Here is a 49,446-nt window from a genome sequence, read left to right as displayed (position 1 = left end):
AAAAAAGGGATAGTGAATTACACAAATTCGTTCGAAATTATTCTTAAAGATTTTAAAAATAAATTCGTGAATTCGTGGCTAAAAAAAAATACAACAATAGAACAAATCAATTGTAAACGATAATTTTTAGAAATGCAATTTGTATTTTTGAATCACAGAAAAATGCACACATGAAAATTGTTATATCTCCAGCGAAATCACTGAATTTCGAAAAAGAATTACCAACATCTCAATATACAGAACCTTCATTCTTAAAAGAAGCAAGAGTGGTTCATAAAGTAGTAAAAGAAAAAAAGCCTTCTGAATTATCAGAATTAATGTCTATCTCAGACAAATTAGCCGATTTAAACTGGAAGAGAAATCAGGAGTGGAAAACGCCTTTCACACCAGAAAATGCGCGTCCGGCGGTTTATACATTTGATGGTGACGTTTATACAGGTTTAGATGCTTATACAATTCCGTTAGAAAAATTAGATGATTTACAAGATAAACTTCGAATTCTATCAGGTCTTTACGGTCTTTTGAAACCGCTTGATTTAATGCAGGCGTATCGTTTGGAAATGGGAACAAAAATGCCGGTTGGTGAATCTAAAAATCTGCATGAATTCTGGAAACCAACTGTGACTAAAGCTTTGAATAAAGAATTGAAAAAAGACGAATTGTTTGTGAATTTAGCGAGCAATGAATATTTTTCGGCGGTTGATGTAAAAGCTTTAAAAGTTCCTGTAATCACTCCAGATTTCAAGGATTACAAAGATGGAAAGCTAAAAATGATCAGTTTCTTTGCGAAAAAGGCGAGAGGTATGATGGTTCGTTATATTATCGATACAAACGCTGAAACTATTGACGATTTAAAAGGTTTCAATTACGATGGTTATCAGTTTGATGCGAATCTTTCTAAAGGGAATCATTTAGTTTTTACAAGATGATTTTAAAAAGATGTTAAGGTTCTGAGGGGCTGAGGTTCTAAGTTTTTTTTAACCGTGCAAAGTTCGCAAAGTTTTTTATGATAAAGCTTTGCGAACTTTGCGTTTTGTGACCTCGTAAAAATATAATCTTTGCGTTCTTTGCGGTAAAATAGAAATAAAAAACAACGCCGAATTCAATTAAGAATTCGGCGTTTATGCGTATTATAAAATTATTATTATCATTAATGCATTGCGTCGGCTGCACTAATTTTGTTCTTCCCTTTTTTAATAAAGAGAATAATCGGTATGCAACATAAAAACATGATTCCGAGATACATGAAAATATCCATGTATGCCATTACAGTACTTTGCTTCATCACTGACATTTCAATAGCCTGATACGCTTTTTTCAAAGCAACATCTGCGCTATATCCTTTTGCCATGAACGCGTGCTGCATTCCTGCAATTCGCTGCTGTACTTCAAACTTGGCAGGATCTAGGTTATTAATTAAATCTACTCTATGCGATTGGCTGAAACGTGTGATGAAAGTAGTAATGATCGCGATACCAAAAGACCCGCCTAACTGACGCATCATTCCTGTAAATGCTGCTCCTTCACCGATTTGTTTTCCTTTCAAAGTAGAAAGAGAAAGTGTTGTAATAGGTACGAAAAGTAGTCCTAAACCAATTCCTCTTAAAATTAAGGGCCAATACATATGTTCAACTCCTGTATCTGGTGTCATTCGGCTATACATCATAAAAGTAAAGAAGAAGAAAACTAAAAATCCTACTCCAACCATGTATCCTTGAGGAACCCCTTTTTGAATCATATTTCCAACAAATGGCATCATGATCGCCGTTGTAATAGAACCTGGAATCAGTAATAATCCTGCATCAGTTGCTGTCCATCCTAAAATAGACTGTGTATAAATCGGAATAATCAATGTCGAACCGTACAAACCAAAACCAAGAATAAAACACATTATAGTTCCAATTCTAAGGTTACCATCTTTTAAAACGCTTAAGTTTACGATCGGATGTTTGTAGGTAAGCTCTCTCCATATAAAAAGAACCAATCCTAAAACCGTCACAACACTTAAGGTTACAATAAGTGAATCGTTAAACCAGTCGTCTTGCTGTCCGTGCTCTAATACGAATTGTAAAGAACCAATAAAAGCACTTAACAAAATAATTCCCCACCAGTCAACCTGATTAGCTTTTAGTTTTTCTCCATATTTCGGACTTCTAACAAATGTTAAAGCCAAAATAGTTGCAATAATTCCCAACGGAATATTGATATAGAAAATATAAGGCCAAGAATAATTATCTACTAAATATCCTCCCAAAGGCGGACCTAGAGTTGGACCAACAATTACACCCATGCCGTAAATAGCTTGTGCCATTCCACGTTTTGCTACTGGGTAACTCTCGGTAATAATCGTTTGGGCTGTTACTAGTAAAGCTCCTCCACCCATACCTTGTACGAAACGGAAAGCTACAAGCTCCCAAATATTTGTGGCATTACCACACAAAAAAGAACAGACTGTAAATATTATAATGGAAGCCACAAAATAGTTACGTCTTCCAAATTGCTGCGATAGCCAGCTCGTCATCGGAATTACAATAACATTCGCAATAGCGTATGCTGTAATTACCCATGCCACATCGGTCAAGGTAGCACCAAGACTTCCGCGCATGTCAGTTAGCGCTACGTTTACAATCGTAGTATCTACAATTTCCAGCAGTGCACAAAGTACTGCTGTAATCGTAATGACAACACGTCTGAAACCGTATTCTACTAAATCGTCATCTTGTACTGCTGTTGCCATTTATTTTATTTCAAATGTACATCTACATCAACATTCATTCCTGGTCTTAAAAGTTTTACTTTCTCAGGATCGTTTGATTCATCTATACTAATTTTTACTGGTAATCTCTGAATTGTTTTTACGAAGTTTCCTGTTGCATTGTCAGGAGGTAATAATGAAAAACGAGATCCTGTAGCAGGTGAGAAAGAAGTTACAGTACCTTTAAACTCATAGTTTGGATACGCATCTACTTTTAAACTTACTTTTTGTCCCACAACCATTTTGTTTAATTGTGTTTCTTTAAAGTTTGCTACAACCCAAGCTTCGTTGTTGTTAATGATGTAGAATAAAGATTGTCCTGGCTGAACCAATTGTCCTGGCTGAATATCAACTTTAGAAACCTGACCATCAATTGCAGCAGTTACTACGGTATAAGAAAGGTTTAAGTGAGCCACATCTAGCATTGTTTTTGCTTTTTTGATGTTTGCTGCAGCAACTTCTGTTTGTTTGTCTGAAACTTTAGATTTTGACTGAATAACAGATTTTTGGTAAGAAGTAGCTTTTTGTTGTTGCTCTAAAACACGTACTTGGTTTTCTGCTTCTTCTTTTGCTGTTAAAGCTTGCTCATATTGTTGTTTTGTAATAGTATGAGTTTTGTACAAGTTGTTGTAACGGTTGTAATCGTTTGTAAGCTGTCTCAATCTAATTCTTGCACTTTCGATAGAACCGGTTGCAGATCTCATTTGAGCATCAGATACTGAGATGCTTGCATAAGCACTTCCAATATCCGCTTTTGCAGCTTCGTACTGACCTTCAGCACCTAATAAAGCAGCATTAGCTTCATCAATCTTTAATTGATAATCTCTCTTGTCAATAGTAAATAAAGTATCTCCTTTTTTTACATAATCATTATCTTTCACATAAACTTTGCTGATATATCCTGAAACTCTCGGGATAATCGGGTTCATTTTTTTCTCGATTTGAGCATCATCCGTTTCTTCGTGAGCTTGACCGTGTAGGTATTTAGATATTCCGTAAGTTCCGCCTCCTAAAATCAGAACTGCAAGTATGATGATGAATTTTTTATTTGTTTTTTTCTTTTCCATGAGAGCTATCGATTATATTTTAGAAAGATTGAATGATTGTGATAATTGTCCTGATACTGAAAGTAATTCGTAATATTTTTGAATAATGGTTGCTTTAGATAAAGCAGTTTGAATTTTGGCATTTAAATGCTCTACATCTGCTTCTACTAAATCATTAGTGTCAGATAAACCATTGTCAAATTTATCTTTTACTAATCTGTAGTTTTCTGCTGCTTGCTGTAATGCTTCTTCATACACCACACTTTGATTAATTGCTAGGTCATAATCTTCAATAGATTTCTGAACTTCAACTTTAATGCGGTCTGTCATAATTGCTTCGGTGTTTTTTACCTCCAAAGCTCTGCTTTCTGCTTCTTTTACGTGAACACTATTTTTTAGAATTCCTGATAAATCATAAGATAATCCGATTCCAAAGTTCATCGCATATTTTACTGTTACAATGTCTTTAAGATCAAATGCAGTGTAACCGCCTAAAAGTGAAATTGAAGGATAATATCCAGCTTTTGCAATTTTGACATTAGCTTCTGAAGCTTTACCTTGTAATCTTATTGCTTCTAAATCTTTTCTGCTTTCAAGTGCAACAGCATCAGATGTTATAGAATTGCTTGTTTTAAGATTAAAGAAATCTTCTTCATTTACCTGAATTTTTACATTAGGATCTAGTTTCAGCAAAGTAGTCAAATAGAAGTTGATATTATTGATGTTGTTATTGGCTTCATCAATAGATAATTGCGTTTTAGAAACTAATAATTGCGCTTTCAATAAATCATTTCTCGGAATAATTCCGTTTTTCTCCAACTCTGTAAAATCAGTAACACGCTGTTTGGCACTTTTTTGATTTTCGTTTAAAACATCTAAAGTTTTTTGAGCCTTGTATAATGCCGTATAATAAGTAATTGCTTTTAAAGCAACATCTTCTTTAGTTTTTTCAGCATTTGCGCTTTCAGCTTCATATAAGTTATCGTATGCATCAATGCTGTTTTGAATTTTAAATCCAGCAAAAATAGGAAGACTTAAATTTGCCATTCCAAGCATTGCTCTATCTGGAGAAGCTAATGAAGCACTTTCACCCTGATTAGGCATATCAATCGATGCTTTTGTAAGACGCTGATATTGACCGGAAACTTTAAGATCTGGGTATTGATTATTTTTTACGGTTTTTAATTCGTATTTTTTTGTGTTTACCTTAGTATTGGCAAGTGTAACTTCGTTACTCTTTTCCCAAGCCATTTGTACGGCCTCGCCCAAGGTTAAACTTGTTTTCTCTTGTGCTTCCATTGAAGATATTCCGATAAAGAAAACTCCAAAGAGCATTAATTGACTAATTTTCATAAACAAGTAGCGCTTTTATAGTTTGTTGAATGTGCTTTGTAAGATCGTTTTTAATGTAATTGTTAAACATTTCTTCGGTTTTTAAATCAAATATTTCTTCGAAGAAAGAGCGATTCATGTGAAAGTGAAAAAAGGTTCCAATAATTGTAGGCGTAATGAGTTGGATATTAACATCTTTTCTAAAAACTCCTTGGGCTTGACCTTGCTTAATAATGCTTTCAACCGACTTTAAATTTCCTTTTTTAAGTTCAGTAAAAGCTTGAAGGCTTTTTTCTCTCTTTTTGTTGTAAAGTTCAAAATGTAAAACCCTGTAAATCCCTTTGTTAAGGCAAATTCTGTTGATGTAAATTTCGATTAATTTATTGACTTTTTCAAGAGGTTCTATGTCTTCTTGTAATAAATTTTCGAGTTGTAGTTTTAAATCAACAGTTTTGTAAAAAATCAGAGCTTCCAGTAGCCTTTCTTTTGAACCAAAATAATAAGAGACCATAGCAATGTTAATTTTGGCCTCTTTGGAGATATCCCGTATCGATGTACCCTCAAATCCTTTCTCAGAAAAAAGTCTTTCTGCAACATTAAGAATCTGAATTTTTTTATCGTTCAATTCGATGTGTGACATGGTATTGTTTCTAATCGAATGCAAAATTAAACACTTGTTTAATTTAAACGCTTGTTTAATTTTATTTTAACACAATATTAACATAAAGCGTTTTCGATAATTTATGTTAATTTGTTCTTTAATTAGTTAAAATAAAAAAGCCGAAATACCTAAGTATTTCAGCTTTTATCTAATTTTTATGCTCTCAAATTATCTTTTGTAATTTCGATATGAGAGACAAAGAATAAAAAATCCGGCAATTAATCCAATATATAAAAGACTGCCTTCTTTCTGTTCGTATTCACTTTTATTAATTATAATCTTTCCATCTTTCTCAAGTTGAATTAGATTAATATTTATATTTTCATCTTTATTAGAATTTGCTTGATAATAGACTTTAACCTTGTCTCCAATATTTACTTTTTGCAGTAAATCATTATAGTTTTGAGACATCCTGTAAACCCCTAAATCTTTATCTAGATTTTTTAGAGATATAAAAAAGACATCTGATTTTTGTCCTTTACTTCCATAATGAATATTAATCCCTTTGTCGATTATTATACTTTCAAACTTATCTTGCTTTGATAAGTCAATGTTTCTTTTTTCGTAACCTATATAAGCTAAAAAGAAAAATAATATAGAAAATAATCCCGCAGTAATTGAGTTTATCAGCTGTTTAGTTTTCTTAGTCATGAAAGATGTATTTATCGGATCTCTCCAACAAATTCTTCAATTTTTCCGCTTCCTTTTTCACTCAAATGTTTGATAAAGGCACTTCCAATAATAGCACCTTTTGCATATTTAGTCGCCTGATTAAAAGTCTCCTTGTTCGAAATTCCAAACCCAACAATTTGCGGATTTTTCAAATTCAAATTAGAGATTCTTTCAAAATAACTTTCCTGAACATCTCCAAAACCAGATTGAGATCCCGTAACACTTGCAGAACTTACCATGTAGATAAATCCGTTTGAAACACTGTCAATAAAACGAATACGTTCGTCTGAAGTTTGAGGCGTAATCAAAAACACGTTTATTAATCCGTATTTTTCAAAAATTGCTTTGTATTCATCAGCATAAACATCAACTGGAAGATCTGGAATTATTAAACCGTCAATTCCAATTTCGGCACATTTTGCACAAAAAGCTTCAACTCCGTATTGCAACATCGGATTAAAATATCCCATAATAATTAATGGAATTTTTACGCTTTCGCGGATGTTCTTCAGTTGATCAAAAAGAATTTGCGTTGTCATTCCGTTATGAAGCGCCTGCGTAGAACTCGCCTGAATAGTTGGTCCATCTGCCAAAGGATCACTAAAAGGAAGTCCAATTTCGATTAAATCAACTCCGTTTTTTTCTAAATCCTGAATAATCTGCACGGTATCGTTTAAGTTCGGATATCCCGCAGAAAAATAGATCGAAAGGATCTTTTTATTTTCTTGTAACTTTTGAGTTATTCTGTTCATTTTAATATATTTTTTTAACCTAAGAGGTTTTAAAAACTTTAGGTATTTCCTCGCTTTGGTTTTGTTTGTGCCGCCGCTAAGATCATTTTCTAATTATTTGTTTTCGGTATAAACCCAAGCAACTGTTCCAGACTTCAGTTTAACCTGAACTCTTCTGTACGAATTAGATTCAAATAAATCGACTTTTGCTAAATCTGCATTAGAAACATTAAAAACCACTCCATGTATATTTTCTTCTGTGTTTTCGCTTGGTATTGCAACCACATAATCTGCCATTCCAAATTCTTCTTCGATCTGTAAACTTTTTAGTTTATAACCCAAGAGCTGATCTGGAGTTCCAACTAATACTTTTTTAAAAATCTGCATTTGAACTTGTTTCGATCTTAATGTTCCGTATGAGAATAACTTTTCCATAATTATATTTTTCTCGTTAATAGTTGCGATTAGAGATGTGCAAATTAATACTTTTATTACAATTTAAAGTAATCAATGTAATTATCTAAATCTTTATCGCCACGTCCAGAAAGACTAATTACAACAATATCGCTTGGTTTGAATTTCTTTTGATCTAGAACTGCAAAAGCGTGTGCACTTTCAATTGCTGGAATAATTCCTTCTAATTTTGTTAATTGTAGACCGGCATTCATCGCATCATCATCAGTAACTGAGAAAAATTCTCCTCTTCCTGTTTGTGCTAAATGGGCGTGCAAAGGCCCAACGCCAGGATAATCGAGACCTGCAGAAATAGAATAAGGCTCTGTAATTTGCCCGTCTGGAGTTTGCATTAAAAGTGTTTTACAACCATGAATAACGCCAACTTTTCCTAATTTACTAGTTGCAGCGCTGTGTCCGCTGTCAACACCTTTTCCAGCAGCTTCTACAGCAATAATTCCAACTTGTGGTTCGTGTAAAAAGTGGTAATAAGTTCCTGCAGCGTTACTCCCTCCGCCAATACAAGCTACTACATAATCAGGATTTTCACGACCTTCTTTTTCTTTTAACTGCCATTTAATTTCTTCAGAAATAATGCTTTGGAAACGTGTTACCATGTCTGGATAAGGATGAGGCCCAATTGCAGATCCGATAATATAATGTGTATCTACAGGATTGTTAATCCAGTCACGAATGGCTTCGTTTGTAGCATCTTTTAAAGTTCTTGAACCTGAAAGCGCCGGACGAACTTCTGCGCCTAACATTTTCATACGCGCCACGTTTGGTGCCTGACGCGCGATGTCTATTTCGCCCATGTAAACGATACATTCAATTCCCATTAAAGCACAAACTGTTGCTGTTGCTACACCGTGTTGGCCAGCTCCAGTTTCGGCAATAATTCTTTTTTTACCCAAACGTTTTGCTAGCAGGATTTGCCCAATTGTATTGTTTACTTTGTGAGCTCCAGTGTGGTTTAAGTCTTCTCTTTTTAGATAAACTTTGGTATTGTATTTCTCAGATAGACGTTTTGCAAAATACAAGGGACTAGGACGTCCAACGTAATCTTTCAGCAATTGGTTGAACTCTGCTTTAAAATCAGGTTCATCCATTATACTTAAGTATTTCTGACGTAGTTCTTCTACATTTGGATACAGCATTTCTGGGATGTAAGCACCGCCAAATTCTCCGTAATATCCTTTTTCGTTAACGTTAAAACTCATTTTATTTAAATTTTAAAAGTTGGCAACATCAAATTTTCTCTTGAAATTGCTTAATAGATTTTTATTTTTTAGCCCTGGTTCGATTTCAAATTTACTATTTACATCGACAGCATAAATAGGTAATTTGGTTTTTGAAATTTCTTCAATGGCTTTTAATTCATTCATTCCAATTCCGCCACTTAAAAAGAAAGGCTTTTTCGAATTGTATTTTTTTAATATGCTCCAGTCGAAAGTTGTTCCATTTCCGCCTGGTAATTTTCCTTTGGTGTCAAATAGAAAATAATCGCAGACATTTTCAAAAGGTTTTATGATTTCAAAATCGAAATTCTCATCGGCCGAAAAGACTTTAATAATTTCAATTTTTTTTGGAAGTTTTTCCTTTAATGCTGAGCAAAATTCAACTGATTCTTCCCCATGTAATTGAACTGCTTGTAAGTTGTATTTTTCGACTTTTTCCAGAATTTCTTCCTGACTTTGATTAACAAAAACGCCCACTTTTTTGATTGTTTTTATCAATTCGGGAACATTCCCATTGCAATATCTAGCGGATTTTTCCCAGAAAATAAATCCCATATAATCGGGTAGGAGTGAACCTACTTCGAGAATGTTTTCGGGATATTTCATGCCGCATATTTTGAGTTTCATTTTTTTTAAATGCATTAAGCTTTAAGCTTTAGGCTTTAGGCTAAATTAGTAATGTTAAGAAGGCTTATTGCTTACAGCTTAAAGCCTATAGCTGTTTAATAAATTCTGTTGCCGCTTGACCAGCATTGTCGGTTTTCATGAAGTTTTCTCCAATTAAGAAACCTTTGTAACCGTAAGGTTTAAGTTCTTGAATGGCTTCAATTGATGAAATACCGCTTTCGGATACTTTTACAAAATCATTAGGAATTTGTGAAGCCAATTCTTTACTGAAATCTAAACTTACTTCGAATGTTTTTAAATTTCTGTTGTTTACGCCAATCATATCTAAAGTCGGCATAATTGATTTTTCTAATTCTTCTTGATTGTGAACTTCCAACAAAACTTCTAAACCTAAACTTTTTGCAAATTCAGATAATGATTTGATTTCTTCTCGAGTTAAAACTGCTGCGATTAACAAAATCAAATCGGCTCCGTGTGCTTTTGCTTCCAAAATCTGATATTCGTCTACAATAAATTCTTTTCGCAAAAGCGGAATATTTACTGAAGCTCTAGCTAAAAGTAAATCGTCAAGAGATCCGCCAAAATATTTACCGTCGGTTAAAACTGAAATTCCGCATGCGCCGGCATTCTCATAACCTTTAACTACTTCTTCAACCGTAAAATTATTGTTGATGATTGATTTTGAAGGAGAACGACGTTTGTGTTCTGCAATAATTCCAGAATTGCTTTCTTTTAATTTCTGACTAAGAGAAATCGTCTGTTTTTCAAAAAACACTGAAGCTTCTAACTGAGAAACCGGAATGATCGATTTCTTTAGAACAACTTCTCTTTGTTTGTCAAGTATTATTTTATCTAAGATATTCATTGTTTTGTTTGTTTCAGGTTTCAAGTTTCAGGTTCGTTCCAACAACTTGAAACTTGAAACCTGAAACTTGAAACAATTTTTTACCTGCTTAATTCTTGTAATTTCTGTAATGCTTTTAACCCTTTTCCAGACAATAAACTTTCTTTAGCCAGTTCAAATCCTTCTTTTGGAGAGCATTTCGTAACGGTCGAAATTGCCATTGCAGCATTGGCACAAACTACATTATTCTGTGCTTCATTTCCTTTTCCAGAAATGATATTCGTAAAAATTTCTGCAGATTCTTCAATTGTTTTTCCTCCTTCAATTTCGGTTTGAGAGAGAAGTCGAACACCAAAATCTTCTGGATTCAACATTCCCTCCATATGGTTGGAAATTGTTTTGGTTGGACCAGTTAATGAAATTTCGTCATATCCGTCAAGCGAATGTAAGATCGTAAAATTGGTATCTGTATTTTGATATAAATAAGCATACATTCTTGCCAATTCTAAGTTGAAAACTCCAACCAATTGATTTTGTGGAAATGCAGGATTTACCATTGGTCCTAACATATTAAAGAACGTTTTTACTGCCAATTCTTTTCTAATTGGCCCAACATTTTTCATTGCTGGGTGAAATAGGGGAGCATGCAAAACGCAGATTCCAGCCTGATCGATACATTTTTCTAAAAAGGAAGAGTCGTTGCTAAATTTAATTCCCATTTTTTCCATCACGTTGCTTGAACCAGAAATAGAAGAAACTCCGTAATTTCCATGTTTTGCAACTTTTATTCCAGCTCCTGCTGATACAAAAGAAGCCAAAGTCGAAATGTTGAAAGTGTCTTTTCCGTCGCCACCCGTTCCGCATAAATCGATGGTATTGTAAGCTGATAAATCAACACGAATGCAAAGATCTAATAAAGCTTCGCGAAAGCCAGAAAGTTCATCAATTGTAATGCTTCGCATCATAAAAACAGTCAAAAATGCCGAAATCTGACTTGGATTGTATTGACCGCTTGAAATATTAATCAATACGTTTTTTGCTTCTTCTTTAGTAAGAACTTCGTGGTTGATTAATTTGTTTAATATAGTTTTCATTTTTTTTAAAGTTGCTAAGGTTCTAAGATGCTGAGATTCTAAGTTTTTTACTGAGACTGTAAACTGAGACTGAAATACTGATCACTAACTCTTAATCCAATTCTCTAAAATCCTTTTACCGTTTGGAGTCAAAACACTTTCTGGATGAAACTGAACGCCTCTCACGTCATAAGTTTTGTGTCTTAAAGACATAATTTGTCCGTTTTCGTCTACCGAAGTTGCTTCTAAATCTTCAGGCAAATTGCTGTCTACTACCCATGAGTGGTATCTTCCGACTTCAAATTCGTTTCCTAAACCTTCAAACAAAATTTCATCTGAAACTACTGTTTTTACATTTGTAGCAACTCCGTGATACACTTTATCAAGGTTAGAAAGCGTTCCTCCAAAAACTTCTCCAATGGCTTGTTGCCCTAAACAAACCCCAAGAATACTTTTTGTCGGACTATATTTTTCGATTACTGCTTTTAACAAACCTGCTTCATCTGGAATTCCAGGCCCTGGAGAAAGTAAAATTTTCTCAAAAGAAGCAATTTCATCAATATCAAATTCGTCGTTTCTGTAAACGGTAACTTCGCAGTTTAAATCTTCTAAATAGTGCACTAAATTGTAAGTGAAACTATCGTAATTGTCTATAACTAAAATCTTTTTCATTTTTTTAAGGTAATAAGTTGCTAAGATTCTAAGGTTCTAAGGTTTCTAACTTGAAACTTGAAACAAAGAAAACTTGAAACTAAATTTTATTTATTTTTCTCGAACGTATTTTTCTATTATAACACGATCTACTCCTAATTTTTCTATTTTTTCTACACCTTTTTGAATTAAAGTGTCGTTTTGAACTTTCACTACAAATTCAAATTTGTTGTTTTCCCAATCGCGGTTGTTAAAGAACTCTAAGTTTTCTGTATAAATACTGTCTTTTAAAGTATATTTTCCGCCGCCTCCAAAGAACAATGCTGTTGTTGAATCTTTTCCATTTTTCAAATCATGATTAAAAAAAGCAAAATGTGTATCGTTAATAATCTTAATCATTTTTGTTTTAGTATTGAAAGTTGAAAAAGTCGAATCTTTCTCAGTTGTTTCAGCTGATATAAGACGCCAGGTTCCTTCAATCGGATTGTGCTTTTTTTCTGAATTACAAGATGTCATCGTAATGATTAAAACTAAAATTGATACTGCTTTTTTCATGGTTTTATAGTTTGTGGTTTTATATTTTATGGTTAATTGTTTCAGGTTTCAAATTTCAGGTTTCAGGTTTTGCGACTGAAAACTGAACACTGATGACTAAATCTTTTCTGCCATTTCTAGCGCTGTATTTAATGCTCTTAATTTATTATAAACTTCCTGCATTTCACTTTCTTCATCAGAACTTGCTACAATTCCGGCTCCAGCTTGACAATGCAATTGATGATTTTTGGAAAGGAAAGTTCGAATCATAATGGCGTGATTAAAGTTTCCTTCAAAATCCATAACTCCAATTGCGCCTCCATAAAAATTACGATTTGTTTTTTCGCAATCTTCAATTAACTGCATCGCTCTGTGTTTAGGCGCGCCACTCAAAGTTCCTGCTGGGAAAGTGTCTGCTACAACTTGCATTGTAGTTGCTTTGTCGTGCAAATGTCCCGTAACTTTTGAAACTAAGTGTATTACGTGAGAGAAAAACTGCACTTCTCTATATTTTTCTACATTAACATCGTGACCATTTCTGCTCAAATCGTTTCTTGCCAAATCAACAAGCATAACATGCTCGCTATTTTCTTTTTTATCTTCTGAAAGTTCTTTTGCTAAAAGAGCATCGCGTTCGTCATTTCCAGTTCTTTTGAAAGTTCCTGCAATTGGGTGAATTTCGGCTTTTCTATCTTTTACGATAATTTGTGCTTCTGGCGAAGAACCGAATATTTTGAAATCTCCATAATCAAAGAAAAATAAATATGGAGAAGGGTTAATGCTTCTTAAAGCTCTATAAACATTAAATTCATCTCCTTTGAAGCCTTGAGTAAATCGGCGAGAAAGAACTAATTGGAAAACATCTCCACGATAGCAATGTTTTTTGGCTAAAGCCACATTTGTTTTAAATTCCTCATCGGTTAAGTTAGAGAAACCTTCGCCTTCTTTAGAAAATTTATAAGAAGCTATATTTCTAGATTGTAATAATTGCTCGATTTCTGAAATATTGTTTTTTCCATCAAGACTATGGCAGAAAATATAAGCTTCATTTTTAAAGTGATTGATTGCAATAATGTTCTGATAAACAGCATAAAAAATATCTGGAATAGAAGTCGCATTGTCTTTTTTTGCAATAGATACTTTTTCAAAATAACGAACAGCATCGTAAGAAATATATCCAAATAAACCGTTGTTGATGAATTTAAAATCGTTTTTTTCTGATTTAAACTGACTTGAAAATTCCTGAATTACCTGAGGAATATTTGTAGAAGCATCAATATTGATTTTTTCTGAAGTTCCGTCAGGGAAAGTTTTAGAAATAACTTCATTTTCTATTTTAATTGTAGCAATCGGATTGCAGCAGATATAAGAAAAACTGTTGTCATTTCCATGATAATCACTACTTTCTAGTAATAAACTATTTGGGAATTTATCTCTGATTTTGAAATAAATACTTACTGGCGTTACCGTATCTGCCAGAATTTGTTTGTAATGTGTATTAAGAATAAAAGGTTTCAAAATATATAGTTTTATGTTGTTCTGTTAATTTATTTTCAATTTGATCCAAAAAAAAGGGCTTGTCGTGATGACAAGCCCTTTATATTTTATAGTTTTAACAATACCATAGGAAGCTTCGTTCACGACGTCTGACGTAAATTGCTCCACCACCAAGTATTGTTTAAAATTGTTCTCATTTCTTTATTTTGATGTCACAAAGATATAAATGTAATTTTAATTAGAGTACATAAAATTTGAAAAAAAACTTTTCGAATTTGTAAAATTTGTTAAATTTTAATTCAAAGTATCTCTATAACTCCTTAGTTACCACTTGCTACCGTGTTATTTACATTTAGTCTAAAATCTGGATTTCCTTTAATATTTGGAATAGCAAATAGCTCGCTAAGTTTCATTTTTGTATACTCTATTCCGTACGCTGGGTTACCATAATAATTTTTTATGCCAGGAATATTGCTTCCAGATTCACTTTCAATTTCTCCTTGACAATTGTTTGCAATTACATTTTTAAATGTGATTTTTGATAGATTAGCTTCACCATTTCCGATATTTCCTTCCAATAAAATAAAAGGAGCAAATCCAGAAACTACACTATTGGTTAAATTGAAAAAAGTGTTTTCTTTAATATAGGCAGATTCTCTAACCAAGCCTTGATTGTTTTCTTCTAAATTAACCAATGTAATATTGTTGGCATATATTTTAGTCATTTTCTTAGTCATGTCTGTAGCCGCAACTTTTTCGTATGAATCTACCTCAAAACATCTTGAACCTGAAATATCTGAAGAAAATGGATGGCGAACAGCAATACTATTGCTAATGTTAATTTGAGCACCTTGGGTAAAATCAAAATCATCATCTGTTGTTCTAAATGAAACCAAATTGCTCAGATTTAAATCTCCACCATAACATTCGAAAGAATCATCATTCGAAAAGCTAACTTGAACATGACTAACAATTGTTTTTCTTCCAACGCCAGCAAGAGAAAGACCATTTAATTCTTTAGAAGCGCTTAATTTTCTTCCAGCATATTCGATTCTCACGTATTTAATAATTCCCGAGTTATCTTCTGGATCTTGGCCTCCATAGTGATTTAAGGTTGGATCTAAATCGAAAGGCAATGTATGTATACCTCCAAGAGAGTTTATTGGAGCTTTTCCTAAAACGATAATTCCGCCCCAGTCACCTGGTTTTCTATTGTTTATTTCATTTTCAGAAGTAAAAATAATCGGATCGGTTTCTAATCCTTCAGCTATAATTTTAGCTCCATTTGTAATTACAAGAGTTCCGCAGGTTTTATCATCGCCACGTATTACAGTACCAGGCTCGATTGTTAAAGTGGCATTATTTGTAACGTATACAACACCAACTAAATGATAAATATTACGCTTTGCCAATCGGGTGTCTTTGTCGATTGTTCCGGCAATTATATTGGTTGCTTCGCCATAGTCATTACCAGCTGGTTTAAAGCTCGTCCAGTTAGTCATCCAGTTTGAAGTTCCAACGATTCCTTTTGGTTGTTGTTGAGCTTGTGCGAAAAAGCTGATAATGAAGATTATAGATGCAAAATGTAATTTTGTTTTCATAACTATGATTTTAATTTCTAGTTTTTGATTTTTTTAATTGTCCCAAAAATAGAAGCCGTATGTTAATCAAAGTCCTGATACTTATTACGAAAGAGTTACTATATTATTAAGAATGTTAAGTTTTTGAAAAGCTTAGAAAAGAATAAACCCCAACAGTAAAAAAACTGTTGGGGTTTTGTATTTCTGAATTAGTAAGCTTGAAATATTAGAATTTTAAAGCTACAGCCAATTCGAATTCGTCATTGATAGTTTTATCTCCTAAACCGTCGAAGAAGCTACCTGAACCGTATTTAATATCGTATTTAGTTCTGTCAACTTTGAAAGCAGTTGTAGCAGTGTTTCCTTTTACAGTGATATCAAAAGTTACTGGTTTAGTAATTCCTTTGATAGTTAAGTCTGCAGTTACAGTATAAACGTCAGCAGATTTTGCACCGATAGTTTTGAAAACTAATTTTGAAGTTGGGAATTTGTCAGTTCCGAAGAAATCGTCAGCTTTTAAGTGACCGTTTAATTTTCCTTGGTATTCTCCAGTTAAATCTGTAGAAGTTAATGAAGTCATGTCAACTGTAAAGCTTCCTCCAGTTAATTTTTTTCCTTTGAAAACTACAGAACCTTCTTTGAAGTTTACTGTTCCAGAGTGCTCTCCAGTTACTTTTTTACCTACCCATTTAATAGTAGATGCTTTTACGTCGATTTTTTTAGTTTGAGCATTTACTGAGATACTAGCAGCTGCTACGAATAATGCTATTGCAATAGTTTTTAAATTTTTCATGTTTTTTAAAATTAAAATTTGATTAATAAATAATTATAGAGTGATAAATAATTCTTCGTGTGATTTTCTAACTTTTTTCTGGTGTTGAGATTTGTCCTCATCATGTCTGTAACCTACAGTTGCAATTACAGAAGCATTTAGACCTAATTTGTCAAAACCTAAAATTTCGTTGAAAGAAGCTGCGCTGAAACCTTCCATTGGAGTAGCATCAATTTTTAATTCGGCAGCTGCATTTAATAAGTTTCCTAAAGCTAAATAAGTTTGTTTTGCCGTCCAGATGTGTTTTGCGTCTTCAGATAAATTTGAAATTACACCTTTCATCATATCGCTAAATCCGCCTAAAGCTTCAGCAGGAACGCCTCTTACTTCGCTAATATTGTTGATGTATTTATCAACAGAACCTCCGTCAAGGCTTAAATCATTTGCAAAAATGAATAGGTGAGAAGCATCTGTAATTTGAGTTTGTCCCCAAGCTGCTCCTTTTAATTTTTCTCTTAATTCTGGATTTTCAACAATAACTACTTTATAAGGTTGTAATCCGTATGAAGAAGCACTTAATCTTACTGCTTCTTTTAATGTATTTAAATCAGCATCTGATATCTTTTTTGAAGCATCATATTGTTTGACTGCGTATCTCCAATTTTGATTTTCTAAGAAATTGCTCATAGTTTTTATTATTTTATTTGTTGGTTCTATATTTCTCTAATAATTGATTTAAGAAAACTAATTCTTCTGGTTGTAAATTGTTAGCAAACGTTTGTTCGTGTTCATCTACTTTCGGATCTAATTCTTTTAAAACATCTAATCCTTTTTCTGTAATCGAAACTTCAATTTTTCTTCGATTATCTGGACAGACATTTCGAGTTACAAAATCCTTTAATAATAATTTGTCTACCAAACGTGTTGTGTTGCTTGTTTTAGCAAGCATTCGCTCTTGTATCACGCACATATTAGCAGGTTTTCCTTTTTGTCCTCTTAATATACGCAACACATTATACTGTTCTCCAGATAAATCATACGGTTTGATCAACTCGTTGAAATGATCCTGAATCACATTTTGCGTGTACATGATATTCAGAATAACTTTTTTCGCATTATCCATCTTAACCGTACTCTTAATAACCTCTTCAATTGTCATAGTCGTAAGTGTATAATTTGTATATACAAATGTATAACTTTTAATAGTTGTATATACAAATGTTGTGTTAATTATTTGTTAATGTGTTTAAGGGCGCTTCTAGTAAGAACTAAAAGAATAGTTTTTCGATACTAAAATTAATGTAATTTTTTAATATAACGATCTGATATATTGTGAATTAATGATTTTTTAAAATCAAGAAGTAATTTTGATTTATACTATTTTTTAAATGCCTTTTTGTAAGAAGATTTTAAAACAAAAGTTATTGAAGATAGGCTGAATTTACTATTTATTGGAATTCCGAGAGAAGAAAACCCTTTGCAATTTGTTTGAAATTGGCAATTTCTGTGTTAATCCAAGCTTCATCATGTTCTAATTCTTTAGCAATTACTCTTGCCGTTTTCTCAGAAACTTCAATTGCAGCTCTTGCATCTAAGAACAATAAACGAACTCTTCTTGCTAATATATCATCTACCGTTCTTGCCATTTCGTAACGGATAGCCCAAACAATTTCTGCCATCGTAAATTCGTGATCAGGATGCAGTTTTTCTTTTAACTCTTGTTCGCTTTCTTGTAATTCAATTATTTTAGGAATATCAGTACCATATATATAAAGGTGATTTTCTCTATCTAAAGAATTCGTAGATTTATTTCCATGAATGGGAAGATGTTCTGTGCGACATTCCTTCGGAGATAATTTTCCAGTTTTGATTGCTTTATCCATAATATCTTCAGCAATTTTTCTGTATGTTGTCCATTTTCCTCCTGTAATAGTAATTAGCCCCGTTTCTGAAACTATAATTTTATGACTTCTAGAAACTTCTTTGGTGCTTTTACCTTCTTCTTTGGGAGCAGCCAATGGGCGCAATCCTGCAAAAACAGAAAGAACATCTGCTCTTGTGGGTTTCTTGGTTAGAAAACGTTGAGCGGTTTCGAGAACAAATTGAATTTCGCTTTCTAAAGCAATGGGCTCTAAGCTTTGTTTTTTAATTAAAGTATCGGTCGTTCCAACTACAACACGATTATGCCACGGAACAGCAAATAAAACTCTCCCGTCTTTTGTTTTTGGAATCATTAAGGCATGATCTCCAGGCAAAAAAGATTTATCAAATACTAAATGAATTCCTTGACTTGGAACAATGTATTTTTTATAAACGTTATCATTCAATTTCATGATTGCATTTGTAAAAACACCTGTTGCGTTAATTACGGCAGTACCTTTTATATCCTGTTTAATTCCGCTTTCCTGATCTTGAACTTGAACACCTATAACTTGATTTCTGTCGTCTTTTAGCAAATTGACAACTTTTACATAATTTAAAACACAAGCTCCGTTTTCTACAGCCGTTTGAGCAAGGTTAATTGCTAAACGAGAATCATCAAATTGGCCATCATGATAAATAACGCCATTCACCAATCCATTTTCTTCTACGTTTGGAAGCATTTCAATAGTTATCTTTTTCGAAAGATATTTAGAACTTCCTAAACTCAGGCAACCAGACAATAAATCGTAAATCTTTAATCCGATGGTATAAAAATAACCGCTAAACCAATGATAATTTGGAATAACAAAGGATTGGTTTTTAACTAAATGATTTGCATTTTGCGCCAATAATCCTCTTTCTTTTAATGCTTCTCTAACTAAATGAACATCGCCCTGCGCCAAATATCTTACACCGCCATGTACCAATTTGGTGCTTCTGCTAGAAGTTCCTTTTGCAAAATCTACAGCTTCAAACAAGATTGTTTTGTAACCACGACTTGCTGCATCAATTGCGGTTCCGAGTCCGCTTGCTCCGCCGCCTATAATTATTACGTCCCAATTTTCTGTATTTTGTAGCTTTAATAACTGCTCTGAACGATTCATATTTTTTAAGGGACTTTTTTGTTTAAAGCAAACTTAACGAAATGAAATTAAAAATTGATGAAGAAAAAGTTTCAGGTTTTATTTGTTTTAGGTTTCAAGTTGGATTTACTAGATCTAAAAAAAATAAACCCGACAGGCTTTTAAACCAGTCGGGTTATTAATTTTATATATATTGTCTATCTAGATCAATCGTTTTTCAAAAGCTTTTCTTGCAGCGCCTCTTAAATAGACTTCGCCGCAATACGTATATTTTAGTTTATCTAAAATTTTAAGCATTGGAACATTGTCAAAATTAGTGTCAACTTTTATGCTGTAAATGTTATTTTCAACAGATAAACTTTCAATCTTTTCAAATAGCTTTGTTGCAATCCCTTTTCCTTTTGCTAGTTTTGAAACTGCGACGCGGTGTACAACAGTATAATCGCTATCAGTTAGCCATTTTCCTTCGATGTTTTCGTAAGCAGGATCTTTGTCGAACATAATAGCGGCATAACACAAAATAGATTCGTTTTCTGTTAGTACATAACCGTAGCCATTTTCGATATCATTTTTAACAGAAAGCTCGTTCGGATAACCATCTTGCCACTGCGTGCTTCCGTCTAATCGTCTTTGTTCAATTGCATCTTGCAGTATTTCCCAAATTGCAGGCACTTCAGAAAGAACTGCTTTTCGTAATACTAACTGTTCTGTAGAATTCATTTTTGGATTTACTTTATAAAAAATTAATGAGGCAATTTATCTTTAATCAAACCATAAACCCAAGTTCCAGCAATAGCACTTACCAAAGTAACCACGATTACAGTAGCACCAGTTCCTATTTGAGCGAAAAGCGGACCAGGACAGGCTCCCGTAATAGCCCATCCGAAACCGAATAATAATCCGCCATAGATTTGTCCTTTGTTGAAAGTCTTTGGCTGGATTTCGATTTTTTCGCCATCAAGAGTTTTGATATTAAATTTTTTAATCAATTGTACTGAAATTAATCCAACAGCAACAGCGCATCCAATTACGCCATACATATGAAACGATTCCAGATTGAACATTTCCTGAATACGAAACCAACTGATGATTTCTGCTTTTACGAATACAATTCCGAAAAAGATTCCAACGATTAAATATTTTAGGTTTGCAAATGCAGTTTCTTTTTTCTGGCTTGCGTTGATTCCTTCGCCGTCTATATTTTTATTTTCTAAACTCATTTTTGAAATTTTTAAAGTGAAAGAATATAAGGTAAAATCAAAAGTGCCATTACAAAACCGCCAATCATAAAACAGATTGTTGCTACCAATGATGGCCATTGTAAGTTTGATAATCCCATAATCGCGTGTCCGCTTGTACACCCGCCAGCGTAACGTGTTCCGAAACCTACTAAAAATCCGCCAACCACAATCATGATAAATCCGCGAAGCGTTAATAAACTTTCCCAAGAAAATAATTGCGACGGAACTAAACCACTGTGGTCTGTAATTCCGTAAGTTGATAATTTTTCCGATAATTCAGGAGCAATTTCTACAGGATTTGGATTTGATAAAAAGTGAGCCGCAATAAAACCACCGAAAAATATTCCAAGAACGAAGAATAAATTCCAGCTTTCTTTTTTCCAATCGTATTTAAAAAATGAAATATTTGCAGGAATACAAGCCGCACAAATATGACGTAATGAAGAACTAATCCCGAAAGATTTATTCCCAATAATTAATAAAATTGGAACTGTTAATCCAATCAGCGGGCCAGCAATATACCAAGGCCATGGTTCTCTCAAAATTTCTAGTAAACTCATAAATAATTTAAAGATTAAGTATTTTTTCTACCATATAAGTTATATAAGAAATTATAAGTTGAAGTTTCTTATATAACTTAGAAAAGTTGAGTAAATATAAGAAGTGGGCTTAAAATCACCCCAAACTAAAATGAACTTATATCACTTATATGGTAAAAATTTATGTTCAATGTTTATGCTTTCAAAACCTTGCTCTGGCAGACAAAATCTGATTTTGGAACATTGGTTTTAGAAATTGCTCCAAAACCGCCCTCAACTTCAGAGAAATTTCTGAAACCTCTTGCTTGAAGGATAGAAGCTGCAATCATACTCCTGTAGCCTCCAGCGCAATGCAAATAAAAATGCTCATTTGGGTTAATATCTTTTACCCAGTCATTGATGTAAGCCAAAGGTTTGCTGTAAGCGTCATCAATATGTTCTGCTGCGTATTCTGTTTCTTTACGGATATCTACGACTTTATCTTCGCCAAATTTAAACTCATTTGCAAATTGTTCAGCAGTAATTCTGTTAACAGTGTCAATTTCGAAACCTTCATTTTGCCAAGCTTCAAAACCGCCTTCCAAATGCCCAATAATTGTATCAAAACCTACACGACTTAAACGCGTTACAGTTTCTTCTTCCATGCCAGCTGCAGTAACCAGAATAATAGGCTGCTTTACATCGGCAATTAAAGTTCCAACCCACGGCGCAAAATCACCATTGATTCCGATATTGATAGATTGCGGAATAAATCCTTTACTAAAATCAGCTGCACTTCTTGTGTCTAGAATTAAAGCGCCAGTTTCTTCAGCAACTGCTTCAAATTCTTTTACATTTATCGCTTTCATTCCGTTGTGTAAAACTGTTTCAAAGCTTTCGTAACCTTGTTTATTCATGGCAACGTTCATGCTGAAGTAGGCTGGAGGAGGTAATAATCCATCCGTTACTTCTTTGATGAATTCTTCTTCAGTCATGTTAGCACGCAAAGCATAATTTGTTGCTTTTTGATTTCCGATTGTTGAAACCGTTTCTTTGCTCATGTTTTTTCCGCAAGCACTTCCCGCACCGTGCGCAGGATATACAATTACGTCATCAGCCAAAGTCATGATTTTATCTCTTAACGAATGATATAAAATTCCAGCCAATTGATCTTGTGTCATTCCAGCTGCTTTTTGAGCCAAATCAGGACGGCCAACATCTCCGATAAATAAAGTGTCCCCAGAGAAAATGGCGTGATCTTTTCCGTTTTCATCAATCAATAAAAAAGTAGTACTTTCCATGGTATGACCTGGAGTATGTAGTGCTTTAATTGTTATTTTTCCGATTTTGAATTCCTGACCGTCTTTCGCAGAAATGCAGTCAAATTCGCAAGCAGCATTTGGACCGTAAACGATTGGAGCTCCGGTTTCTTTGCTTAAATCAACGTGACCTGAAACGAAATCGGCGTGAAAATGCGTTTCAAAAATATATTTCAGTTTAACGCCATCACGCTCTAAACGATCCAGATAAGGCTGAATTTCTCTAAGCGGATCAATAATGGCGGCTTCACCATTTGAAGTGATATAATATGCACCTTGAGCAAGGCATCCGGTGTAAATTTGTTCTATTTTCATGATAGGTATTGTAAAATGATGGGTTACAAAGGTAACTTTGTTTTTTAAAAAAATAGGTGACTAATGTTACAGAAATTAGGTTTTTGTGTAAAAAAAAGTGGTGTTTGTCATATTCGGTTGAGATAAATTAAATTTAAAGTTGAGCAATTACGCTTTAAGCTTTAATTTTGCATATGACGAATGTCATTTCAAAACAAAAAATAAAATGAACACACAACACTTATTGGATCAAATTGCTTTTATAAAAGAAATTGATAAAGTAAAATACATTCAGCGCAAGACAAAATTATTCAACAGCGACAGATGTGAAAATGATGCAGAACACAGTTGGCATTTGGCTTTAATGGCAATTGTTTTGGCAGAACATTCCAATGAACCGATTGATGTTTTGAAAGTCGTGAAAATGGTTTTGATACACGATATCGTAGAGATTGACGCAGGAGATGTTTTTATTTATGATACCGTAAAAAATCATGATAATACAGATGAAGAACGTTTGGCCGCAAACAGAATTTTTGGTCTTCTGCCTAAAAATCAAGCGGAAGAATTTATTGCAATCTGGGAAGAATTTGAAGCTGGAGAAACCAACGAAGCCAAATTTGCAAAATCTATGGACAGACTTGAGCCATTATTGCAGAATACATCAAACAATGGCAGAACTTGGAAAGAGTTTGGAGTGAAATATGATAAAGTTTATGAGAAGAAAAGCGTCATTAAAAATGGTTCAGCATCTTTATGGAATTACGCAGAAGGTTTGATTAATGAAAGTGTTGAAAAAGGGATTTTAGAAAAATAACCCAAAATAACCACGCAATCAAAATCAAACATAGCCTGCGGTTTCAACCGCAGGAAACGTGTCGGATATGCATTGTGTTCCCGTGGTTGAAACCACGGGTTATGTTACGGATGCAAATCTAAACACAATCTTGTCATTTCGATCCCGAGGCTTCGGGAGAGAAATCTTCGCAAGTAACTCCGTAACGAAAGTCAAATCTTTGCCGAGTTTCTAGTGTGATTTCTCCCTTCGGTCGAAATGACAAACTATGCGCAAATAAAAAAAAGTAGAAGTGTCATTTCTACCCTTTAAATTGTTGAAAAGTTTAACAAATATCGGGCGATAAACTTTTTTTAAAGGACGTTAATTCGGGTTCTAATGGTTAAATTTGTGGAACTTCATAAACAAATTACCATTATGGAAGAAATGCTCTTTTATGATCGAATGCAATTTGCCTTCACGATTACTTTTCATTATCTTTTTCCGCAACTTACAATGGGTCTTTCGCTGATCATTGTGTACTTCAAGTGGAAATATCTCAAGACTAAAGACGAACAATACAATCATGCCACCCATTTCTGGATGAAAATCTTCGCTCTCAATTTTGCAATGGGCGTTGTAACGGGAATCCCGATGGAGTTTCAGTTTGGAACCAATTGGGCTAAATTCTCCGAATTAACAGGAGGAATTATCGGGCAGACATTGGCAATGGAAGGAATGTTTTCTTTCTTTCTGGAATCTTCTTTCCTCGGATTATTTTTATTTGGAGAAAAACTACTCGGACATAAATGGCATTTTGTAACGGGATTATTAATCATGATTGGTTCGTGGGCGAGTGGTTACTTAATTATTGCTACACATTCTTGGATGCAGAATCCTGTGGGGTATGAAATTCTGGAAAACGGAAAATTTGTACTCACAAATTTCAAAGCTTTATTTTTAAATCCGTGGCTTTGGCCTTCTTATCTGCACAATCAGGCAGCTTCTTTAGTTACAAGTTCGTTTGTTGTAGCTGGAATTGGAGCTTTTTATATTTTAAGCAATAAAAATGTTTCTTTCGGGAAATTGTTCTTAAAAACAGGGGTTGTTTTCGGATTGATTTCGAGTGTAATTGTGGCTGTTCCAACAGGAGATTTATTGGCTAAAAATGTAGTAAAATATCAACCGGTAACTTTTGCGGCTATGGAAGGGATTTTTCATACCGAGAAAAAAGGCTCTGAAATTGTTTTAATCGGTCAGCCCGATGTGAAAGACAAAAAATTGGACAACAAAATCGCCGTTCCTAATATTTTGAGTTTCTTGACTTATGGAAATTGGGATCAGGAAATAAAAGGATTAGATCAGTTCGAAGAAGATTTGCATCCAACTAATATTTCTGGACTGTATTATGCGTATCATATCATGGTTGGACTCGGAACGGTTTTTATCGGATTAATGGTGCTTTCGCTTTTTCAATTAATTAGAGGAAAATTGTTTGAAACCAAATGGATTTTATGGTCTTTAATGTTCATGATGCCATTTCCATACATTGCCAATACAACAGGCTGGTACACGGCAGAATTAGGAAGGCAGCCTTGGTTGGTTTATAATTTATTACGAACCGCAGAGGGAGCTTCACCAACGGTTTCATCGGGAAATACCTTGTTTACATTGCTTGGTTTTATTGGTTTATACCTTTTACTGGGAATGCTGTTTTTACTTTTAGTTGGAAAAATTATCAATAAAGGGCCACATAAAGTGGAACTTTCAACAGAAAAAATATAAGTATGGAATTTTTTTGGTACGTAGTTTTAATGGGAATTTTGGCTGTTTATCTGGTTTTAGATGGCTATGATTTTGGTGCAGGAATTATTCACTTATTTTTTGCCGATACAGAAAAAGATAAAAAGGCAATTACCAACGCCATTGGTCCGTTTTGGGATGCCAATGAAGTTTGGCTAATTGCGGCAGGAGGGGTTTTGTTTTTTGCCTTTCCAACTTTATACGCTTCTTCTTTTAGCGGATTTTATCTGCCTCTGATTATGATTTTATGGCTTTTGATTTTCCGTGCCATCGGATTAGAAATGCGTGGACAGATTCATAATCATATGTGGGAAAGTATTTGGGATAAAGCTTTCGGAATTGCGAGTTTGCTTTTGGCTTTGTTTTTCGGAATTGCTCTGGGAAATATTGTTCGAGGCGTGAATCTCGGAATGGTTCAAAACGGAGTTTCTACGCAGGAAGCGCATTATTTCTTTTTGCCTTTGTGGAATCCGACTTTTAGTCCGCAAGCAAATGAATTGGGAATTATTGACTGGTTTACGCTTTTCTTAGGAATTGTGAGTGTTGTGGCATTGACAATTCACGGTGCAAACTGGATTATTTACAAAACGAATTCTGCTTTAAATCCGAAATTGAAAAATGTAATCTTTAGATTGAACTTTGTTCTGCTTATTTTAGTCTTTATTTCTTTGGGAATTTGGCACTTTATCGAGCCGAAACCGTTTCATAATTTTATTGAAAATCCGATTCTTTGGTTTTTTCCTTTAATGACTTTTGTTGGAATTGCGGGATTATTCAAAGTTCGTTCTTTCAAAAAAGACGGTCAAGGATTTATTTTTTCAACTTTATTCTTAGTTGGCGGATTTGCGTCTACAGCTGTTTCGATTTTTCCGAATGTTTTGCCATCCACTAATAAAGTAAATCCGTCTTTAACGATTTACAACACTGCAGCTCACGAATACGGATTAAACGCTGGTTTGAGCTGGTTTTTTATCGCTTTGTTTCTCGTAATTATTTATTTTATTATTCAATATCGCGTTTTCAGTGGAAAAATGGATGATATTGGATATGGAGAACATTGATTTTTTTATAGCCACGAATTCACGAATTTTAGTTTCAATATAAAATGAATTGCCTCCAGCTTTAGCTGGAGGTTTTTTGTTTGAATTTGAATTAGGCTTTAGCCAAACTTTACGATTTTGGCTAAAGCTTTTTTTTATATAGATTTGTTTACCTCCAGCTGAAGCTGGAGGCAATTTTTTTTAAAAAGCATCAATGAAAAAACAAATAATAGCATTACTTATTTTCTTATTTGGATCTATAAAAGCAGTTGCTTGCAGTTGTGATACACCTAAACCAATTTTAGAGTTTTATTCTTCCAAGTATGTTTTTGAAGGATTAGTAACACTTAAAAAAATTGCCAAAGATTCTGCTACTTATTCTATAAAAGTTAAAGTGCTCAAAAATTATAAAAAAGCTAATATTCCAAAAGAACTAAATTTTACATTTTACTACGAAAAAGTATACTCTGGTGGGAGTTCTTGTTATTCGGAAGTTTATAAGAATCAGAAATTACTAGTTTTTGCCTCTGAATATCAAGGAAAATTAGGTTTTAGTATTATGTGTTCCAATTCGCAGGTTATTCGGGAACGAGGAATTGATCCTCGTCTGCAAAAGGTGTTGGATCATGGAAATGAATTTAAATTAGATAACTACATCTATGATCTTGACTATACTGTGAACAATGAATTTAATCCTACGAAACCAATTACCAATCTCGACTCCATTTTTAAAGATGCGAAAGCTATAAAATCTGATAAACCATTCGGGCTTTTTGCATTGTACATTAATAAAAAAGGAGAATTAGTTTCTGTTTTTAATTTTTTTGATTGGCATAAATCTTCTGAGGATTTTAAAATTGATCCGAATTTTGGTTTAATGACAGAATTTAATGTAAAAAGTAAAAGACCTATAACAGAATTTGAAATTTATGCTACAGAATTACTCAAAAAAGTAAAGAGTTGGGAATTAAAAAGAAGTAAAGTAACACAAATTGCTGTTGATTATATGGCTTATATTTCTGTAGATTTTGATGAAAAGACTTCAAAATGGACTTATGAATTGAGATAAAGTTTTTATTTTAAAGTCAATTTGGCTTTAGAAAAATCATAAAGTTAGACTATGGCTTTTTTGCATTAGTACGAAAAACTTGTATTTTTACGAATCAAATAATTTTTCAAGAAATTTAAATATCTTTGAATTATGAGCACAACAGCAAAACCAAAACATATAGGAAGGAACATAAGCCGAATTAGAGAGCTTAAAGGAATGAAGCAGGAAGCTTTGGCAATTGCGATTGGGCTAAGCCAGCAAACTGTTTCGAATATAGAATCGAGTGAAACGATTGATAATGAGAAATTGACAGAAATTGCAAAAGCACTTGGTGTTTCTATTGAAGCAATTGAAAATTTTTCGGAAGAATCTGTCTTCAATTTCTTCAATAATTTTTATGATAATAGTTCAAGTCAAGGAAATAGTTTTAATCAAGGAATGTATGCGACTTTTAACCCTTTAGATAAAGTGGTTGAACTTTATGAACGATTGGTCCAAGCTGAAAAAGAAAAAGTAGAATATTTAGAGAAATTGCTTAAAAAGTAATAGAAAAACATAAAGAAAGAAATGAATTGCCTCCAGTTTTAACTGGAGGTTTTTTGTTTGAATTTGCATTGGGCTTTAGCCAAACTTTCCAGGTTTGGCTAAAGCCTTTTTTGTATACATTTGTTTACCTCCAGCTAAAGCTTGAGGCAATTGATTGAAAATTTTAAAGACTAAAACGTCATTTTACCTGAGTCTGCGTTAGGGATAGGAGCGGTATCTCGCGATTTAGAAAAACAAGGCTTTTTAGCCGTAGTTTTTGTTAATCGGGAATATAGCGGATAGCCCGGCCGGAGGCAACGCCCAAAAGAATCTTCTTACTTGAGATTTTTTTTTGTAAATAAAGTATAAGATAACTTTTACGAAAGATTTAATTACAACCGATAGTTATATTCTATAATGTTAATTGTAAGAAAAAAAAAGTGTTAATGCTTAATATTGCGTATCTAAGAATTTTTTCCCCCTAAGAATTTTTAGAAATTGATTTTTCACTAGAAGCTTAAATCTATTTTTACCTACTAAATTATTATGCCTTTAACAGTTTTTTCCGACAAGGTTAGATTTCGTTACAAATCTAAGAATTGGCAGTATCACTTTGATGAAATTAAAGAAATTGGACTGCTTAAAAAAAAGAAGAAATATTTTCTTGAAAACGGTGCTTTTTTAGCCGTAACAGCTGCAACATATTATTGCATGCTATTTTCCAACTTAATGGACTTGTATTACATTATTCCTGCAATTTTGTGCTATTCGTTTATTTTAGCTATGAGATTCGGGAACAAGGCCGAATTTGCCTATTTTGTTTTTGTAAAAGATATTTACCAGAACAAAATAAGGACTAAAATTGCCACCAAAGACCGCATATTGGTTGGCAAGCAAATCGATTCTTACTTAGATCTTCAGTTTGAAAGAAGTGTAAAAAGAACTGCTTAAAAAAAATCAGAGATGTTTATATTCAGTATTTCCCGTTATGATTGCATTTTTCATAATGGCAGCTTTGATGTACGGTTATTTTATCATTACACAAAGAAAAAATTAACAAAACGCTGCGACATAAGTCTTTAGTTATGAAGTAGTTTTATAATTTCCCAATAAAAATAATAGTATAGTCTTGCCGTTACATTCTAACGGCTGGCTGTTTTGACTATACATGACCACAAATCAGAAATAATATGGCCACAACAATTAAAAGTAAAATCAAAAATATTAGAGAGTTAAAAAATTATACTCAGGAATACATGGCAGAAAGATTAGGCGTAACCCAAGCTGGTTATAGTAAAATTGAAAAAGGAAAGACTTCTTTGAGTTACGAAAAATTGGTTGAAATAGGAAGAATTTTGGATGTAAGCGTAGAGGATATAATTAGTTTTGATTACGATAAATACTTTAATAATTACAACAAAATAACAGGAAACAATAACGGCAGTATTTTGATTAATGCCGACAATTCTTCAGTTTTGAAGGAGCTTTATGAAGATAAAATTCAATTGCTTGAAAAACTGCTTTCCAGAACTGAAATTGAGCTGGAACGCTATAAAGATAAATTTGGAGAAATTTGAAGGTTTTAGTTTCATCTTTGTCAAAGTTTAAAACTTTGACAAAGATTACTCTACAAGTGAAACTAAATAAAGCGTTGAAATTCTTTTTAGAATAAAACTTCTTTGGCAATGATATAAAATCCCATCACGAGCACAAACCACCCAAAAAGAGGTTTTAATTTCGCGCCGTCCATTTTTTTAGAAAGCTGGCTTCCAATAAACATTCCGATTAAAGCCATTGCAGAAACGCTTAATAAGAAACTATAGTTTATTGGTGTCCCAATGTATAGATCGCCAGCAAAACCTATTGACGAATTAATAGTGATGATTAATAATGAAGTTCCAACGGCTTGTTTCATGGGCAGATTGGCGAAAAAAAGCAAGGCAGGAATAATTAAGAATCCGCCGCCTGCACCTAGAAATCCGGTTACGATTCCGACCAAAAAACCTATAAAGCTCAATTGCGAATAATTAGTATCTGTTGATTTAATTTCGGACTGATTTTTTTTAATCATAGAAATGGCTGCCGTAATCATTAGGATAGAAAAGATGATCATAATTAGAAAATCTTTTGAAACGGTATAGGAAGCAACAGAAAACAAAGTCGATGCAATTTGCGGAAATATGACTTCACGAATTATTAAAATCGAAATAACTGAGGGAACAGCAAAGTACAAAGCCGATTTCAGTTTTAGATTTCCCATTTTATAATGGCTGTAACTTCCAAATAAAGCGGTTAATCCGACAATGAATAAAGAATAAGAAGTGGCTTGGTCGGGATTTACTTTAAATAAATAAACTAAAATAGGAATAGTAAGAATAGAACCTCCGCCGCCAATTAAGCCAAGCGAAATTCCGATTATGATTGAGGCAAAAAATCCTAAATATTCCATTGCATTTGTTTTAATGCAAAGTTGCCTCGGAAATTAGAAATCTACAGTAACATTTATCACAGAAGATTTTTTTTAGCCACGAATTTCACAAATTATTCTGTCACATTGAGCGAAGTCGAAATGCTTTGTAAGGCTTCGACTTCGCTCAGCCTGACAACAGGAAAAATTTTCGCCACGAATTCACGAATTAGTGCTAATTTTATTTGTGTAATAAATTTCACAGATTAGTTAATTTTTTTCGGTTCAGATTGAAAAAAATAAAATTCGTGAATTCGTGGCAGAAAAAACTATTTCAATAACTCAATCTGGTTTCGGTTGAGTTTGACCAGACCGCGTTGTTCCATTTTTTTGAGTAATCTGGAAACGACTTCTCGCGAAGTATTTAATTCGGTTGCGATTTCCTGATGCGATAAATTTACCTCAGAACAGCCACAGGCATCAGAATGTCTTTTTAAGTAGAATTCTAATCTTTCATCCATAGAACGGAAAGCGATATTGTCTACCACTTCGAGAACTTCTTCAAAACGGCTTCGGTAGGTTTCAATTACAAATTCGTACCAGCTTCTATGTTCCATCATCCATTTGTCCATTAATTGCAACGGAATCATCATAACAGTAACATCCTCAACCACTTTTGCCATAATCTGGCTTTTTTCGCTTTTTGCTGTACAAATCATTGATATCGCACAAGCTTGTCCAGGCTGCAAGTAGTACATTAAAAACTCTCCGCCGTCTTCACCTTCGCGATAGATTTTGATTTTACCTTTAGTTATCAAAACTGTATTTTTAATATACTGACCGGTACGCATTAAAATGGTTCCGGCTTCAAAATCTTGAAGGCTTCCGTTTTCTTCTATGGTAGCAATGAGTTCGTTCGAGAAATTAGGAAAGATGGTTTTTAATGAATGTTGCATATTGTAGATTTTTTTTGCCATCAATTGCATTAATTCAAAACAATTAATTATTGAGAATTCGTGTAATTGGTGGCGAATATTTTTATCAAAATCGGATAAAAATATAGGATTGTTTGCAAAGATAAGGGTTTGGAATGGGAATAATTATCAGAAAACTAGATTTAAGATTAATTTTATGTAAATGAAAAAATCCTATTTTCTATCGATTTTGTAGGCTGAATTTTTAAAAATAGTAACTAAATTTGTAATTCACTGATTATAATACTTTCTCTAAAACGTTTTCTGAGAATAATAATCGAAATCGCATTTGGTACGTTTTTTATATAGAGAAACGTCGTAATTTTACAAAAACACATTTTATTATGAATTTATCACAAGAAGATTGGGTTGCTCAGTTAGAAGCTGACGAAAATGCAGTTATACTTGACGTAAGAACTGAGGACGAATTTAATGATGGCTATATTGAGAACGCTCTTAATATTGATATCAATAAAGGGCAGGCTTTTATTTATGAGATTGAAGAATTAGACAAAAATAAAAACTATTATGTATACTGTCGTTCTGGGGCTAGAAGTGCAAAAGCATGCCAGATTATGAACGAATTGGGTATCGAAAACGCCTACAATCTGCTTGGAGGAATCCTAGATTGGGAAGGTGAAACAGTACAACCATAAAAGAAGAAGAGGCAGTAAAAAAGCCTCTTTTTTCTTTTGAAAATAAAATTACCAGACCATTAAACAAACCAAATTATGAGTTTTATACCAGAAGAATATCAGATTAATAGTCTGATAAATCAAGATGCCTATCTTGTAAATGGAGAATTGAAACAATGGACAGGGCAAACCACACCTGTGTTTTCTACTATTTCTTTAACAGAAAAGTATTCGCCGACTTTATTAGGATCTATTCCTTTTATGGGAGAAAAAGAAGCAGCGGAAGTTGTCGAAGCTGCTACCAATGCATACGATATGGGACAAGGCTTATGGCCGACTATGAAAGTAGTTGATCGTATTAAATGCATGGAAAAATTTGTGAAACAAATGAAAGAAACCCGCGAAGAAGTAGTGAAATACTTAATGTGGGAAATTGGAAAGTCATTAGGAGATTCGCAAAAAGAATTTGATAGAACTGTAGAATATATTTACGATACTATTGCCAGCTACAAAGAATTAAACGGACGCAGTTCGCATTTTGAAAAAGTGCAAGGTGTAAACGCCATGATTCGCCGTGGACCTCTTGGAGTTGTACTATGTCTTGGACCTTACAATTATCCTTTGAATGAAACTTTCTCATTGTTGATTCCTGCTTTGATTATGGGAAATACCGTAATTTTCAAACCAGCTAAACATGGTGTTTTATGTATTTCGCCATTATTGGAAGCTTTTAGAAGCAGTTTTCCTAAAGGAGTAATCAATATTGTTTATGGAAGAGGACGCGAAGTGGCTTCTCCGATTATGAAATCTGGAAAAATAGACGTTTTAGCTTTAATTGGAAACAGTAAATCGGCAATTGCTTTACAGGATCAGCATCCAAACAAAAATAGACTGCGTTTAATTTTAGGTTTAGAAGCTAAAAATCCAGCAATTATTCTTCCAGATGCCGATTTAGATTTGGCTATTCAGGAATGTATTACAGGAAGTTTGTCTTTTAACGGACAACGTTGTACTGCTTTGAAAGTGTTATATGTTCACGAATCGATTGCTGAAGAATTCAATAAACGTTTTTCTGAAAAAGTAGACAGTTTGCTTTTTGGAAATCCGTGGGAAAAGGGAGTTGCTCTAACACCGCTACCAGAAACCGACAAACCAAAATATATTCAAGGCTTAATTGATGATGCTCTTCATAAAGGAGCTAAAGTCATTAATGAAAAAGGAGGGAAACATACTGATAACTATATTTTTCCAGCAGTTTTATATCCAGTAAATAAAGAAATGCGTGTGTATCACGAAGAACAGTTTGGGCCAGTTGTTCCTGTACTTTCTTTCAAAGATATTAAAGAACCATTGAAAGATATGGCAGAATCAAATTACGGACAGCAAGTAAGTTTGTTTGGTAAAGATATAAAAACTCTTGCGCCGCTAATTGATGCCTTAGTTAACTTAGTTTGTAGAGTAAACCTCAACAGTTCTTGCCAAAGAGGGCCAGATGCTTTCCCTTTCACAGGAAGAAAAGATTCTGCTGTAGGAACTTTAAGTATTCCAGATGCTTTACGTTCTTTCTCAATTCGTACGTTTGTAGCTTCAAAAGATATCGATTATAATAATGAGATTCTGCAGGAATTGCTTAACAGCAAAGAATCGAATTTTATTAATACAGATTATATTTTGTAGTATCAAGGTTATATATTAATTGTAGATGCCGTCTATTCCTTTTGGTGATAGACGGTTTTTCTTTTTAAAGATGCTAAGTTTCTAAGGAGCTAAGATTCTAAGTTTTTTTGTAAAAGTTTGATGTAAAATGTAAAATGAAGTTTTTCTTCATCTCACATCTCACATTTCACCATTTACAATTCACAACTTACAATTCATCATTAACAATTAATAATTAAATTTGTAACATTGTTTTAAAACAGCAGTCTTATACATCAAACAATTTAAAGACCTAAGAATTATTTATGAAAAAGAGATTTTTGCAATTTGCATTAATAGCATTCGTTCTTTTTGCCCAAGATACTATTGCTCAAGAGCTTTACATGCCTCGAAATATAAAAAAAGCCTATGAAAACGGCACCCGTTCTAAAGACGGAAAACCAGGCGCAAACTATTGGCAGAACCGTGGAAAATATAATATGGAAATTTCAGTTGATCCGAAAACGAGATTGGTTAGTGGAACTGAAACCATTATTTACGAAAACAATAGCAAGGATACTTTAAGAAACTTAGTTATTCGTTTTGTAAACAACCTTCACAAGCCTTCTTCTCCAAGAGGAGGTGAAGTAAGCAATGATTTTTTAAGCGATGGATTAACAATTACTTCATTGAAAGTAGAAAATGAAGTGTATAAAGAAGACGCTAAAAACTGGGGAACTGTTGGAAATGTAAAATTGCAAAAACCAATTTTACCAAATTCAAAGACCATTATAAATATTCAATGGAATTATCCTTTGTCTAAAGAAAGCGGTAGAGAAGGCCAGATTGACGAAACGACATTTTTTGTAGCGTATAGTTATCCTCGTGTTTCAGTTTTTGACGATTATAATGGATGGGATAGATTACCACATACAGATCGCCAAGAATTTTACAATGATTTCAACGATTATGTTTTTTCTGTAAAAGCACCAAAAAACTACGTGGTGTATGCAACTGGAGATTTATTAAATCCAGATGAGGTTTTGCAACCTGAATTTGCTTCACGCTTAAAAAAATCATACACAACAGATGAAATTCTGCATATTGCAAACGAGCAGGAAATGAAAAGCGGAATTGTAACGAAACAATACGATTGGAATGTCTGGAAATTTGAAGCTAAAAACATAACAGATGTGTGCTTTGGTTTAAGTGATCATTATTTATGGGACGCTAGTAGTGTTGTAGTGGATAAGAAGACAAATCGTCGCGCGAGCGTTCAGGCGGCTTATAATGTTAAAGGAACCGATTTTGTGAATTCGGTAAAAAATAATCAATATGCTTTAGATTGGTTTTCTAACAATTGGCCAGGAGTTCCATATCCATTTTCTAAAATGACAGCTTTCCAAGGTTTTGCCGATATGGAATATCCAATGATGTGTAACGATTCTGAAATGGGAGATCCTATTTTTGCACAGTTAGTACAAGATCACGAAGTAGCGCACACTTATTTTCCTTTTTACATGGGAATCAATGAAACACGTTATGCCTTTATGGACGAAGGTTGGGCAACAACTTTTGAATATTTAATCGGAATTGCTGAACATGGTAAAGAGGCTGCCGATAAGTTTTATAAAGAATTTAGAGTGAAACATTATATAAGCGATCGATCTTCAGAACAAGATCAGCCCATTATAACAATGTCTACACAGGTTTCTGGCGCAGGTTATGGAAATAATTCTTATGGTAAAGCTTCTCTTTCTTATTTGGCTCTAAAAGATATGTTAGGAGATGAAATGTTCAAAAAAGCGCTTCATTTTTATATGGATACTTGGAACGGAAAACATCCTATTCCGTGGGATTATTTTAATTCATTTAATACAGCAGCAGGAAAGAATTTAAATTGGTTTTTTAATAATTGGTTCTTTACTAACAATTACATAGATATTGCTGTAAAAGGTCTTTCTTCCGATAAGAAAACCATAACAATAGAAAACATTGGAGGTTTTGCAATTCCTTTTGATGTTGTAATTACGTACGCTGATAAGTCAAAAACAATTTTGCATCAAACGCCAGCGATTTGGGAGAAAAATCAAAAAACAGCTAGAATAATTTTGAAAAGCGCAAAAAAAATCGAAAAAATTGAGATTGATGGTGGAATATTTATGGATGCAACACCAGAGAACAATGTTTTAAATGTTAAATAATTGAATTAAATTTAACTAAATAAATTAAAGCGTCACTTTGTTTTAGCAAAGTGACGCTTTTTGTTTAAAATAATTAAAAATATTCAAGTTACGGAAAAACAGCACAAATATTTCTCGGAAAAATATTACGTTTGCCAAATACTAAAAATACCACCAAATCTAATGAAGAATACTTTTTTTCTGATTGCTTTGCTAAGCAGTCTTCAGTTTTTTGCGCAGAATGATCAAAAAGCAGCGTTTCAAAAAAGTAAATATGAACTAGCTGTTTCTTACTACAAAAAAGCCGATTTTGTAAAAGCTATCGACTTATTTTCTTTGGCTGCAAAGATTAAGCCGGACAACGAAATTGGAAAAGATGCTGTTAATAAAGTAGATACTTTACGTGAAATTTTAAGAAAAGAAATTCTAAGTCAAGCAATTGGAACTTGGAGAAGAACTGGAAGTCAGCCAGTTTGGTCTGCGGCAACAGCAGTTACCGCCAGTCAATCTACTTTTGATGAAGTGGTCGAAATTAAAGAAAATGAGATCTTGTTTTACGAGGTCGACAAAAAAACAAAAGTAAAGAAACTTCTTAAAACTGAAAATTTAGTTTATAATGATGCCAAAAGTACGGTCTCATTATTTTCAGAAATTATTCTTTCTGATGGAACAGTTTGGAACTGTAGTCTTAATGAAAAGTCAGATGTATTGCATGTTGTTAATGTAGCTGTTAAAACAGAAGAGGGAATAAAAAAGATACAAAGTGATAATGAGGAAAATTATTACGTTAAAATGTAAATGATAAATAAAAAAAGGGAATCGATTGATTCCCTTTTTTATTATGAGTTTTATAGAAATTTAAATCCAATGGAGAGATTGGTAACTCCAGTTTTAATTTCACTGCTAGAGGCATCTATATCACTAAGTCCAGCAAGATATCTAACATCAAAAGTTAGTCTCCAGACATCCACTCCAACACCTCCAAGAATGCTATGATTATTTTTTTCTATAGCTATAGAATTGAGATTATTGCTGGTACTTATGTCTGAATAATTTTTCCAGTTGTATCCCACAAAAAGCCTCACATTTCCGAGTTTTCCAAGCGGAATAATTTTAAGTCCTGCAATTAATGAAGCATCTGTTCCTGATAGTTTAAATTCGGTTTCTCCCACGCCGTTTTGGTATACGCTAAAATTAGTTTGACCATATCCAAACTCGCCCTGGGCATAAAAAAGTGCAAGGTTTAATCGGCCAAATGCGGCAAATCCAATTCCTGTATTCGTATGATCGGAACTGAAATTTTTGGCATTGACAGAAGTAATGCTTGTAGAAAACTGCGGCCCGATTTGTATTAATTGCGCAAATCCATTGGCACAAATACATAAAAATGTTGCTAAAAGGAATTTTCTCATAACGGAATTTATTTGATTTTGGTACTATAAAAATAATCATAATAGATTAGAATTGAATGATTTGTCTGATTTATTTTTCTGTAAAGTTTTGATAATTAATCAGATCAAGATTTCTGGTTTGTTTTTTTCGATTAAATCAAAATGAATTAATTTTGAGAAGATTTAATACATTAAAATGAAAGTTAAAACAATAAACCCTAGTGATACTTGGCCAATAAGACACGAAGTAATGTGGCCAGACCAGCCTTTTGAGTTTGTACAGCTTGAAGAAGATAATTTAGGAATTCATTTTGGAGTTTTTGAAGAAGATAAATTGGTTTCTATAGTCTCTTGTTTTATGGAAGAAAAAGAAATGCAGTTTAGAAAATTAGCTACTTTAGAAGAGTATCAAGGTAAGGGAATTGCGTCTCATCTTTTAAAGTATATTCTAGAATTTGCAAAGGAAAAAGGTGTAGAAAAAGTATGGTGCAACGCCAGAACCAATAAAAAATCATTTTATGAGAAGTTCGGAATGATAGATACTTTTAAAACTTTTGTAAAATCAGGACAAGAATTTACGATTATGGAAATTTTGCTTTCTTAATTGTGAAGTTTAAGTTGTTGATTTTTAATGTTGTAAATAAGGATTTTAATTTTGAAGTAAAGTGATTAATAAAAATTAAGAGAATGAAAACGTTTTCGTTTTATGGAACTGTTAAACCTTGTTAAAAATTCTTTTTTTGTTTTAATTCTTTTACTACTTTCGCACCGAAATGAGAAAGTTAATAGTATTTTTAGTATTCATGAATATGCTTCTGTTTGGCGGAGGCCAATATTTGAATGCAAATACTTTTGGTGCTCATACTCACCATCACCTACAGAAACATAGAGTTAAGTTTACTAATCAAGATCGTGGAACTTCAACAATTGAAGAAGCTACAGATATTGATTTAGAAGAAGATCTTGTTGGAGGTGAAGATGTTGATTTACTTACGAACAAATATTTTACTGCTTCGTATAGTTTGGTAGACGCTTTGTATCTGGCACTTTCAGATCAGTCTGCAGCGAATGATTCCAATCGTTTAAAAATTTCTACGCCTTTATTCGGGCATTCAAATCCTATCTATATTACTCAACGAGTATTAAGAATTTGATTCTAAAGTATACATCGGTTACCTGAGTTTTGATCTCTGCGTATCTTGCTGTTGTATATTTTTTCTACTTCTGCTTATATAAAGTTAAGGTCTGGGCTAAGGCTGACTGATGCATTTTAACATCCAAAAGGAATTTTCATTCCAAAGCATTCAATCGCTTAATTTCCAAACTAAATCATGAAAAAAATTATTGTGTTCACAGGCTTAATGGCCTTGGTGTGCTTAACGAGCTGTACATCTAAAAAAGAAGAAAAAGAAGAAGTAGAAAAATTCACCGTTACTAATCCAGTAAGAATCGATACTTCATTTACCAAAGAATACGTTTCACAAATAAAATCGGTTCGTAATATCGAACTTCGCGCCCAAGAAAAAGGGTTTTTACAAAATATATATGTTGACGAAGGACAGTTTGTAAAAAAAGGACAGCTGTTGTTTAAAATTATGCCAAACATGTATCAGGCAGAATTATTAAAAGCACAGTCAGAACAAAAATCTGTAGAAATTGAATTGCAAAATTCAAAATTACTGGCAGATAAAAATATCGTTTCTAAAAACGAATTAAGCGTGGCTCAGGCTAAATTGCAATCTGCAAAAGCTGAGGTTGCGCTGGCAAAACTTCATTTATCATTCACAGAAATTAGAGCTCCGTTTGACGGAACAATCGACCGTATTCCTTTAAAACTAGGAAGTTTAATTGACGAGGGAGAATTGTTGACAAGTCTTTCAGATAACAGTCAGATGTTTGCTTATTTCAATGTTTCTGAGCCAGAATATATTAGTTACGAAACGAATATTAAAGACCGTGCAGATAACAAAGTGAATTTGGTTTTGGCAAACGGAGATATTTTTAAAGAAAAAGGAAATGTTGAGGTAATCGAAAGTGAATTCAACAACGAAACTGGAAACATTGCTTTTAGAGCAAGATTCCCTAATTCTGGAAAATTACTTAGAAATGGAGAAACAGGCCAAGTTCAAATGAATGTCCCTCTTAAAAACGCTATTGTGATTCCGCAAAAAGCGACTTACGAAATTCAAGATAAAAAATATGTTTTTGTAGTTGGAAAAGACAATAAAGTAAGTTCTAGAGAAATCACTATCACTGGCGAAATCCCTGATTTATATGTAATCAAAAGTGGTCTTACAGAAAATGATAAGATCTTGCTTGAAGGTGTTCAGAAAGTAAAAGAAAACGACAAAATTAAATTCGATTACGAATCTCCTAAAGAAGTAATCAATCATTTACGCTTAAAAGCAGAATAGTTTTTTGTTTTAATAGTTTCAAGTTTCAGGTTTCAAGTTGCATACTGAACCTGAAACTTGAAACCTGAAACTTGAAACATTTTAAACTTCAATAAGTTTAATCATTTAAAAAATATAAAAATGTTTAATAAATTTATTCAAAGACCTGTTCTGTCGATAGTAATATCGTTGATTATTGTCTTTTTAGGGGTATTGTCGGTTTTAAATTTACCAATTACACAATTCCCTACAATTTCACCTCCAATGGTGAATGTTACCGCAGATTATCCTGGATCTAATGGTGAATTGATGGTTAAGGCTGTTGTTATTCCTTTGGAAAGAGCATTAAACGGAGTTCCAGGAATGAAATATATGGCTTCAGATGCTGGAAACGATGGTGAAGCTACAATCAAAGTGGTCTTTAACTTAGGAACAGATCCTAATCAGGCAGCAATTAACGTTCAAAACCGTGTAGCTTCGGTTACCAATAAACTTCCTCCTTTGGTAATTCGTGAGGGTATTAAAATCACTCGTGAGGTACCAAGTATGTTGATGTACGTGAATCTTTACAGTACAGACAAAAATACGGACATGAAGTTCTTATACAACTATGCCGATATCAACGTTCTTTCTGAATTGAAAAGGGTAAATGGTATTGGTTCTGGAGATATCTTAGGAACACGTGAATATGCAATGCGTATCTGGCTGAAACCAGACCGTATGTTGGCTTATAAAATTTCTGCAGATGAGGTAATGGAAGCATTATCTAGTCAGAGTTTGGAGGCTTCTCCAGGTAAAACGGGAGAAAGTTCTGGTAAACGTTCTCAAGCATTTGAGTATGTATTGAAATATTCTGGACGTTTTACAACAAAAGAACAATACGAGAACATTGTAGTAAAAGCAAATCCAAACGGAGAGCTTTTAAGATTGAAAGATGTTGCTAAAGTTGAATTTGGTAGCTCGATGTATGATATCTATTCTAATTTGAATGGAAGACCATCTGCAGCGATTGTATTAAAACAGTCTTTTGGAAGTAACGCTAATCAGGTTATTGAAGAAGTAAAAGCCAAACTTGAAAAAATCAAACAAAGATTCCCTAAAGGAATGGATTACGAGATTTCGTATGACGTTTCTAAATTCCTTGATGCTTCTATCGAAAAAGTAATTCATACACTTGTTGAAGCCTTTATTCTGGTAGGTTTAGTAGTATTCCTTTTCTTAGGAGACTGGCGTTCGACGGTTATTCCTGCAATTGCGGTACCAGTATCGTTGGTTGGAACTTTTGTGTTCATGACATTCTTTGATATATCATTGAACTTGATTACGTTATTCGCCTTAGTGTTAGCAATTGGGGTCGTCGTCGATGATGCGATTGTGGTTATTGAGGCCGTTCACGCCAAGATGGAAGAGGAACATCTCTCGCCATTTAAAGCGACTAAAAAAGCGATGCACGAAATTGCGGGGGCAATTATTGCGATTACTTTCTTGATGGCTGCGGTATTTATTCCTGTTGCCTTTATGTCTGGTCCTGTGGGAGTTTTCTACAGACAGTTTTCTGTAACTATGGCAACGGCGATTATCCTTTCTGGTATTGTGGCTTTAACATTGACGCCGGCACTTTGTGCGATGATGTTAAAAAACAATCATGGCGTGCCTAAAAAGAAAACACCTGCAAATAGATTTATTGATGCTTTCAACGAAAAATTCAATTTAGCGCAAGGTAAATATCAGAACTTACTGGGCAAAATTGTTGACAGAAGAGTAGTTACCATTGTAGCGCTTCTTGGTTTCTGTGCTGGAACATGGATCATCAGTAGTAATGTGCCTTCAGGATTTATTCCGAATGAGGATCAGGGAATGTTTTATGCGGTAATCCAGACGCCGCCAGGATCTTCTTTAGAAAGAACAAATAATATTGCAGAACGAGTTCAAAAAATTGCTGAGGATATTGACGGAGTAAAATCGGTTTCTTCATTAGCAGGTTATGAAATTCTGTCTGAAGGTACAGGTGCCAACTCAGGTACGTGTTTGGTTAACTTGAAAGATTGGAGCGATAGAAAAGAATCTGTTTTGGAGATCATGCACGAAATGGAGGAAAAATGTAAAGATATTACGGGGGCGAATATCGAATTTTTCCAACCGCCTGCTGTACCTGGTTATGGTGCTGCCGGAGGATTTGAGCTTCGTTTGTTAGATAAAACCGGTTCTGTTGATTATAAGAGAATGGAACAGGTAAATAACGATTTTGTGGCTGAATTGAACAAACAACCAGAACTATCAAACGTATTTAGTTTCTATAGCTCTAGTTTCCCTCAATACATGATGAAAGTCGACAATGATTTGGCACAGCAAAAAGGGGTTTCTATCGAAAACGCGATGAATACTTTGTCAACTCTTGTGGGAAGTAACTACGAAATCAGTTTTATCAAATTCGGTATCAACTATAAAGTAATCGTTCAGGCTTCGCCAGAATATCGTGCACAGCCAGATGATATCTTAAAATTATACGTAAAAAATGATCGTGATGAAATGGTGCCTTTTTCTGCTTTCATGAAATTAGAAAAAGTGTACGGACTTTCAGAAATCACACGTCATAATATGTATACCTCAACACAAATCAGTGGTTCGCCAGCTGCTGGTTATAGTTCAGGTACAGCGATTAAAGTAATTCAGCGAGTAGCTGCTGAAAAATTACCAAGAGGATATGATATTGACTGGGCAGGTATTTCTGCCGATGAGGTGGCTCAGGGGAATCAGGCAATTTGGGTATTCTTAATCTGTTTAGGATTCGTTTACTTGGTATTAGCGGCACAGTACGAAAGTTTTATTTTGCCATTGTCAGTAATTCTTTCTTTGCCAGCAGGTATTTTTGGAGCTTTCCTTTTATTGAAATTAACAGGATTAGAAAACAATATCTATGCACAGGTTGCCATGGTAATGCTTATCGGATTATTAGGTAAGAATGCCGTGTTGATTGTAGAGTTTGCGATCCAAAGGCATGCAGCCGGTAAGTCAGTTTTAGATGCTGCAATGGAAGGGGCAAAAGCAAGGTTCCGTCCGATTTTGATGACTTCGTTTGCATTTATCGCAGGTTTATTACCGCTTGCTTTTGCAACGGGTCCTGGTAAAATTGGAAACAGAACCATTGGTACTGCAGCAGCTGGAGGTATGCTTATCGGAACCATTTGCGGTGTATTTGTAATTCCAGGCTTGTATTTCATATTTGCTAAAATTGCTGAGAAACACAAATTGGTAAAACATGAAGAAGAAAACCCATTAACAGAAGAAATTGACAACAATCATGTATAAAGTTAAATCATATCAATATAGTATTGCGTTTGCTGTATGTCTAGCAGTTGCAGGGTGTAAAACCCCTGCACCTGAGGCAGCAGTTACTACCAGTACACCAGTTCCAGAATCGTTTGGCTCAACAGTTCAGACTCAGGATGCAAACAGCAATACGGCAGCATTAAACTGGAAAGATTATTTTAAAGATCAGAATCTAGTTGATTTAATAGATACGGCTCTTAAAAACAATCAGGAATTAAATATCACTTTGCAGGAAATTGAAATTGCAAAAAATGATATTCGCGTTAAAAAAGGACTTTTATTGCCAACTGCAGGCTTGCGTGCCGGAGCTGGAGTAGAAAAAGTGGGTAGATATACCAGTCAAGGTGCAGGTGATGCTACTACAGAGATTAAACCAGGTGTAGAAACTCCAGATCCGCTTGGAGATTTTACGATTTCGGCTTATGCAAACTGGGAAGTAGATATCTGGAAAAAACTGCGTAATTCTAAAAAAGCAGCTTTAAATAGATATTTGGCTACAGTAGAAGGTAAAAACTTTGTAATTACAAACCTCATCGCCGAAGTTGCTGATTCGTATTATGAATTACTAGCTTTAGACAATCAGTTGGATATTGTAAAACAAACGATCAAATTGCAGACTAACGCTTTAGAAATTGTAAAAGTTCAAAAACAAGCCGCAAGAGCAACAGAATTGGGAGTTAAGAAATTTGAAGCAGAGGTTTTAACTTCACAAAGTATGGAGTTTGATATTTTGCAACAGATAAAAGAAACCGAGAATAAAATCAACTTTTTGTTGGGTAGATATCCTCAGGAAGTAAAAAGAACAAGCAGCACTAATTTCTTAAGTTTATTGCCAGCTTCTGTAAGTTCTGGAATTCCATCTCAATTGTTACAAAATCGTCCAGATGTTAAACAAGCAGAATTGGAATTGGTAGCTTCAAAATTGGATGTAAAAGTGGCTCGCGCCGAGTTTTACCCATCTTTGGATATTACGGCTGCAATTGGAGTACAGGCTTTCAAACCTTCTTATTTGTTCACTATGCCAGAATCGCTATTGTATTCTTTGGCTGGAGATCTTGTTGCTCCTTTGATTAATAGAAATGCAATTAAAGCAGAGTTTGCAAGTGCCAATGCAAGACAGATTCAGGCATTGTACAATTACGATCGTACAGTTTTAAATGCTTATCTAGAAGTTTCAAACCAAATGTCTAAGATTGAGAATCTTCAAAAAGGATACGATCTTAAATCGAAACAAGTTGATGCTTTAAATACTTCGATTGATGTGTCAAACGATTTGTTTAAATCGGCTCGAGTAGATTATTTTGAGGTTTTGATGACGCAGAGAGACGCATTAGAAGCGAAATTAGAATTAATTGATACTAAAAAAGAACAGTTGAATGCTGCAGTTCATGTCTATAGAGACTTGGGAGGCGGATGGAAATAATATTGCCAATTAATTTGTAGAAAGAAAGCCTTTTGGGAGTAAAATCCTGAAAGGCTTTTTTTGTAAGAAAATTATCTTATATTTGCATTTCACTGTTCTGAAAAAAAAGTGACCATAAACCTCGAAAGCTATTATTTAGTTTTCGGGGTTTTTTTATGCTTTTTAAATTTTTACCTATTGTTAAAATTTAATATTTTTCTTACTTATATAAACGGTCTTATTATATTTACAATATAATTATGTAATATTTTATTTACTTAAATACCACTTCTCATTTATTGATTAAGGTTATAAAATCTACAAAAGCCTGTAAAATAATCAATAACCTTTTAGATATGAGTTTTTTAGCAAAATTAGAATTAGACAATGAAGTGTTTAATGTTTTAGAATTTGATGTTCATTTTACCCAGAATGTCGATAACAACGGAAAACCGGCCAACAAGACAAAAGGCGGACAGATAAAACTTGTAATAGAAACCACACAGACAGATCTGTTTTCAGACTGGATGGTATCTCAGACCAGTGTAAAAGACGGAAAAGTCATTTTTTATCGCAGAGACGCCATGAGCACCATGAAAAATGTAACCTTTAAAAAAGCCTTCTGCATATCGTTTCATAAAAGTTTTAGAAGTGAAGGATCAGTTCCTATGGTTACTGAAATTTTGATTTCATCAAACGAAGTAAAAATTGGGAATACAATTTTTGAAAACAATTGGAAAAACTCATAGCTCTTTTAAAAAACAACTAGTATGGCATTGCAAACAATTACGAATATTAAAATTGGCGAAATAAGAATTGCTAATTTCAACAAATTAGAAGTTTTTCAGACGATTCACGACCACCACACTTTTTCATTCGAAGTAAGACAAGATTTATTAGTAGAGGAATTTAAAAGTGTGATGCCTTTTTCCCAAAAGTTATACGGAGAAAAAATAAGCATAGAAATAAAACCTATAGAGGGTCTGGAAGATCTTATTATTGGAGCAGATTCTAAAGATTACATCATGCAGTTTTACGGCATAGTAACCGAAGTTAAACTGCAAAAATCCCGTATTAAAGACGTAGAAGAAACCATCGTAATAAAAGGAAAGAGTACTACAATACTCTTAGAAAACGGACCCGAATGCAATTCGTTCACCAACATGTCTCTGAATGATATTGTAAAAAAAGTAAAATCAGACTGTGACATTGATATCGATGTAAGACCGTTTTATTTAGACAACCTGTCTTATACTGTGCAGTATAACGAAAGTAATTTTGCTTTTATAAATCGTCTGGCAAAAAGAAATGGACATTGGTTGTATTATAACGGACGAACAGCGATTTTTGGAAGTCCGGGCGGTGTTGGCGCACAGCCAAAATTAATCTATGGAATAAACATGCAGGATTTTGATTATACCATAAAACTTCTCCCTGCACAGTTTAAAGTAATAGAAAACGACAACAATGACGGGCAGTATAAAACCGATGAAACTTTAAAATACAGAAAAGAAGCCGACGGTTTTCATCAAAACTTTTTAAATAGGTCTAATGAAGTTTTTAATAAAGAAACAATCATACAGCTAAACCAGACTCCTGTGGGCGGATCCGGAAGGCGATCTTCAGAAGAATATGCCAAAAACAAAATGCGCTCTGTTTTAAGCGGTTTAGTAGAAATAAAAGCTTCAAGCGAAGTTCCAGGCATTACTATAGGAAACGAAGTAAGAGTAACAGGTGTCGACATGCAGTTAGAAAGTTCTTACCGCGTTACTCAGATAACACATATTTGTGATGACGGAGGCGGTTACGAAAACCATTTTACAGCTGTAAATTTTAACGGTTCTGTGTTTTCTCCCGAAACAGATCCAGATTTAGTGCCATTCTGCAAAAGCCAGACCGCCATTGTAACTGCCAATGCAGATCCTGACGGACTCAGCGGTATACAGGTACAGATGCCGTGGCAGGCAGCCAAAGGCGAAACCACTCCCTATATTCCTTTAATGCAGAATTATGGAGGCGATGCCAGAGGCGCTCATATCATACCTGAAATTGGCGATACGGTTTTTGTAGACTTTCAAGGCAATAATGCCGAACTGCCGATTGTATTGGGAACCATGACCAGCAGAAAGGAAAAAAGCGGTTATAGTACGCCGAATAATGATATAAAGGCAGTAATGCATAGCCGAAGCGGAAACAGAATTATAAATGACGATGCTACGGGAGATATTACAATTGAAAGCCAAAAAGGCGAAACTATAGCTGTAATTCATGGAGACGGAAACATTAGATTTAAAGCTCCTAAAAATATTGAATTGGAAGCTGGTGAAGATATTGTTATGAAAGCTGGTAAAAATATAAAAATTGATGCTAAAGAGGATATTGAGGTTGATGCAGGAAATAATATAAATCAGGATGCAGGAAATAATATTGGGATAATAGCACAAGGTGATATTAATGAATTTGGAGACAATAAAACTGAAAATATAACTGAAAACTATAAACGAAGTTCTTATGAATCAACTCAGTTTGCCGATGAGGTTAAAATTTTTAGTACTCAGGAAAACATGTTGTTAGAAAGTTCTCAAAAAACAGTAGAAATAAATAGTGCCGAAAAATCTAATCTCTTTTAAAAAATAATTTATGGCTATTAATAAAACCGCCCGAAACCTAAATATAAAAATTAAAAACAGCTATACCTCTTTAGCCAAAACTATTCATGAAGAAAGTGGAAAAATTGAGATTGTTGCCACCAAAGAAAATTTGACACTGACATCAAATAAAAAAATTAACATTATAGGTAACAAATCATAAAAAATATGTCGAATGTAATATTTGGAGAACCACGTTTTGTAGCTCCTAAAGAAGATGATAAAGAGGTTAATGATGTTTATATGGGTGTTTTTTTCGATGGAACTTCCAACAATAGAGAAAATATTGAAGGAAGAAGAAAAGATCCCAGCTTAAAAAATAGTTCTGTATCAGATAATGATGGTTCCAATACCAGTTATGGCAATGACAATTCCAATGTCGATCGATTAGAAAAAGCTTATCTTAATAAAAAGGAAAGCCATTATTATTCTGTTTATGTTGAAGGCATTGGCACTAAAAATCCTGATAAAAATCCTGATGGGACAAAGGATTATTACGGCGATTTCACCCGCGGTCAGGGATATGGAAAAGGAGAAACTGGACTTTTTGAAAAAGTAGAAAAAGGATGTGTTGATATTGTTACAAAATTACAAGATAATGATGAGAAAAATATAAGCACTTTATATCTGGATGTTTTTGGTTTTAGCCGTGGAGCTGCAGCCGCCCGTATTTTTGTTAACGAACTGTATAAAAAGAAAGTTAAAAGTGATAAAGAAAGTTATAATTTAGGGTATCTAGGCAAAGCTTTTAAAAAAATGGAATATGATGTCTTGCCACACCGAATAAAAATTAGGTTTTTAGGTATTTATGATACTGTATCATCCTATGGTAACAATGTTTTTGATGATATCAAAGAAGACAAAGTACCATTAAAAATACCTACTGTTGGTTTTACAGTTCATTTAACTGCAGAAGACGAATTTCGTGAGAATTTCCCATTAACGACCATAGCCAGCGCAGGATCTAATAGTATAGAATTACTACTGCCTGGCTGTCACTCAGATATTGGAGGAGGCTATAAAAATGGTGAAACAGAAATTGTCATACTTACAGAATCTGCACCCATAATTGAAAAAGAAAAAAAGCATGTACTCGAACAAGGATGGTTCAAATCTGGACAGTTAAAAGAATTGCCTCCTTTAGTCCCTTATTATTTAAGAGGGAAACGTGAAAATCTTAGTAACGAATATAGTTTTGTAATTCTTCACTTAATGGCAGAATTTGGAAAACGAAAATTTAAAATACCATGGACAGATAAGATTCTCGATAAAGATTATATGATTCCTGATGAATTAAAAAAAGTCAAAGAAAGAATAGATGATTATGCTTTTAATAATAAACCCAAATTAAAATTCTACACTAAAGAACAAATAGAGTCAAAACGAAAAAAAGAATGGAAAAACCAAAAAGAAATTGATGATTTTAATACTATGGTTGCTGATTATTACATATTGCCAGATTTGCGTAATAAATTTTTGCATTGCTCTGCAAATATGGATGGAGTAGGTATGGAACCCCAAATGGATAATTTAAGTAATATCATTAGAAAACGAGTAACAATATCTGGATAAATATGAAAAAGATAGCTAAATGCATTACACTTATTATCTGGTTTAATGTCACCTTAATCTCATGTCAAAATACTATGAAAGAAGAACAATATTCCTGGGGTGCGGCAGTATGTACACCAAAAAATTACCCTGCTGAAATTTTTTCAGGGCACTTAATAGTTGGGAACACCCCAAAAAGTGGATATGTATATATGCCATTTGATCGTATTATTAATAGTAGTTATCTAGGAAACAATGACGGATCTTCATCAGGAGAAGCTACAGGAATTTCACCAAAAACACTCGATATTACATGGTTGTCTTATACTGAAAACAAAAGCTATTCGGGAATTTTTAAACTCGATTCAGATAAAATAGAATCCCTAATGATCAATGGCAGTAAAAGACCATACTGGAACAAAGAAACTAAAAAAAGTGAAATTTTTATCGACAGGCGTTTTGTAATTAATGCTGGCTTGTTTCCTGGAGGCATGGTTGTTTTATATGTATTTAGCCAATCTAATATGACCATTGTAGGGAAATATCAGGCACATGAAGATAATAATGTTAATTGGGAAATGGCGCATCCATCAATGAAAGGTAAAGCAGGGATTAAGGATTATGTTGATTACATGAACGAAGACCTGCCACAAGAAATATTAGACCAGATTAAAAACGGTACAATTCCATTTGGATATTGGGAAACGCTTTTTAGAGAATATAATTTAACCCCTCAAGTTAAGGCAGAAGATAAAGTAGAAACAATTCTTACAAATTATATAAATGGAGAATTTGAATCTATTTTCTTGAGTTTGAACGGAAATGTGATGCCTATTAAAAAACGTGCTATTCCAAGAAAA

The 49,446-nt window shown here is 33.7% G+C and carries 48 protein-coding genes (1 of these 48 only partly in view); 22 read left to right on the top strand and 26 right to left on the bottom strand.

The features are described from left to right. The first annotated feature begins 170 nt into the window (after positions 1-170). Positions 171-929: a peroxide stress protein YaaA gene (yaaA, locus tag BSF41_RS08645; protein WP_095929090.1), complete on the top strand. Its 759-nt coding sequence runs from the start codon at positions 171-173 to the stop codon at positions 927-929. Between the two features lie 221 nt (positions 930-1,150). Here the strand turns inward: yaaA and BSF41_RS08640 are convergent, their stop codons facing one another. The 23 genes from BSF41_RS08640 to BSF41_RS08530 form a co-directional block, all read right to left on the bottom strand. Beyond that, positions 1,151-2,737 (bottom strand): MDR family MFS transporter, encoded by a 1,587-nt coding sequence (locus BSF41_RS08640; protein WP_095929089.1) that lies wholly within the window; start codon positions 2,735-2,737, stop codon positions 1,151-1,153. Between the two features lie 5 nt (positions 2,738-2,742). Then, on the bottom strand, positions 2,743-3,822 hold the full coding sequence (locus BSF41_RS08635) for an HlyD family secretion protein (RefSeq protein WP_095929088.1): 1,080 nt from the start codon (positions 3,820-3,822) through the stop codon (positions 2,743-2,745). A gap of 12 nt (positions 3,823-3,834) precedes the next feature. Next, complete coding sequence (locus tag BSF41_RS08630) at positions 3,835-5,154, bottom strand: TolC family protein (RefSeq protein ID WP_095929087.1); 1,320 nt, start codon at positions 5,152-5,154, stop codon at positions 3,835-3,837. Further along, positions 5,144-5,773: a TetR/AcrR family transcriptional regulator gene (locus BSF41_RS08625; protein ID WP_095929086.1), complete on the bottom strand. Its 630-nt coding sequence runs from the start codon at positions 5,771-5,773 to the stop codon at positions 5,144-5,146. The genes BSF41_RS08630 and BSF41_RS08625 overlap by 11 nt, the downstream gene beginning before the upstream one ends. A 189-nt stretch (positions 5,774-5,962) precedes the next feature. Further along, entirely contained in the window at positions 5,963-6,445 is a 483-nt protein-coding gene (locus BSF41_RS08620; RefSeq protein ID WP_095929085.1) for a hypothetical protein, read from the bottom strand. A gap of 11 nt (positions 6,446-6,456) precedes the next feature. Continuing rightward, positions 6,457-7,218, bottom strand: coding sequence for a tryptophan synthase subunit alpha (gene trpA / locus BSF41_RS08615; protein ID WP_095929084.1), 762 nt, complete (start codon positions 7,216-7,218; stop codon positions 6,457-6,459). A gap of 93 nt (positions 7,219-7,311) precedes the next feature. Next, a complete protein-coding gene (locus BSF41_RS08610) occupies positions 7,312-7,632 on the bottom strand; it encodes a gamma-glutamylcyclotransferase family protein (protein ID WP_095929083.1) in 321 nt (106 codons plus the stop codon). 56 nt (positions 7,633-7,688) lie between these two features. After that, positions 7,689-8,870, bottom strand: a complete 1,182-nt coding sequence (gene trpB, locus BSF41_RS08605; protein ID WP_095929082.1) for a tryptophan synthase subunit beta — start codon at positions 8,868-8,870, stop codon at positions 7,689-7,691. Positions 8,871-8,882: 12 nt separating this feature from the next. After that, positions 8,883-9,515 carry a phosphoribosylanthranilate isomerase gene (locus tag BSF41_RS08600; RefSeq protein WP_095929103.1) on the bottom strand — a complete coding sequence of 211 codons (633 nt, stop codon included), beginning with the start codon at positions 9,513-9,515 and terminating at the stop codon, positions 8,883-8,885. Between the two features lie 85 nt (positions 9,516-9,600). Beyond that, complete coding sequence (trpC, locus tag BSF41_RS08595) at positions 9,601-10,380, bottom strand: indole-3-glycerol phosphate synthase TrpC (protein WP_095929081.1); 780 nt, start codon at positions 10,378-10,380, stop codon at positions 9,601-9,603. A gap of 80 nt (positions 10,381-10,460) precedes the next feature. Further along, the gene (gene trpD, locus BSF41_RS08590) at positions 10,461-11,453 is read right to left on the bottom strand and encodes an anthranilate phosphoribosyltransferase (RefSeq protein WP_095929080.1); all 993 of its coding nucleotides are present in this window, start codon (positions 11,451-11,453) and stop codon (positions 10,461-10,463) included. Between the two features lie 84 nt (positions 11,454-11,537). Next, the gene (locus BSF41_RS08585; RefSeq protein ID WP_095929079.1) at positions 11,538-12,104 is read right to left on the bottom strand and encodes an aminodeoxychorismate/anthranilate synthase component II; all 567 of its coding nucleotides are present in this window, start codon (positions 12,102-12,104) and stop codon (positions 11,538-11,540) included. Positions 12,105-12,194: 90 nt separating this feature from the next. Next, positions 12,195-12,638: a hypothetical protein gene (locus BSF41_RS08580; protein WP_095929078.1), complete on the bottom strand. Its 444-nt coding sequence runs from the start codon at positions 12,636-12,638 to the stop codon at positions 12,195-12,197. Between the two features lie 96 nt (positions 12,639-12,734). Continuing rightward, positions 12,735-14,135, bottom strand: a complete 1,401-nt coding sequence (locus BSF41_RS08575; RefSeq protein ID WP_095929077.1) for an anthranilate synthase component I family protein — start codon at positions 14,133-14,135, stop codon at positions 12,735-12,737. Positions 14,136-14,434: 299 nt separating this feature from the next. Next, positions 14,435-15,715, bottom strand: a complete 1,281-nt coding sequence (locus BSF41_RS08570; RefSeq protein WP_095929076.1) for a hypothetical protein — start codon at positions 15,713-15,715, stop codon at positions 14,435-14,437. Between the two features lie 205 nt (positions 15,716-15,920). Next, positions 15,921-16,487, bottom strand: coding sequence for a YceI family protein (locus tag BSF41_RS08565; RefSeq protein WP_095929075.1), 567 nt, complete (start codon positions 16,485-16,487; stop codon positions 15,921-15,923). Between the two features lie 33 nt (positions 16,488-16,520). After that, complete coding sequence (locus BSF41_RS08560) at positions 16,521-17,153, bottom strand: NAD(P)H-dependent oxidoreductase (RefSeq protein WP_095929074.1); 633 nt, start codon at positions 17,151-17,153, stop codon at positions 16,521-16,523. Between the two features lie 13 nt (positions 17,154-17,166). After that, positions 17,167-17,625: a MarR family winged helix-turn-helix transcriptional regulator gene (locus BSF41_RS08555; RefSeq protein WP_095929073.1), complete on the bottom strand. Its 459-nt coding sequence runs from the start codon at positions 17,623-17,625 to the stop codon at positions 17,167-17,169. Between the two features lie 289 nt (positions 17,626-17,914). Beyond that, positions 17,915-19,492, bottom strand: a complete 1,578-nt coding sequence (locus tag BSF41_RS08550) for a glycerol-3-phosphate dehydrogenase/oxidase (protein ID WP_095929072.1) — start codon at positions 19,490-19,492, stop codon at positions 17,915-17,917. A gap of 180 nt (positions 19,493-19,672) precedes the next feature. Beyond that, positions 19,673-20,191, bottom strand: a complete 519-nt coding sequence (locus BSF41_RS08545; protein ID WP_095929071.1) for a GNAT family N-acetyltransferase — start codon at positions 20,189-20,191, stop codon at positions 19,673-19,675. 23 nt (positions 20,192-20,214) lie between these two features. Then, on the bottom strand, positions 20,215-20,691 hold the full coding sequence (locus BSF41_RS08540) for a DUF6691 family protein (protein ID WP_095929070.1): 477 nt from the start codon (positions 20,689-20,691) through the stop codon (positions 20,215-20,217). 11 nt (positions 20,692-20,702) lie between these two features. Then, positions 20,703-21,272 carry a YeeE/YedE family protein gene (locus BSF41_RS08535; protein ID WP_095929069.1) on the bottom strand — a complete coding sequence of 190 codons (570 nt, stop codon included), beginning with the start codon at positions 21,270-21,272 and terminating at the stop codon, positions 20,703-20,705. A gap of 173 nt (positions 21,273-21,445) precedes the next feature. Then, on the bottom strand, positions 21,446-22,864 hold the full coding sequence (locus tag BSF41_RS08530) for a rhodanese-like domain-containing protein (RefSeq protein ID WP_095929068.1): 1,419 nt from the start codon (positions 22,862-22,864) through the stop codon (positions 21,446-21,448). 205 nt (positions 22,865-23,069) lie between these two features. Between BSF41_RS08530 and BSF41_RS08525 the strand changes: the two genes are divergently transcribed. The 7 genes from BSF41_RS08525 (at position 23,070) to BSF41_RS08495 (ending at position 29,614) form a co-directional block, all read left to right on the top strand. Further along, the gene (locus BSF41_RS08525; protein WP_095929067.1) at positions 23,070-23,660 is read left to right on the top strand and encodes an HD family hydrolase; all 591 of its coding nucleotides are present in this window, start codon (positions 23,070-23,072) and stop codon (positions 23,658-23,660) included. Positions 23,661-24,056: 396 nt separating this feature from the next. Then, a complete protein-coding gene (locus BSF41_RS08520) occupies positions 24,057-25,403 on the top strand; it encodes a cytochrome ubiquinol oxidase subunit I (protein ID WP_095929102.1) in 1,347 nt (448 codons plus the stop codon). A gap of 2 nt (positions 25,404-25,405) precedes the next feature. Beyond that, positions 25,406-26,482: a cytochrome d ubiquinol oxidase subunit II gene (gene cydB / locus BSF41_RS08515; RefSeq protein WP_095929066.1), complete on the top strand. Its 1,077-nt coding sequence runs from the start codon at positions 25,406-25,408 to the stop codon at positions 26,480-26,482. Between the two features lie 193 nt (positions 26,483-26,675). After that, the gene (locus tag BSF41_RS08510; protein WP_095929065.1) at positions 26,676-27,530 is read left to right on the top strand and encodes a hypothetical protein; all 855 of its coding nucleotides are present in this window, start codon (positions 26,676-26,678) and stop codon (positions 27,528-27,530) included. A 132-nt stretch (positions 27,531-27,662) separates the two neighbouring features. After that, on the top strand, positions 27,663-28,058 hold the full coding sequence (locus BSF41_RS08505; RefSeq protein ID WP_095929064.1) for a helix-turn-helix domain-containing protein: 396 nt from the start codon (positions 27,663-27,665) through the stop codon (positions 28,056-28,058). Positions 28,059-28,583: 525 nt separating this feature from the next. Then, on the top strand, positions 28,584-28,988 hold the full coding sequence (locus BSF41_RS08500) for a hypothetical protein (RefSeq protein ID WP_095929063.1): 405 nt from the start codon (positions 28,584-28,586) through the stop codon (positions 28,986-28,988). 239 nt (positions 28,989-29,227) lie between these two features. Next, entirely contained in the window at positions 29,228-29,614 is a 387-nt protein-coding gene (locus tag BSF41_RS08495) for a helix-turn-helix transcriptional regulator (RefSeq protein WP_095929062.1), read from the top strand. Positions 29,615-29,700: 86 nt separating this feature from the next. Here the strand turns inward: BSF41_RS08495 and BSF41_RS08490 are convergent, their stop codons facing one another. Then, on the bottom strand, positions 29,701-30,486 hold the full coding sequence (locus BSF41_RS08490; protein ID WP_095929061.1) for a sulfite exporter TauE/SafE family protein: 786 nt from the start codon (positions 30,484-30,486) through the stop codon (positions 29,701-29,703). A gap of 287 nt (positions 30,487-30,773) precedes the next feature. Continuing rightward, entirely contained in the window at positions 30,774-31,400 is a 627-nt protein-coding gene (locus BSF41_RS08485; protein ID WP_095929101.1) for a Crp/Fnr family transcriptional regulator, read from the bottom strand. Positions 31,401-31,762: 362 nt separating this feature from the next. Here BSF41_RS08485 and BSF41_RS08480 point away from each other — a divergent pair, with 362 nt between their 5' ends. The 4 genes from BSF41_RS08480 (at position 31,763) to BSF41_RS08465 (ending at position 36,669) form a co-directional block, all read left to right on the top strand. Next, on the top strand, positions 31,763-32,074 hold the full coding sequence (locus BSF41_RS08480) for a rhodanese-like domain-containing protein (protein WP_095929060.1): 312 nt from the start codon (positions 31,763-31,765) through the stop codon (positions 32,072-32,074). A gap of 75 nt (positions 32,075-32,149) precedes the next feature. After that, complete coding sequence (locus BSF41_RS08475) at positions 32,150-33,730, top strand: NADP-dependent glyceraldehyde-3-phosphate dehydrogenase (protein WP_095929059.1); 1,581 nt, start codon at positions 32,150-32,152, stop codon at positions 33,728-33,730. Positions 33,731-34,014: 284 nt separating this feature from the next. After that, positions 34,015-35,892: a M1 family metallopeptidase gene (locus tag BSF41_RS08470; protein ID WP_095929058.1), complete on the top strand. Its 1,878-nt coding sequence runs from the start codon at positions 34,015-34,017 to the stop codon at positions 35,890-35,892. Between the two features lie 162 nt (positions 35,893-36,054). Beyond that, positions 36,055-36,669 carry a hypothetical protein gene (locus BSF41_RS08465; protein WP_095929057.1) on the top strand — a complete coding sequence of 205 codons (615 nt, stop codon included), beginning with the start codon at positions 36,055-36,057 and terminating at the stop codon, positions 36,667-36,669. 50 nt (positions 36,670-36,719) lie between these two features. Here BSF41_RS08465 and BSF41_RS08460 read toward each other — a convergent pair whose 3' ends face one another. Then, positions 36,720-37,283: an outer membrane beta-barrel protein gene (locus BSF41_RS08460; RefSeq protein ID WP_095929056.1), complete on the bottom strand. Its 564-nt coding sequence runs from the start codon at positions 37,281-37,283 to the stop codon at positions 36,720-36,722. Between the two features lie 175 nt (positions 37,284-37,458). Between BSF41_RS08460 and BSF41_RS08455 the strand changes: the two genes are divergently transcribed. The 10 genes from BSF41_RS08455 to BSF41_RS08415 all read left to right on the top strand — a co-directional run. Beyond that, entirely contained in the window at positions 37,459-37,866 is a 408-nt protein-coding gene (locus BSF41_RS08455) for a GNAT family N-acetyltransferase (protein ID WP_095929055.1), read from the top strand. Positions 37,867-38,035: 169 nt separating this feature from the next. Further along, on the top strand, positions 38,036-38,416 hold the full coding sequence (locus BSF41_RS08450; RefSeq protein WP_095929054.1) for a hypothetical protein: 381 nt from the start codon (positions 38,036-38,038) through the stop codon (positions 38,414-38,416). Between the two features lie 177 nt (positions 38,417-38,593). Beyond that, the gene (locus tag BSF41_RS08445; protein ID WP_095929053.1) at positions 38,594-39,676 is read left to right on the top strand and encodes an efflux RND transporter periplasmic adaptor subunit; all 1,083 of its coding nucleotides are present in this window, start codon (positions 38,594-38,596) and stop codon (positions 39,674-39,676) included. A gap of 120 nt (positions 39,677-39,796) precedes the next feature. Beyond that, positions 39,797-42,964, top strand: coding sequence for an efflux RND transporter permease subunit (locus BSF41_RS08440; RefSeq protein WP_095929052.1), 3,168 nt, complete (start codon positions 39,797-39,799; stop codon positions 42,962-42,964). Then, complete coding sequence (locus BSF41_RS08435) at positions 42,957-44,408, top strand: TolC family protein (RefSeq protein WP_095929051.1); 1,452 nt, start codon at positions 42,957-42,959, stop codon at positions 44,406-44,408. The genes BSF41_RS08440 and BSF41_RS08435 overlap by 8 nt, the downstream gene beginning before the upstream one ends. 335 nt (positions 44,409-44,743) lie before the next feature. Then, on the top strand, positions 44,744-45,136 hold the full coding sequence (gene tssD / locus BSF41_RS08430; protein ID WP_095929050.1) for a type VI secretion system tube protein TssD: 393 nt from the start codon (positions 44,744-44,746) through the stop codon (positions 45,134-45,136). Between the two features lie 21 nt (positions 45,137-45,157). After that, on the top strand, positions 45,158-47,017 hold the full coding sequence (locus tag BSF41_RS08425) for a phage baseplate assembly protein V (protein WP_141248131.1): 1,860 nt from the start codon (positions 45,158-45,160) through the stop codon (positions 47,015-47,017). Positions 47,018-47,027: 10 nt separating this feature from the next. Then, complete coding sequence (locus BSF41_RS23710) at positions 47,028-47,198, top strand: hypothetical protein (RefSeq protein ID WP_172426870.1); 171 nt, start codon at positions 47,028-47,030, stop codon at positions 47,196-47,198. A gap of 5 nt (positions 47,199-47,203) precedes the next feature. Next, positions 47,204-48,607, top strand: coding sequence for a DUF2235 domain-containing protein (locus BSF41_RS08420; RefSeq protein ID WP_095929049.1), 1,404 nt, complete (start codon positions 47,204-47,206; stop codon positions 48,605-48,607). A 74-nt stretch (positions 48,608-48,681) separates the two neighbouring features. Next, on the top strand, positions 48,682-49,446 hold the 5' portion of the coding sequence (locus BSF41_RS08415; protein ID WP_253251783.1) for a DUF2931 family protein. Its footprint extends 255 nt past the window's final position; only the first 765 of its 1,020 coding nucleotides appear in the window; it begins with the start codon at positions 48,682-48,684; the stop codon falls past the right edge of the window.

Source organism: Flavobacterium sp. ACN2 (genome assembly GCF_002303885.1).
GTDB lineage: Bacteria > Bacteroidota > Bacteroidia > Flavobacteriales > Flavobacteriaceae > Flavobacterium.
This window is presented reverse-complemented; position numbering and strand designations above follow the sequence as displayed.

Excerpts from the sequence above, each read along its gene's own strand:
- BSF41_RS08475 (WP_095929059.1), top strand. The coding sequence starts at position 32,150 with ATGAGTTTTATACCAGAAGAATATCAGATTAATAGTCTGATAAATCAA.
- BSF41_RS08425 (WP_141248131.1), top strand. The coding sequence starts at position 45,158 with ATGGCATTGCAAACAATTACGAATATTAAAATTGGCGAAATAAGAATT.
- BSF41_RS08550 (WP_095929072.1), bottom strand. The coding sequence starts at position 19,492 with ATGAATCGTTCAGAGCAGTTATTAAAGCTACAAAATACAGAAAATTGG.
- BSF41_RS08530 (WP_095929068.1), bottom strand. The coding sequence starts at position 22,864 with ATGAAAATAGAACAAATTTACACCGGATGCCTTGCTCAAGGTGCATAT.
- trpC (WP_095929081.1), bottom strand. The coding sequence starts at position 10,380 with ATGAATATCTTAGATAAAATAATACTTGACAAACAAAGAGAAGTTGTT.
- BSF41_RS08580 (WP_095929078.1), bottom strand. The coding sequence starts at position 12,638 with ATGAAAAAAGCAGTATCAATTTTAGTTTTAATCATTACGATGACATCT.
- BSF41_RS08500 (WP_095929063.1), top strand. The coding sequence starts at position 28,584 with ATGCCTTTAACAGTTTTTTCCGACAAGGTTAGATTTCGTTACAAATCT.
- BSF41_RS08565 (WP_095929075.1), bottom strand. The coding sequence starts at position 16,487 with ATGAAAAATTTAAAAACTATTGCAATAGCATTATTCGTAGCAGCTGCT.
- BSF41_RS08630 (WP_095929087.1), bottom strand. The coding sequence starts at position 5,154 with ATGAAAATTAGTCAATTAATGCTCTTTGGAGTTTTCTTTATCGGAATA.
- tssD (WP_095929050.1), top strand. The coding sequence starts at position 44,744 with ATGAGTTTTTTAGCAAAATTAGAATTAGACAATGAAGTGTTTAATGTT.
- BSF41_RS08455 (WP_095929055.1), top strand. The coding sequence starts at position 37,459 with ATGAAAGTTAAAACAATAAACCCTAGTGATACTTGGCCAATAAGACAC.
- BSF41_RS08480 (WP_095929060.1), top strand. The coding sequence starts at position 31,763 with ATGAATTTATCACAAGAAGATTGGGTTGCTCAGTTAGAAGCTGACGAA.
- BSF41_RS08495 (WP_095929062.1), top strand. The coding sequence starts at position 29,228 with ATGGCCACAACAATTAAAAGTAAAATCAAAAATATTAGAGAGTTAAAA.
- BSF41_RS08450 (WP_095929054.1), top strand. The coding sequence starts at position 38,036 with ATGAGAAAGTTAATAGTATTTTTAGTATTCATGAATATGCTTCTGTTT.
- BSF41_RS08625 (WP_095929086.1), bottom strand. The coding sequence starts at position 5,773 with ATGTCACACATCGAATTGAACGATAAAAAAATTCAGATTCTTAATGTT.
- BSF41_RS08555 (WP_095929073.1), bottom strand. The coding sequence starts at position 17,625 with ATGACAATTGAAGAGGTTATTAAGAGTACGGTTAAGATGGATAATGCG.
- BSF41_RS08620 (WP_095929085.1), bottom strand. The coding sequence starts at position 6,445 with ATGACTAAGAAAACTAAACAGCTGATAAACTCAATTACTGCGGGATTA.
- BSF41_RS08440 (WP_095929052.1), top strand. The coding sequence starts at position 39,797 with ATGTTTAATAAATTTATTCAAAGACCTGTTCTGTCGATAGTAATATCG.
- cydB (WP_095929066.1), top strand. The coding sequence starts at position 25,406 with ATGGAATTTTTTTGGTACGTAGTTTTAATGGGAATTTTGGCTGTTTAT.
- BSF41_RS08505 (WP_095929064.1), top strand. The coding sequence starts at position 27,663 with ATGAGCACAACAGCAAAACCAAAACATATAGGAAGGAACATAAGCCGA.
- BSF41_RS08570 (WP_095929076.1), bottom strand. The coding sequence starts at position 15,715 with ATGAAAACAAAATTACATTTTGCATCTATAATCTTCATTATCAGCTTT.
- BSF41_RS08610 (WP_095929083.1), bottom strand. The coding sequence starts at position 7,632 with ATGGAAAAGTTATTCTCATACGGAACATTAAGATCGAAACAAGTTCAA.
- BSF41_RS08600 (WP_095929103.1), bottom strand. The coding sequence starts at position 9,515 with ATGAAACTCAAAATATGCGGCATGAAATATCCCGAAAACATTCTCGAA.
- BSF41_RS23710 (WP_172426870.1), top strand. The coding sequence starts at position 47,028 with ATGGCTATTAATAAAACCGCCCGAAACCTAAATATAAAAATTAAAAAC.
- BSF41_RS08520 (WP_095929102.1), top strand. The coding sequence starts at position 24,057 with ATGGAAGAAATGCTCTTTTATGATCGAATGCAATTTGCCTTCACGATT.
- BSF41_RS08635 (WP_095929088.1), bottom strand. The coding sequence starts at position 3,822 with ATGGAAAAGAAAAAAACAAATAAAAAATTCATCATCATACTTGCAGTT.
- BSF41_RS08510 (WP_095929065.1), top strand. The coding sequence starts at position 26,676 with ATGAAAAAACAAATAATAGCATTACTTATTTTCTTATTTGGATCTATA.
- BSF41_RS08460 (WP_095929056.1), bottom strand. The coding sequence starts at position 37,283 with ATGAGAAAATTCCTTTTAGCAACATTTTTATGTATTTGTGCCAATGGA.
- BSF41_RS08525 (WP_095929067.1), top strand. The coding sequence starts at position 23,070 with ATGAACACACAACACTTATTGGATCAAATTGCTTTTATAAAAGAAATT.
- yaaA (WP_095929090.1), top strand. The coding sequence starts at position 171 with ATGAAAATTGTTATATCTCCAGCGAAATCACTGAATTTCGAAAAAGAA.
- BSF41_RS08485 (WP_095929101.1), bottom strand. The coding sequence starts at position 31,400 with ATGCAACATTCATTAAAAACCATCTTTCCTAATTTCTCGAACGAACTC.
- trpB (WP_095929082.1), bottom strand. The coding sequence starts at position 8,870 with ATGAGTTTTAACGTTAACGAAAAAGGATATTACGGAGAATTTGGCGGT.
- BSF41_RS08560 (WP_095929074.1), bottom strand. The coding sequence starts at position 17,153 with ATGAGCAATTTCTTAGAAAATCAAAATTGGAGATACGCAGTCAAACAA.
- BSF41_RS08545 (WP_095929071.1), bottom strand. The coding sequence starts at position 20,191 with ATGAATTCTACAGAACAGTTAGTATTACGAAAAGCAGTTCTTTCTGAA.
- BSF41_RS08435 (WP_095929051.1), top strand. The coding sequence starts at position 42,957 with ATGTATAAAGTTAAATCATATCAATATAGTATTGCGTTTGCTGTATGT.
- trpA (WP_095929084.1), bottom strand. The coding sequence starts at position 7,218 with ATGAACAGAATAACTCAAAAGTTACAAGAAAATAAAAAGATCCTTTCG.
- BSF41_RS08470 (WP_095929058.1), top strand. The coding sequence starts at position 34,015 with ATGAAAAAGAGATTTTTGCAATTTGCATTAATAGCATTCGTTCTTTTT.
- BSF41_RS08420 (WP_095929049.1), top strand. The coding sequence starts at position 47,204 with ATGTCGAATGTAATATTTGGAGAACCACGTTTTGTAGCTCCTAAAGAA.
- BSF41_RS08535 (WP_095929069.1), bottom strand. The coding sequence starts at position 21,272 with ATGAGTTTACTAGAAATTTTGAGAGAACCATGGCCTTGGTATATTGCT.
- BSF41_RS08465 (WP_095929057.1), top strand. The coding sequence starts at position 36,055 with ATGAAGAATACTTTTTTTCTGATTGCTTTGCTAAGCAGTCTTCAGTTT.
- BSF41_RS08585 (WP_095929079.1), bottom strand. The coding sequence starts at position 12,104 with ATGAAAAAGATTTTAGTTATAGACAATTACGATAGTTTCACTTACAAT.
- BSF41_RS08640 (WP_095929089.1), bottom strand. The coding sequence starts at position 2,737 with ATGGCAACAGCAGTACAAGATGACGATTTAGTAGAATACGGTTTCAGA.
- trpD (WP_095929080.1), bottom strand. The coding sequence starts at position 11,453 with ATGAAAACTATATTAAACAAATTAATCAACCACGAAGTTCTTACTAAA.
- BSF41_RS08445 (WP_095929053.1), top strand. The coding sequence starts at position 38,594 with ATGAAAAAAATTATTGTGTTCACAGGCTTAATGGCCTTGGTGTGCTTA.
- BSF41_RS08490 (WP_095929061.1), bottom strand. The coding sequence starts at position 30,486 with ATGGAATATTTAGGATTTTTTGCCTCAATCATAATCGGAATTTCGCTT.
- BSF41_RS08540 (WP_095929070.1), bottom strand. The coding sequence starts at position 20,691 with ATGAGTTTAGAAAATAAAAATATAGACGGCGAAGGAATCAACGCAAGC.